This is a genomic window from Microbacterium sp. Z12_35 (assembly GCF_058310475.1).
The window spans coordinates 558,347-613,575 of record NZ_JBZEGJ010000001.1 but is presented as its reverse complement, the minus strand read 5'-3'; the positions used below and the strand labels follow the sequence as shown (position 1 = coordinate 613,575).

Annotated in this window: 59 protein-coding genes and 2 tRNA genes (1 of these 61 cut by a window edge); 18 read left to right on the top strand and 43 right to left on the bottom strand. The window is 69.5% G+C overall.

The genetic code is table 11. The annotated features are described in order from the left end of the window. Nucleotides 1–19 precede the first annotated feature (19 nt). Nucleotides 20–547, bottom strand: coding sequence for a peptide-methionine (S)-S-oxide reductase MsrA (gene msrA, locus AC4FS1_RS03125; protein WP_491152555.1), 528 nt, complete (start codon nt 545–547; stop codon nt 20–22). A gap of 114 nt (nt 548–661) precedes the next feature. Here msrA and AC4FS1_RS03120 point away from each other — a divergent pair, with 114 nt between their 5' ends. Continuing rightward, nucleotides 662–907, top strand: coding sequence for a hypothetical protein (locus tag AC4FS1_RS03120; protein WP_491152554.1), 246 nt, complete (start codon nt 662–664; stop codon nt 905–907). A gap of 3 nt (nt 908–910) precedes the next feature. On the opposite strand, the gene yczR is transcribed toward AC4FS1_RS03120, so the two are convergent. Next, nucleotides 911–2,332, bottom strand: coding sequence for a MocR-like transcription factor YczR (yczR, locus tag AC4FS1_RS03115; RefSeq protein ID WP_491152552.1), 1,422 nt, complete (start codon nt 2,330–2,332; stop codon nt 911–913). 61 nt (nt 2,333–2,393) lie between these two features. Between yczR and yczE the strand changes: the two genes are divergently transcribed. Continuing rightward, complete coding sequence (gene yczE / locus AC4FS1_RS03110; protein WP_491152551.1) at nt 2,394–3,020, top strand: membrane protein YczE; 627 nt, start codon at nt 2,394–2,396, stop codon at nt 3,018–3,020. A 32-nt stretch (nt 3,021–3,052) separates the two neighbouring features. Here yczE and AC4FS1_RS03105 read toward each other — a convergent pair whose 3' ends face one another. Then, nucleotides 3,053–3,262 carry a methyltransferase gene (locus AC4FS1_RS03105; RefSeq protein WP_491152549.1) on the bottom strand — a complete coding sequence of 70 codons (210 nt, stop codon included), beginning with the start codon at nt 3,260–3,262 and terminating at the stop codon, nt 3,053–3,055. A 95-nt stretch (nt 3,263–3,357) separates the two neighbouring features. Between AC4FS1_RS03105 and AC4FS1_RS03100 the strand changes: the two genes are divergently transcribed. The 7 genes from AC4FS1_RS03100 to AC4FS1_RS03070 all read left to right on the top strand — a co-directional run bounded on the left by AC4FS1_RS03100 (nt 3,358) and on the right by AC4FS1_RS03070 (nt 5,997). Then, nucleotides 3,358–3,430, top strand: a tRNA-Arg gene (locus tag AC4FS1_RS03100). 42 nt (nt 3,431–3,472) lie between these two features. Next, nucleotides 3,473–4,099, top strand: a complete 627-nt coding sequence (orn, locus tag AC4FS1_RS03095; protein ID WP_491152547.1) for an oligoribonuclease — start codon at nt 3,473–3,475, stop codon at nt 4,097–4,099. A 38-nt stretch (nt 4,100–4,137) separates the two neighbouring features. Continuing rightward, nucleotides 4,138–4,213 (top strand) — tRNA-His (locus AC4FS1_RS03090). A gap of 19 nt (nt 4,214–4,232) precedes the next feature. Further along, entirely contained in the window at nt 4,233–4,616 is a 384-nt protein-coding gene (locus AC4FS1_RS03085) for a metallopeptidase family protein (protein WP_491152546.1), read from the top strand. Beyond that, complete coding sequence (clpS, locus tag AC4FS1_RS03080) at nt 4,613–4,903, top strand: ATP-dependent Clp protease adapter ClpS (protein ID WP_491152543.1); 291 nt, start codon at nt 4,613–4,615, stop codon at nt 4,901–4,903. The genes AC4FS1_RS03085 and clpS overlap by 4 nt, the downstream gene beginning before the upstream one ends. Further along, nucleotides 4,900–5,403 (top strand): DUF2017 family protein, encoded by a 504-nt coding sequence (locus AC4FS1_RS03075; RefSeq protein WP_491152541.1) that lies wholly within the window; start codon nt 4,900–4,902, stop codon nt 5,401–5,403. The genes clpS and AC4FS1_RS03075 overlap by 4 nt, the downstream gene beginning before the upstream one ends. A 54-nt stretch (nt 5,404–5,457) precedes the next feature. Beyond that, complete coding sequence (locus tag AC4FS1_RS03070) at nt 5,458–5,997, top strand: YaeQ family protein (RefSeq protein ID WP_491152539.1); 540 nt, start codon at nt 5,458–5,460, stop codon at nt 5,995–5,997. A gap of 17 nt (nt 5,998–6,014) precedes the next feature. Here the strand turns inward: AC4FS1_RS03070 and AC4FS1_RS03065 are convergent, their stop codons facing one another. The 6 genes from AC4FS1_RS03065 to gatC form a co-directional block, all read right to left on the bottom strand. Further along, nucleotides 6,015–6,608, bottom strand: coding sequence for a nucleoside/nucleotide kinase family protein (locus AC4FS1_RS03065; RefSeq protein WP_491152537.1), 594 nt, complete (start codon nt 6,606–6,608; stop codon nt 6,015–6,017). Next, nucleotides 6,583–6,903, bottom strand: coding sequence for a hypothetical protein (locus AC4FS1_RS03060; RefSeq protein ID WP_491152536.1), 321 nt, complete (start codon nt 6,901–6,903; stop codon nt 6,583–6,585). The genes AC4FS1_RS03065 and AC4FS1_RS03060 overlap by 26 nt, the downstream gene beginning before the upstream one ends. Nucleotides 6,904–6,941: 38 nt before the next feature. Continuing rightward, a complete protein-coding gene (locus AC4FS1_RS03055; RefSeq protein WP_491152533.1) occupies nt 6,942–8,198 on the bottom strand; it encodes a DNA polymerase IV in 1,257 nt (418 codons plus the stop codon). A 116-nt stretch (nt 8,199–8,314) separates the two neighbouring features. Beyond that, nucleotides 8,315–9,829 (bottom strand): Asp-tRNA(Asn)/Glu-tRNA(Gln) amidotransferase subunit GatB, encoded by a 1,515-nt coding sequence (gene gatB, locus AC4FS1_RS03050; RefSeq protein ID WP_491152531.1) that lies wholly within the window; start codon nt 9,827–9,829, stop codon nt 8,315–8,317. Then, a complete protein-coding gene (gatA, locus tag AC4FS1_RS03045) occupies nt 9,829–11,367 on the bottom strand; it encodes an Asp-tRNA(Asn)/Glu-tRNA(Gln) amidotransferase subunit GatA (RefSeq protein WP_491152529.1) in 1,539 nt (512 codons plus the stop codon). Before gatA ends, gatB begins: the two co-directional genes overlap by 1 nt. Next, complete coding sequence (gatC, locus tag AC4FS1_RS03040; RefSeq protein WP_484509068.1) at nt 11,364–11,663, bottom strand: Asp-tRNA(Asn)/Glu-tRNA(Gln) amidotransferase subunit GatC; 300 nt, start codon at nt 11,661–11,663, stop codon at nt 11,364–11,366. The genes gatA and gatC overlap by 4 nt, the downstream gene beginning before the upstream one ends. Nucleotides 11,664–11,762: 99 nt before the next feature. Between gatC and AC4FS1_RS03035 the strand changes: the two genes are divergently transcribed. Both AC4FS1_RS03035 and AC4FS1_RS03030 read left to right on the top strand, forming a co-directional pair. Beyond that, nucleotides 11,763–13,463, top strand: a complete 1,701-nt coding sequence (locus AC4FS1_RS03035) for a long-chain-fatty-acid--CoA ligase (protein WP_491152528.1) — start codon at nt 11,763–11,765, stop codon at nt 13,461–13,463. Nucleotides 13,464–13,555: 92 nt separating this feature from the next. After that, nucleotides 13,556–14,098 (top strand): hypothetical protein, encoded by a 543-nt coding sequence (locus AC4FS1_RS03030; RefSeq protein WP_491152526.1) that lies wholly within the window; start codon nt 13,556–13,558, stop codon nt 14,096–14,098. A 79-nt stretch (nt 14,099–14,177) separates the two neighbouring features. Here AC4FS1_RS03030 and ligA read toward each other — a convergent pair whose 3' ends face one another. From ligA to AC4FS1_RS03015, 3 genes are all read right to left on the bottom strand, one after another. Then, nucleotides 14,178–16,433, bottom strand: coding sequence for an NAD-dependent DNA ligase LigA (gene ligA, locus AC4FS1_RS03025; RefSeq protein WP_491155633.1), 2,256 nt, complete (start codon nt 16,431–16,433; stop codon nt 14,178–14,180). Between the two features lie 50 nt (nt 16,434–16,483). Continuing rightward, complete coding sequence (gene mnmA / locus AC4FS1_RS03020) at nt 16,484–17,581, bottom strand: tRNA 2-thiouridine(34) synthase MnmA (RefSeq protein ID WP_491152524.1); 1,098 nt, start codon at nt 17,579–17,581, stop codon at nt 16,484–16,486. A gap of 460 nt (nt 17,582–18,041) precedes the next feature. After that, on the bottom strand, nt 18,042–19,223 hold the full coding sequence (locus AC4FS1_RS03015; RefSeq protein ID WP_491152522.1) for a cysteine desulfurase family protein: 1,182 nt from the start codon (nt 19,221–19,223) through the stop codon (nt 18,042–18,044). A gap of 52 nt (nt 19,224–19,275) precedes the next feature. Between AC4FS1_RS03015 and glgX the strand changes: the two genes are divergently transcribed. The 3 genes from glgX (at nt 19,276) to glgB (ending at nt 25,711) form a co-directional block, all read left to right on the top strand. Then, nucleotides 19,276–21,363 carry a glycogen debranching protein GlgX gene (gene glgX / locus AC4FS1_RS03010; protein WP_491152520.1) on the top strand — a complete coding sequence of 696 codons (2,088 nt, stop codon included), beginning with the start codon at nt 19,276–19,278 and terminating at the stop codon, nt 21,361–21,363. Between the two features lie 206 nt (nt 21,364–21,569). Further along, a complete protein-coding gene (locus tag AC4FS1_RS03005) occupies nt 21,570–23,537 on the top strand; it encodes an alpha-1,4-glucan--maltose-1-phosphate maltosyltransferase (RefSeq protein ID WP_491155632.1) in 1,968 nt (655 codons plus the stop codon). Then, complete coding sequence (gene glgB / locus AC4FS1_RS03000) at nt 23,534–25,711, top strand: 1,4-alpha-glucan branching protein GlgB (RefSeq protein WP_491152518.1); 2,178 nt, start codon at nt 23,534–23,536, stop codon at nt 25,709–25,711. The genes AC4FS1_RS03005 and glgB overlap by 4 nt, the downstream gene beginning before the upstream one ends. Before the next feature lie 90 nt (nt 25,712–25,801). Here the strand turns inward: glgB and AC4FS1_RS02995 are convergent, their stop codons facing one another. Both AC4FS1_RS02995 and AC4FS1_RS02990 read right to left on the bottom strand, forming a co-directional pair. Then, the gene (locus AC4FS1_RS02995; RefSeq protein ID WP_491152517.1) at nt 25,802–26,779 is read right to left on the bottom strand and encodes a tetratricopeptide repeat protein; all 978 of its coding nucleotides are present in this window, start codon (nt 26,777–26,779) and stop codon (nt 25,802–25,804) included. After that, a complete protein-coding gene (locus AC4FS1_RS02990; RefSeq protein ID WP_491152515.1) occupies nt 26,776–28,614 on the bottom strand; it encodes a DUF8094 domain-containing protein in 1,839 nt (612 codons plus the stop codon). Before AC4FS1_RS02990 ends, AC4FS1_RS02995 begins: the two co-directional genes overlap by 4 nt. Before the next feature lie 181 nt (nt 28,615–28,795). Here AC4FS1_RS02990 and AC4FS1_RS02985 point away from each other — a divergent pair, with 181 nt between their 5' ends. After that, nucleotides 28,796–29,863 (top strand): AI-2E family transporter, encoded by a 1,068-nt coding sequence (locus tag AC4FS1_RS02985; RefSeq protein WP_491152513.1) that lies wholly within the window; start codon nt 28,796–28,798, stop codon nt 29,861–29,863. Nucleotides 29,864–29,867: 4 nt separating this feature from the next. Here the strand turns inward: AC4FS1_RS02985 and AC4FS1_RS02980 are convergent, their stop codons facing one another. From AC4FS1_RS02980 to rpsB, 9 genes are all read right to left on the bottom strand, one after another. Then, nucleotides 29,868–30,593 (bottom strand): alpha/beta hydrolase, encoded by a 726-nt coding sequence (locus AC4FS1_RS02980; protein ID WP_491152511.1) that lies wholly within the window; start codon nt 30,591–30,593, stop codon nt 29,868–29,870. Nucleotide 30,594: 1 nt separating this feature from the next. Then, nucleotides 30,595–30,879, bottom strand: a complete 285-nt coding sequence (locus AC4FS1_RS02975; protein WP_491152510.1) for an Rv1322 family protein — start codon at nt 30,877–30,879, stop codon at nt 30,595–30,597. A 3-nt stretch (nt 30,880–30,882) separates the two neighbouring features. Beyond that, on the bottom strand, nt 30,883–31,608 hold the full coding sequence (locus AC4FS1_RS02970) for an aggregation-promoting factor C-terminal-like domain-containing protein (protein WP_491152508.1): 726 nt from the start codon (nt 31,606–31,608) through the stop codon (nt 30,883–30,885). A gap of 78 nt (nt 31,609–31,686) precedes the next feature. Beyond that, the gene (locus AC4FS1_RS02965; protein ID WP_491152506.1) at nt 31,687–32,334 is read right to left on the bottom strand and encodes a DivIVA domain-containing protein; all 648 of its coding nucleotides are present in this window, start codon (nt 32,332–32,334) and stop codon (nt 31,687–31,689) included. Continuing rightward, nucleotides 32,331–33,383: a phosphatidate cytidylyltransferase gene (locus AC4FS1_RS02960; protein WP_491152505.1), complete on the bottom strand. Its 1,053-nt coding sequence runs from the start codon at nt 33,381–33,383 to the stop codon at nt 32,331–32,333. The genes AC4FS1_RS02965 and AC4FS1_RS02960 overlap by 4 nt, the downstream gene beginning before the upstream one ends. Before the next feature lie 4 nt (nt 33,384–33,387). After that, nucleotides 33,388–33,942 (bottom strand): ribosome recycling factor, encoded by a 555-nt coding sequence (gene frr, locus AC4FS1_RS02955; protein ID WP_491152503.1) that lies wholly within the window; start codon nt 33,940–33,942, stop codon nt 33,388–33,390. 72 nt (nt 33,943–34,014) lie between these two features. Then, nucleotides 34,015–34,734 (bottom strand): UMP kinase, encoded by a 720-nt coding sequence (pyrH, locus tag AC4FS1_RS02950; RefSeq protein ID WP_491152502.1) that lies wholly within the window; start codon nt 34,732–34,734, stop codon nt 34,015–34,017. A 135-nt stretch (nt 34,735–34,869) separates the two neighbouring features. Continuing rightward, complete coding sequence (gene tsf, locus AC4FS1_RS02945) at nt 34,870–35,697, bottom strand: translation elongation factor Ts (RefSeq protein WP_491152500.1); 828 nt, start codon at nt 35,695–35,697, stop codon at nt 34,870–34,872. Nucleotides 35,698–35,790: 93 nt separating this feature from the next. Then, entirely contained in the window at nt 35,791–36,822 is a 1,032-nt protein-coding gene (rpsB, locus tag AC4FS1_RS02940; protein ID WP_491152498.1) for a 30S ribosomal protein S2, read from the bottom strand. A 310-nt stretch (nt 36,823–37,132) separates the two neighbouring features. Here rpsB and AC4FS1_RS02935 point away from each other — a divergent pair, with 310 nt between their 5' ends. Continuing rightward, nucleotides 37,133–37,615, top strand: a complete 483-nt coding sequence (locus AC4FS1_RS02935) for a murein hydrolase activator EnvC family protein (protein ID WP_491152496.1) — start codon at nt 37,133–37,135, stop codon at nt 37,613–37,615. A 24-nt stretch (nt 37,616–37,639) separates the two neighbouring features. On the opposite strand, the gene AC4FS1_RS02930 is transcribed toward AC4FS1_RS02935, so the two are convergent. The 10 genes from AC4FS1_RS02930 to AC4FS1_RS02885 form a co-directional block, all read right to left on the bottom strand. Then, nucleotides 37,640–38,209: a DUF3060 domain-containing protein gene (locus AC4FS1_RS02930; protein WP_491152494.1), complete on the bottom strand. Its 570-nt coding sequence runs from the start codon at nt 38,207–38,209 to the stop codon at nt 37,640–37,642. Between the two features lie 33 nt (nt 38,210–38,242). After that, nucleotides 38,243–39,145, bottom strand: a complete 903-nt coding sequence (locus AC4FS1_RS02925; RefSeq protein ID WP_491152492.1) for a tyrosine recombinase XerC — start codon at nt 39,143–39,145, stop codon at nt 38,243–38,245. A 51-nt stretch (nt 39,146–39,196) separates the two neighbouring features. After that, nucleotides 39,197–40,363 (bottom strand): DNA-processing protein DprA, encoded by a 1,167-nt coding sequence (gene dprA / locus AC4FS1_RS02920; protein WP_491152491.1) that lies wholly within the window; start codon nt 40,361–40,363, stop codon nt 39,197–39,199. Nucleotides 40,364–40,365: 2 nt separating this feature from the next. Beyond that, a complete protein-coding gene (locus AC4FS1_RS02915; protein WP_491152490.1) occupies nt 40,366–41,895 on the bottom strand; it encodes a YifB family Mg chelatase-like AAA ATPase in 1,530 nt (509 codons plus the stop codon). Next, nucleotides 41,892–42,254, bottom strand: a complete 363-nt coding sequence (locus AC4FS1_RS02910; protein ID WP_491152488.1) for a YraN family protein — start codon at nt 42,252–42,254, stop codon at nt 41,892–41,894. The genes AC4FS1_RS02915 and AC4FS1_RS02910 overlap by 4 nt, the downstream gene beginning before the upstream one ends. Nucleotides 42,255–42,350: 96 nt before the next feature. Further along, nucleotides 42,351–42,674: a DUF2469 family protein gene (locus AC4FS1_RS02905; RefSeq protein ID WP_125132127.1), complete on the bottom strand. Its 324-nt coding sequence runs from the start codon at nt 42,672–42,674 to the stop codon at nt 42,351–42,353. A gap of 62 nt (nt 42,675–42,736) precedes the next feature. Then, the gene (gene rnhB, locus AC4FS1_RS02900) at nt 42,737–43,396 is read right to left on the bottom strand and encodes a ribonuclease HII (protein ID WP_491152487.1); all 660 of its coding nucleotides are present in this window, start codon (nt 43,394–43,396) and stop codon (nt 42,737–42,739) included. Then, entirely contained in the window at nt 43,393–44,157 is a 765-nt protein-coding gene (gene lepB, locus AC4FS1_RS02895) for a signal peptidase I (protein ID WP_491152485.1), read from the bottom strand. Before lepB ends, rnhB begins: the two co-directional genes overlap by 4 nt. A 145-nt stretch (nt 44,158–44,302) precedes the next feature. Next, nucleotides 44,303–44,650: a 50S ribosomal protein L19 gene (gene rplS, locus AC4FS1_RS02890; RefSeq protein ID WP_491152483.1), complete on the bottom strand. Its 348-nt coding sequence runs from the start codon at nt 44,648–44,650 to the stop codon at nt 44,303–44,305. A 155-nt stretch (nt 44,651–44,805) separates the two neighbouring features. Next, the gene (locus AC4FS1_RS02885; protein WP_491152481.1) at nt 44,806–45,300 is read right to left on the bottom strand and encodes an MFS transporter permease; all 495 of its coding nucleotides are present in this window, start codon (nt 45,298–45,300) and stop codon (nt 44,806–44,808) included. 108 nt (nt 45,301–45,408) lie between these two features. On the opposite strand from AC4FS1_RS02885, the gene map reads away from it, so the two are divergent. Beyond that, nucleotides 45,409–46,191, top strand: a complete 783-nt coding sequence (gene map, locus AC4FS1_RS02880) for a type I methionyl aminopeptidase (RefSeq protein ID WP_491152480.1) — start codon at nt 45,409–45,411, stop codon at nt 46,189–46,191. Between the two features lie 14 nt (nt 46,192–46,205). On the opposite strand, the gene trmD is transcribed toward map, so the two are convergent. The 4 genes from trmD to rpsP are packed head-to-tail and all read right to left on the bottom strand — an operon-like array spanning nt 46,206 to nt 48,180. After that, the gene (trmD, locus tag AC4FS1_RS02875; protein ID WP_491152477.1) at nt 46,206–46,895 is read right to left on the bottom strand and encodes a tRNA (guanosine(37)-N1)-methyltransferase TrmD; all 690 of its coding nucleotides are present in this window, start codon (nt 46,893–46,895) and stop codon (nt 46,206–46,208) included. A gap of 1 nt (nt 46,896) precedes the next feature. Beyond that, complete coding sequence (gene rimM / locus AC4FS1_RS02870) at nt 46,897–47,532, bottom strand: ribosome maturation factor RimM (RefSeq protein ID WP_491152475.1); 636 nt, start codon at nt 47,530–47,532, stop codon at nt 46,897–46,899. Continuing rightward, a complete protein-coding gene (locus AC4FS1_RS02865; protein ID WP_491152473.1) occupies nt 47,532–47,762 on the bottom strand; it encodes an RNA-binding protein in 231 nt (76 codons plus the stop codon). Before AC4FS1_RS02865 ends, rimM begins: the two co-directional genes overlap by 1 nt. Nucleotides 47,763–47,766: 4 nt before the next feature. Next, entirely contained in the window at nt 47,767–48,180 is a 414-nt protein-coding gene (gene rpsP / locus AC4FS1_RS02860; RefSeq protein ID WP_491152471.1) for a 30S ribosomal protein S16, read from the bottom strand. A 187-nt stretch (nt 48,181–48,367) separates the two neighbouring features. Here rpsP and AC4FS1_RS02855 point away from each other — a divergent pair, with 187 nt between their 5' ends. Further along, nucleotides 48,368–49,531 (top strand): glutamate--cysteine ligase, encoded by a 1,164-nt coding sequence (locus AC4FS1_RS02855; protein WP_491152469.1) that lies wholly within the window; start codon nt 48,368–48,370, stop codon nt 49,529–49,531. Nucleotides 49,532–50,081: 550 nt separating this feature from the next. Here AC4FS1_RS02855 and ffh read toward each other — a convergent pair. The 6 genes from ffh to smc form a co-directional block, all read right to left on the bottom strand. Then, a complete protein-coding gene (gene ffh / locus AC4FS1_RS02850) occupies nt 50,082–51,668 on the bottom strand; it encodes a signal recognition particle protein (protein WP_491152468.1) in 1,587 nt (528 codons plus the stop codon). Between the two features lie 44 nt (nt 51,669–51,712). Next, nucleotides 51,713–52,282, bottom strand: coding sequence for a TetR/AcrR family transcriptional regulator (locus AC4FS1_RS02845; RefSeq protein WP_491152466.1), 570 nt, complete (start codon nt 52,280–52,282; stop codon nt 51,713–51,715). A gap of 168 nt (nt 52,283–52,450) precedes the next feature. Continuing rightward, nucleotides 52,451–52,882: an MSMEG_6728 family protein gene (locus AC4FS1_RS02840; RefSeq protein ID WP_491152465.1), complete on the bottom strand. Its 432-nt coding sequence runs from the start codon at nt 52,880–52,882 to the stop codon at nt 52,451–52,453. A gap of 14 nt (nt 52,883–52,896) precedes the next feature. Beyond that, nucleotides 52,897–53,397 (bottom strand): DUF2004 domain-containing protein, encoded by a 501-nt coding sequence (locus AC4FS1_RS02835; RefSeq protein WP_491152463.1) that lies wholly within the window; start codon nt 53,395–53,397, stop codon nt 52,897–52,899. A gap of 45 nt (nt 53,398–53,442) precedes the next feature. Then, entirely contained in the window at nt 53,443–54,315 is an 873-nt protein-coding gene (gene ftsY, locus AC4FS1_RS02830; protein WP_491152461.1) for a signal recognition particle-docking protein FtsY, read from the bottom strand. A gap of 22 nt (nt 54,316–54,337) precedes the next feature. Next, on the bottom strand, nt 54,338–55,229 hold the end of the coding sequence (gene smc / locus AC4FS1_RS02825) for a chromosome segregation protein SMC (RefSeq protein ID WP_491152459.1). It continues 2,633 nt past the right edge of the window; the window shows 892 of its 3,525 coding nt (coding positions 2,634–3,525); its start codon lies beyond the right edge, outside the window; the stop codon is at nt 54,338–54,340.

Sequence of the window (55,229 nt, the reverse complement as noted above, 5' to 3'; positions counted from 1 at the left end):
ACCCGCCTGGGGAGGAAGGTCAGCCCGGGAGGATGTAGTCGGCGAACCTCGCGCGGACCTTGTTCACCTTCGGGAGGGCGACGGCCAGACAGTAGCCCTGCGTGGGGTTCTTCGCGAAGAAGTCCTGGTGGTTGTCCTCGGCCCAGTAGAAGTCCCCGAGCGGCTCGATCGTCGTCACCACGCCGCCGTCCCACCACTGCGCGGCGCGGTCTCGCGCGGCCTCGAAGAGAACCCGTTGCTCCTGGTCAGCGGGGAACATCGCACTGCGATACTGCGTGCCGATGTCACCTCCCTGCCGGTTGAGCTGGCGAGGGTCGTGCATCGTGAAGAACGCGTCGAGGATGATGTCTGAGGGAACCACCTCGGGATCGAAGGAGACCGCCACCGCCTCCGCATGTCCCGTGCGGCCAGTGCAGACCTGCTCATAGGTGGGAGAAGGCACGTCACCCCCCGTGTAGCCCGACACGACAGCGGTCACTCCGCGGAGCGTCCGGTACGCGGCATCCAGGCACCAGAAGCAGCCGCCGGCCAGTACGAACGTGGTCATTTGCCCCTCCTCGGACTCGCTTCTCCACGTTACGCGTTGGACCGTTGCCCGTCCCGTCCGTCCCGCGGTGGGCGGCCTCGTCGGAATGTCGGAGGGGGTGCCTAGCGTGGAGACATGATCTGGACCGACACGCCCGAACTATCGGCACCGACGTGGGCGCGACTCAGCCGCGTCGCGCGCGGCCGGTGGCGGGTGACGGACCGCTCCGGACGGGTTGTCGGCCATGTGCACAGCATGCTGACCGACGGCGGATGGCGGTATGCCGCTGAGAAGTTCTCCGCCGGGTCACGGTCTTTCCGGCGGATCGGAGAGTTCTGGACTCCGGAGGAGGCATTGGACTGCCTCCGTTACCAGAACTGACCGTCAGACGACAGCGTCGAGGCGGTCGACGCGCGCAGCCGGAGACCCGGCGCGCACCTCCGGCCACGTCTCCCCCAGGATGCGGGCGGCCCGCACCAGGTCGTCGGGAGCGCCCGTGAACGGGATGCGCAGATGGCGGTCGTGACCGCCTTCGACAGCGAAGCGAGCACCGGCCGACAGGTACAGGCCGCGCGATCGGGCCGCGAGGACGAGCGCGGAGCTGAGCGGCGCATCCAACTCCACCCACAGCGCCACTCCGCCGTTGACCGTGGGAACGCGCCAATCGGGCAAGATCTCGGCCAGTGCGTCCGTCACCGCGTCACGCCCGGCGCGCAAGTGCGCCGCCCGTTGCGCCACGACTTCGTCCATCCGCGGAAGGAGCGCTGCGGCCACGGCCTGCTCGAATTCCGGCGTGCCGAGGTCGTGCATCGGGCGAGCGGCGATCAGGCGACGGATGATGTCGGCCGAGGCCCGCACCCATCCCACGCGCAGCCCGCCCCACACCGTCTTGCCCATCGACCCGATCCGCACGACGGTCTCGTCACCTCCGAATGGCTCGGTACGGTCGGGATCCGCGTCGATGGCGAGGTCGGCAGTGGTCTCGTCGATGACCACGAGCGTGCCTGCCCGCTCCGCCGCGGCGGAGAACACCGCGGCTTCGGAGGGGCTCATGGTCCGGCCCGTGGGGTTCTGGAATCTCGGCATGAGGTAGGCCATCACCGGGAGCGTGCGCGCGAACGCCTGCTCGGCTCGGTCGAGGTCCCATCCGTCGTCGGTGGTGACGGGGACGCCCACCAGCCGCGCGCCGGCGCGACGGAACGCGTCGGCGGCGTGCGGATAGGTCGGCGTTTCGATGAGGACACGGTCGGCCCGGCCGAGCATCACGGACGCCAGGAGATGGATCGCGCTCTGGGCGCCGCCGGTGATGAGAATCTCCTCCGGGCGGGTCGGGATGCCCCGCATCCGGTAGCGCGCGGCGACGGCCTCCCTCAGGGCCAGACCGCCGACCACGTCGAAGCCGGCTCGAGCGACGAGACTCGCGGCCTTCGCGGCCACCTCGGTGAACACTCCGGCGAGCCCCGGCCATGCCGGCGGCGACGCCCGCTGGAGGTCGATCGCGTCGGCCACCCCCGCGCGGATCCCCGGGTCGCGCCGCGCGAGTGGGAGCGTGACGCTGCCCGATCCCCGGAGGCTGCGGATGTGTTCGCTGTCACGGAGGCTGCGGTACGCCGCTGCCACCGTCGTCCGGCTGACACCGAGCGCGGCGGCCAGTTCCCGCTCCGCCGGCAGTGCGGTGTGCGCGGCCAGCCGATTGTCCAGGCAGAGCAGACGCACGGCGTCCGCCAGCGCTTCGTAGGCTGGCTCGCTGCTGCGCCATCCGCCGAGGGCGGCGGCCAGGGCGCGGGCCGAAAGACGAGAATCCATCAGGCCAGGCTAGCCGAATTGGCCTGCTATCCGCGGGCCACTGAGGTGATTGGATCTTGGTATGCCCCGTCGCGTGACGCAACTCCTGATCGGCCTCGCGCTGTACGGATTCGGCTGCGGCCTCACGGTTGCGGCCGGCCTCGGCGTCGATCCGTGGACGGTTCTGGCCGAGGGGCTGTCGTTGCACTCCGGGATCGGCGTGGGCTGGGTCACGAATCTCCTCGGCGCGGTCGTGCTCCTCGTCTGGATCCCTCTGCGCCAGCACCCGGGCATCGGCACCATCACGAACATCGCCCTCGTGGGCACGGCCATGCAGATCACCCTGGGCCTCATCCCCCCGCCGGGCAGCACCCTCGGGCGCGTCTCGATGCTCGCCGCGGGTGTGGTGTCCGTCGCGGTCGCGTCGGGCCTGTACATCGGCGCCCACTTCGGACCCGGACCACGCGACGGCCTGATGACCGGCCTTCACTCGCGGTTCGGCGCGCCGATCTGGCTCTGCCGCCTCTCGGTCGAGGGAACCGTCCTGGTGCTCGGCTGGTCGCTGGGCGGCACCGTCGGGATCGGCACCGTGGTGTTCGCGCTCAGCATCGGACCGCTGGTGCATATGGCCCTGCCGCTGTTCGACATCCGCACGCCTACCCACGGGACGTGTCCGGCACTGCAGACGCCGACGATCGCGCACCGCTGAGGCCGGTCTGCAGGTGGCGGGACCGACCGGGGTCAGTGCTCGCGGTACTCGGGCGGCTCGGCGCCGGGCTTGAGATGCGACTGCAGCGCCCGCTTGGCGATGTCCATCGACGGGTATGTGCCCAACGGGGCATCCTTCCCGGCCATCTGGACGGTGAAGGAGTCGGCGTCCTTCTGGATCTTGCCGACGGCACCGGCCGGTCCGTACGCCACCCACAGTCGGCGCGTGGTCGGTTCGGTCATCATCGCTTCCTTCCTGGTGCGCATGCGACGGTACGCCGCATCCCACCGCCGCACCAGTGCACGCGCGCCCGCGCATCGGTAACCTGGGGAGCCGACCCCCAGTAGCTCAGTGGATAGAGCAGCGGCCTTCTAATCCGTTTGTCGCACGTTCGAATCGTGCCTGGGGGACGCTGCGCACCCCGGTCGGCGGCCATCGTTAGGATGGTTGTCATGGTGGGGCCTTCCGAGAATGACCGCCTCGTGTGGATCGACTGCGAGATGACGGGACTCGACCTCTCCGTCGACGAACTCGTCGAGATCGCCGTCGTGGTGACAGATTTCGAACTGACCGTGCTCGACCCGGGGTTCCAGATCGTGATCAAACCGGACGAGTCCGCGCTGGCGAACATGAGTGAGTTCGTCACCAACATGCACCGCTCGTCGGGGCTTCTCGAGGAGATCCCGGCAGGGGTTTCCCTGGCGGATGCGGAATTCCAGGCACTCGAGTACATCCAGCGATTCGTGCCCGTGGAGGGAAAGGCACCGCTGGCGGGCAACACCATCGGCACCGATCGGATGTTCCTGGCCAAGTACATGCCGCGGGTCGACCGCTGGCTGCACTACCGCAACGTCGACGTGTCGAGCGTCAAGGAGCTGTCCCGCCGCTGGTTCCCGCGTGCGTACATCCACGCACCGGCCAAGAACGGCGGTCACCGCGCCCTCGCCGACATCCACGAGTCCATCCGTGAGCTGGCGTACTACCGCACCGCGGTCTTCGTTCCGGAGCCCGGACCGACGAGCGACGGCGCGCGCGCCGCGGCGGCAGCAGCGGTGTCGGCGTACCCCTTCTCGGTATGAGAGAATATTCTGGTTGTTCCGCAGCCGCGGAGCGCATGGTGGGTATAGCTCAGTTGGTAGAGCGCGGCCTTGTGGTGGCCGATGTCGCGGGTTCGAGCCCCGTTACTCACCCCAATACCTCCCGCGAGGGGCGATGACCGACCTCTCCGATCAGGCGGGCGGCCTCGGGGACATGGATGCCGAACGGTTCGAGCGGATCGTCATCGACGAACTCGACCGTCTTCCGGACGACATGGTCGGAGGACTCGACAACGTCGTATTCGTCGTGGAAGACCGGCCCGAGGACGGCTCTCTCGATCTGCTCGGCCTCTACGACGGCTGGTCGCTGACCGAGCGCGACCGTTACGGCAGCGCCGGGGAGCTTCCCGACCGCATCATCCTCTACCGGGAGTCGCACCTCGCCGCGTGCGCCTCGCTCGAGGACCTACGGGACGAGATCCATACGACGCTCGTCCACGAGATCGCCCACTTCTACGGCATCGACGATGCTCGACTGCACCAGCTGGGCTGGGCATGACCAGCACGCTCCTCGAGGACGACCTCCGGCTGGACGAGGCCTCCGCAGGCGACCGGCCGTGGCAGACCGTCGTCTGGAATGACCCGGTCAACCTGATGAGTTACGTCGTGCATGTCTTCCGTGAGTACTTCGGGTACTCCGTGGCCGAAGCGACCCGCCTGATGCTGGCCGTTCACCACGAAGGGCACGCCATCGTGGCAGAGGGTGCACGCGAGCAGATGGAACTGCACACCTCCGCCATGCACGATTACGGCCTGTGGGCCACCGTTCGAAAGGCGCCGGAATGAACGGCAACCGGCTGCTCGTGCTCGATCTGACCGCGGTGGAGGTCGCCCATCTCGCGGCGGTGACGGGTCAGTTCCTCGAGCTCGTCGACGAGGGCGAGGGCGCGGCATCCGAAGATCCTGCGGTGGCCCGCCTCGTCCCCGACGCGTACCCCGACGACGCATCGTCGTCCGCAGATTTCCGTCGGCTGACCTCGGGTGATCTGCTGGGGCGCCGTGCGAGCGACGCGCGGACGGTTCTCGACACGCTCGCGCAGTCCGGCCCGATCCCACTCGTGTCCGACCTGGACGAACGACGCGCGATGCAGCCCGTGCGGGTCACCCTCGATTCCGGCGAGGCTTCTGCGTGGCTGCGCACCCTCGCGGCCGTACGGCTCGTCCTCGCCTCCCGCATGGGTATCGAGGACGAGGACGACGACCCGAGCGACGACCCCCGGTCGCTGTTGTACGACTGGCTCGGCTCCCGCCTGGACGGTCTCGTGATGGCGCTCGACGCGGACTGAGGCCCGCGCACCCGGAATAGGGCCCGCTGGCACCCGCGCGTAAGCTCGATCGTTATGGCCACCGGCGCGACAATGCACACCTTCTCGGTACAGCTGGCCGACGTGGACCGCGCCGTTTACGAGGACTTCGCACTCCGGGTGGCGCGTCACCCCTCCGAGACCGCCGCCTACATGATGACGCGCGTGCTGGCGTACTGCCTCGAATTCGAGGACGGAATCGCCTTCAGTGAGGGCATCTCCTCGACGGACGAGCCCGCCGTGCTCGTCCGCGACGCGACGGGGAGCATCATCGCGTGGGTCGAGGTGGGGTCCCCGGACGCCGCGCGCCTGCACTACGGAAGCAAGCTCGCCGACCGTACCCGTGTGTACACGCATCGCGATCCCACCACCGTCGCCGCGCAGTGGACCGGCAAACGCATCCATCGCGCCGAAGACATCGCGCTCTACAGCTTCGATCCGAGCTTCGTGGATGCTGCCGCGGCCCTCCTCGAGCGTCGCAACACCATGACGTTGTCCATCACAGAGCGCCGGATCTACCTGGACCTGAACGGCTCGACGCTCGAGTCCGCCGTCCACGAGCACGCCCTCGTCTAGCGCGCGGTCGCGGGCGGTCAGGGCAGTCTGATGGTCACAGTGGCGTGCGACTTCGGGTCGTCGGCCGTCAGATGCACGTCCTCCTGCGCGGCCCACCGCTCCCAGTGCGGCCGGTAGCCATCCCCATCGCGTGCCAGCGCTCGCGTGCGGCGCGCGTCGGCGGGTGCGTCCAGCCAGACCCGAACGTCGCCCAGGGGGGCGGTACGTGGGGCGAGCAGCCCCGAGCCTTCCACGATGAGCGGCAGTGACGGGTCGACCGCGTGCGCTTCGGCGCGGTCCGAGGCGTCCCAGTCCCAGCGTTGCCACACCCCGATGAGGCCCCTCGCGTGCGGGACCAGGATGGTGGTGCGGGCGTAGTCGACCCCGTCGGCGAGCCCGTCCCAGCCGGGGTAGACGGCGTCCAGGGCGACGAGTTGCACACGGCCGCGCTGCGGCCAGCGGCCCACCAGAAGGCGGGCCAGCGACGTCTTGCCCGCGCCGCTCCGCCCGTCGATGAGCACCACCGCGTTGGCGGCTGCGACGCCGCGCACAGCGTCGACGACCGCGTCGACCGCGGTGTCCAGGGCGCGTGCGAACGGGTCGGGGTTACTTCTTGAGAGCCCGGATGACACGGCTGAGCGCGCGGCCGGCGACCCACACGAAGGGGATCGCCACCGCGAGGAACGATACGACGTTCGGCTCGAAGCGCAGGTCGTCGCCACGGCGGACGTACGCGCCGATGGGCACGGTGTAGCCGCCGCCGCCGCCTCCGCCGTTGCCGTTCTCGTCCTCGCCGCCGCCGAACCCGCTCCACGTGAGGGCTACGGGCACGAGCCGCACGCCATCGACGTCCTGCTGCTCTCCGTACGCGGCGGTGACGCCGAACTGTGCGGCCTGGTTGCCGAGGTCGAGTGCGATGTTGGGCATGCCTCCACCGTACCGCCCGACGAACCGTCTGCCCAGCGTCAGTCTCCGCCGGGCGGGAGGGGATGCGACGGCAGGGAGCCGCCGTCACGACGCGGGCCGAGCAGGGCTGCGCGGGTGACCGCGCCGCGGCCGAAGCGCGCCGTCGCGTCGTCGAGCGCGTCTTCGACGGCCCGCCATTCCTCGTCGTCATCCCACAGGCCGAGCGGACCGGCGGCCGAGCGCAGCTTCTCTCCCCGCACGCCTACCAGCCGGACCGGCAGCGGGCGCGGGATCGCATCGAACATCTCGATCGCAGCCTCGCCGATGCGTTGCCCGACAGCGGTCGGCTCGGCGAGGGTGCGCGATCGGCTCAGCGTCGTGAAATCGGAGAACCGCACCTTGATCGCCACCGTCGAGGTCTCCACGCCGTGGCGTCGAAGCCGAGCGCCCACACGGTCGGCCAGCCGGCGGAGCTCCACATGCAGGACGCGCGTGTCGGCGATGTCCTCGGAGAACGTCTCCTCGTGGCCGATGCTCTTCTCGACGCGTTCGGTGTGCACCTCACGCGCGTCGATCCCGTGGGAAAGCTGCCACACCCGCTCCCCCATCGCGGGGCCGAGGGCCCGGTCCAGGAGCGGGCGCGAGGAGGCCAGGACGTCGGCCACCGTCCGGATGCCCCGCGACTCGAGAGCATCGGCCGCCTTGGGGCCCACCCCCCAGAGTGCCCGCACGGGCCGCGCGGCCAGGAACGCCTGCGTATCGGCTTCGGCGATGATGAGGACGCCGTCGGGCTTGCTGATGGTGGAGGCGATCTTCGCCACGTGCTTGGTGGACGCCGCTCCCACGCTGCAGGTGAGCCCGGTCTCCTCGAGGACCCGGGCGCGCAGCATCCGCGCGATCTCCCCGGGACTCCCCCACAGCCGGCGGGCACCGCGCACGTCGAGGAACGCCTCGTCGATGGAGAGGGGCTCCACGAGCGGGGTGAAGTCGCGGAAGATGGCCATCACGCGGCTGGACAGCTCGGTGTACCGATCGAAGTGCGGCGGAACGACGGTGGCGGTGGGACAGAGCCGCAGGGCCTGCGAGACCGGCATCGCCGAGCGGACGCCGAACCGTCGGGCTTCGTACGAGGCGCTGGAGACGACGCCGCGTCCCTCCGGGGCTCCGACGATGATCGGCTTGCCGCGCAGCGACGGATCGTCGAGGATCTCGACCGACGCGTAGAACGCATCCATGTCGACGTGCAGGATCCCCGCGCCGGTGTCGTCGGCACCCGCGGCGGAGACGATGCGCCCCGATCCATCGCCGCGTCCCATGTGATCTATTCTCCCGTGGAGCGCCGACATCCAGCGACGGCCCCACGACGAAAACGCCCGGACCAGGACCCGGCGACTCCGGATGCTCCTGATTCGGGCGTTTCGCCTGATTCGGCTTACTCGGCGGCGCGCTCGAGGACGAGTTCGCGCACGCGCGCCGCGTCCGCCTGGCCCCGCATGGCCTTCATGACCGCGCCGATCACGGCCCCGGCTGCCTGAACCTTGCCGTCGCGGATCTTCGCCAGCACGTCGGGCTGGGCTGCCAGGGCCTCGTCGATGGCTGCCAGGAGCGCGCCGTCGTCGGACACGACCGCAAGGCCGCGCGCATCCACGACCTCCTGCGGGGTGCCCTCCCCGGCGATGACGCCCTCGAGCACCTGGCGGGCGAGCTTGTCGGTCAGCGTGCCCGCGTCGACGAGCTTCTGGAGGGCGGCGACGTTCTCCGGCGAGACGAGGTCGGTCGCCTCACGGTTCTGGGCGTTCGCGATGCGGCTGATCTCACTCATCCACCACTTGCGCGCCGCGGCGGGCGACGCGCCGGCAGCCACCGTGGCACCGACCTCCGCGAGCAGGCCCGCGTTGACGACGCCCTGGAAGTCGATGTCGGCGAAGCCCCACTCGCCCTGCAAGCGGCGGCGGCGGGCGGCCGGCGGCTCGGGCAGGGCCGCGCGGAGTTCTTCGATGAGCTCCTCGGAAGGAGCGACGGGAAGCAGGTCGGGCTCGGGGAAGTACCGGTAGTCATCGGCGTCCGACTTGGGCCGGCCGGGCGACGTGGTGCCGGTGTCCTCGTGCCAGTGACGGGTCTCCTGGATGATCGTGCCTCCGGCGGCGAGGATCGCCGCCTGGCGCTGGATCTCGTACCGCACCGCGCGCTCGACCGATCGCATCGAGTTGACGTTCTTCGTCTCCGTGCGCGTGCCGAGCTTCTCCTGCCCGCGCGGACGCAGGGAGACGTTCGCGTCGCAGCGCAGGTTTCCCCTCTCCAGCCGGGCCTCGGAGATGCCGAGGGACAGGACGATGTCGCGGATGGTCTGCACGTACGCCTTCGCCAGTTCCGGGGCCGAGTGCTCGGCGCCGAAGATCGGCTTGGTGACGATCTCCACGAGCGGCACACCCGCACGGTTGTAGTCCACGAGGGAGTACTCCGCGCCCTGGATCCGACCGGTCGAGCCGCCCACGTGGGTCAGCTTGCCCGCATCCTCCTCCATATGGGCGCGCTCGATCGGCACGGTCACGAGGGTGCCGTCGGGCAGCTCCACTTCGACGGAGCCCTCGAAGGCGATGGGCTCGTCGTACTGCGAGATCTGGTAGTTCTTGCCGAGGTCGGGATAGAAGTAGTTCTTCCGCGCGAAGCGGCTGGAGGGAGCGATCGAGCATCCCAGCGCGAGCCCGAGCGAGATCGAGAACCGCACCGCCTGCTCGTTGACCACCGGCAGCGCACCGGGGAGTCCCATGTCCACCGGTGCGACGAGGGTGTTGGGAGCGGCGTCGTGGTTGTCGGAGTGGGCGGGGTTCGGCGCTCCGGAGAACATCTTCGTGCGCGTGTTCAGTTCGACGTGCACCTCGAAGCCGAGCACGGGCTCGAACAGCTCCAGTGCCTCATCGAAGCCCATCAGCGTGTCTTTCGCCATCAGCGGCTCCCTCCGTTCGGTCCCTGAGCTTGTGGAAGGGCAGGTGCGCGGTCCAGCAGCGGACCGCCCCACTCCTCCACGAGCAGCGTCTCCAGAGCGGCGCCCACGCGGTACAGGCGGGCATCCTCCCGCGCCGGAGCGAGGAACTGGATGCCGACGGGCAGCCCGTCCTCCGCGGCCAGGCCGGAGGGGATCGAGATCCCCGGCACACCGGCGAGGTTCGCCGGGATGGTCGTGACGTCGTTGAGGTACATCTGCAGCGGGTCATCGATCTTCTCGCCGAAGCGGAAGGCCGTCGTCGGCGCCGAGGGCGTCGCGATGACGTCCACCTGCGCGAAGGCGGCGTCGAAGTCGGCCTGGATGAGGGTGCGCACCTTCTGGGCGCTGCCGTAGTACGCGTCGTAGTATCCGGCCGACAGCGCGTAGGTGCCCAGGATGATGCGGCGCTTGACCTCGTCGCCGAAGCCCGCGTCGCGGGTGGCGGCCATGACCTCCTCCACGGTGGCAGCGGCGTGCGGGGTGACCCGCATCCCGAACCGCACCGAGTCGAACTTCGCCAGGTTGCTGGAGGCCTCCGCCGGGAGGATCAGGTAGTACGCCGCGACGCCGTACTCGAAGTGCGGCGCGTTGACCTCGACGATCTCGGCACCCTGGGCCTCCATCGCCGCGAGCGCATCGCGGAACGACGACGCCACGCCCGCCTGGAAGCCGCTGTCGGGGAGTTCGCGGATGACACCGACCTTCAGTCCCTTCAGGACCTCCCCGGTGGCGCCGTCGCGCGCGGCGTCGGCGAACGACGGCCATGCGTCGGTCAGCGAGGTGGCGTCATGCGGATCGTGTCCGGCGATGACGTCGTGCAGGAGCCCCGCGTCCAGCACCGTGCGCGTGACCGGCCCGACCTGGTCCAGGCTCGAGGCCAGCGCGATGGCGCCGTAGCGGCTGACGCCGCCGTAGGTCGGCTTCATCCCGACCGTGCCGGTGACGTGTGCGGGTTGGCGGATGGAGCCGCCCGTGTCGGAGCCGAGGGCCAGCGGCGCCTCGAACGCGGCCACCGCCGCCGCCGATCCGCCGCCGGAGCCGCCGGGGATCCGGTCGCGGTCCCACGGGTTGCGCGTCGGACCGTAGGCGGAGTGCTCGGTGGAGGACCCCATCGCGAACTCGTCCATGTTCGTCTTGCCCAGCGGCACGAGGCCGGCCGCGCGAGAGCGCGCAACGACCGTCGCATCGTACGGCGAGAGGTACCCCTCGAGGATCTTCGAGCCGCTCGTGGAGGGCATGTCGGTCGTGACCAGCACGTCCTTGATGGCCAGCGGCACGCCCGCGATCGGGCCGAGCTCCTCGCCGGCCGCGCGACGGCGGTCGATGTCGGCGGCTACGTCGAGAGCTCGGGCGTTGACATGCAGGAAGGCGTGCAGGTCGCCGTCGACGGCGGCGATCCGGTCGAGGTGCGCCTGCGTGGCCTCCACGCTGGAGACCTCCCCCGCGGACAGGCGCGCGGCGAGGTCGGACGCGCTCAGGCGCGTGAGGTCGTCGGTCACTGCTCCTCCCCCAGGATCGCGGTCACGCGGAAGCGGTTATCCGCCGCATCCGGGGCGTTCTGCAGTACCTCGTCCAGGCTCAGCACGTCGCTCGGCACGTCGGTGCGGAACACGTTCTGCAGCGGGATCGGGTGACTGGTCGCCACGACGTCGGGGGTGGCGACCTCCGACACCTTCGCGATGTTGTCGACGATCACGTCGAGCTGACCGGTGAGACGCTCGACCTCCTCGTCGCTGAGCTGGATCCGGGCGAGCACACCGAGGTGGCGCACGAGATCGGGGGTGATTTCAGACACCCCTCCAGTCTAGGTTCTGTGCGCGATGGGCCACATTCGCCCGCACCCGCCCGCCGGCGCCGTCGCTGACCCTCCGCTCGAACGAAATAGGGTGGCGAGATGACCACGTACGACCCGCCCCGGCCCTGGATTCGCAGCTACGCCGACGGTGTACCCGAAGACCTCGACCCGGTCTCCGGATCGCTCGGCGACATCGTGGCAGCGTCCGCGCGCGACTACCCGGATGCCCCGGCTCTCGAGTTCTTCGGACGAACCACGTCGTACCGCGAACTCGAGGAGCAGATCGCGCGTGCGGCCGCCGGCCTCCGTGCCCAGGGCGTGCACGCGGGCGATCCGGTGGCGATCGTGCTGCCGAACTGCCCTCAGCACATCGTGGCGTTCTACGCGATCCTGCGGCTGGGCGCCGTCGCCGTGGAGCACAACCCGCTCTACACCGCGCGCGAGCTCCGCAAGCAGTTCGAGGACCACGGTGCCAAGCACGCGATCGTGTGGAGCAAAGTGGTCGGCACGGTTCAGGAATTCCCCGAGGACCTGCGCGTCGACACGCTCGTATCCATCGACGTGACGCGTGCCATGCCGTTTCGCACGCGTGCCGCGTTGCGCCTCCCCGTGGCGCGGGCCCGCGAATCGCGGGCCGCTCTCCACGCGAAGGTCTCCGGGACCATGACGTGGGAAGACCTGCTGCGCGCGGATCCGCTCCCGGCGAGCTACCCGCAGCCGGCGACCGACGACCTCGCGATCATCCAGTACACCAGCGGCACCACGGGCACGCCCAAGGGCGCCGCACTGACCCACCGCAACCTGCTCGCCAATGCCGCCCAGGCGCGGGCGTGGGTGCCGTCGATCCGTCGCGGTGAGGGATGCGTCGTGTACGCGGTACTGCCCATGTTCCACGCGTACGGCCTGACCCTGTGCCTGACGTTCGCCATGTCGATGGGCGCGCGACTGGTGCTGTTCCCGCGGTTCGACCCCGATCTCGTGCTCGCCGTGACGAAGAAGCATCCGGCGACGTTCCTGCCGCTGGTCCCTCCGATCGCCGAGCGCCTTCTGAACGCGTCGCGGGAGAAGGGGATCCCGATCACCGGCACCGGGATCGCCATCTCGGGAGCGATGGCTCTGCCCCACGAACTGGTCGTGCCGTTCGAGGATGCCTCCGGCGGCTACCTCGTCGAGGGGTATGGCCTCAGCGAGTGCTCGCCCGTGCTCATGGCCAATCCCGTCGCCGACAACCGCAAGCCCGGAACGGTCGGGCTCCCGATTCCCGGCACCGAATGCCGCGTCGTGGACCCGGATGACCCGCGGGTGGACGTGACCCCCGGGGAACGGGGCGAACTCCTGGTGCGCGGCCCGCAGGTGTTCAGCGGCTACTACGGCAGACCCGAGGAGACGGAAGCCGTCTTCGTCGACGGCTGGTTCCGCACCGGCGACATCGTAACGATCGACGACGACGGGTTCGTGCGGGTCGTCGACCGGATCAAGGAGCTCATCATCACCGGCGGATTCAACGTCGCCCCGACAGAGGTCGAGAACGTCCTGCGCCAGCATCCGCGGGTCGCGGACGTCGCCGTCGTCGGGTTACCGAACGAGCACTCCGGCGAAGAGGTGGTCGCCGCGATCGTTCCGGACGGCGATGACGACGTGGACGTCGAGCAGATCCGCGAGTTCGCGCGGAGCGTCCTGACCGCCTACAAGGTGCCACGGCGCATCTTCCTCGTGGACGAACTCCCCCGCTCGCTCATCGGCAAGGTGCTTCGCCGTCAGGTCCGCGACCGTCTCCTCACCCTCTCCTCGGGTCGCTGACGGGCGACGCAGGGTCGACGCCGCTTGTAGGATCTCGCGGACACGCTCGTGCCGGTCATTCCCCTCGCCCGCAACCAGAGAAAAGGCGCACCATGACACACGACACGTCCGAGGACGTCGCGAACGAGGCGGCTCGCCGATCGCTGGAACAGCGAGTCAGCGCCCTCGAGTCGATCCTGCTCGTCCTCCCGATCATCCTGATCGAGACCCTGTTGGTGCTCGCGCTCTTCCTCCCTTTCGTCACCACGGAGGTATCCGAGGATGACGAGACGGCGAACCTGTTCGGCCTGATCTTCAGCCTCTTCGCTCCCGACGAGTCGGGCGAGCTCGACCGTGGCGGTGCGCTGTTCGGCGGCGCCTTCACTGTGCTCGTGATCGTGATCATCGGCGCGATCCTCACCGTGCCGATGATCGCCCGCCGGCCGCTTCGGGGACGGGCGGCGGTGGCCCCCCTCACCTTCGCTGTGCTCCTCATCCTCGGCACTTTCGGAGCCTGGGTGGTCATGGGAATGGGAACGAATGCCGAATACTCGCCCTGGTTCACCGAACCCGCACTTCCCGTGCTCACCCTGGCGACCACCCTCACCGCCCTCCTCGTCTTCCTCCCCGCATACCGCAACATGAGGACGGACTGAGACCGGCGTCTCAGCGACGGTTCCGGATGCCCGCGGTCTGCCGGACCCGGCCCGCCGATCTACCGGAAACTGCGGCGCATCATCCGGCGTCCAGCGCCGCCGGACCCTCCGTGACGAGGACGTGGAATTGCGCGGCATCGATGATGCGCAGCCCCAGCTCCTCCGCCTTGCCGAGCTTGGAGCCCGCTCCCGGACCGGCGGCGACGAAGTCGGTCTTCTTGGACACGCTGGATGCGGCCTTCCCGCCGGCGCGGAGGATCGCCTCCTGCGCCCCCTCGCGGGTGTAGCCCTCGAGCGACCCGGTCGCCACGATCGTCAGTCCCTCCAGGACCCCGCCCTCGGTAGTGGCCGCCCCGGGGCCGGGGTGGCCGGGGGTCCACAGCTGTGCCCCTGCGGCCGTCCACCGCTCCACGATCTCGCGGTGCCACTCGACCTCGAACCAGTCCGTCAGGGCGTCGGCGATGATGCCGCCGACGCCTTCCACCGCAGCGAGCTCATCCCGGGATGCTGCGCGGATCGCGTCGACGGATCCGAACCACTGGGCGAGGGCGCGCGCGGCGACCGGCCCCACATGACGGATGTTCAGGGCGACCAGGAATCTCCACAGCTCCTTGGTCTTCGCCGCCTCGATGTTCGCGAGGAGCTCCTGAGCCGACTTGGACAACACGAAGCCCGCGTCGCCGTCGAACGGCCCGTCCGGATCGAACGCGGGGTCGGTCTTCTTGCGCTGACGGCGGAAGGGCGACCGGGTGTCGGGCGCGCCGTCCTCGAGCAGCCGTGGCAGCCCGGTCTCGGCATCGCGGACGACGACGTCGATCGGGAAGAGGTCTTCAGGGCGCAGATCGAACAGTCCGGCTTCGGTGTCCAGCGGCGGCTGTTCCGGCCGCACCGGCTGGGTGAGCGCTGCGGCCGACACCTCACCGAGACCCTCGATGTCCAGCGCACCGCGCGACCCGATGTGCTCCACCCTTCCGCGCACCTGGGCGGGGCAGGCGCGCGTGTTCGGGCAGCGCAGGTCGATGTCGCCGGCCTTGGCCGGGGCGAGGGGGAACCCGCATTCCGGGCACTCCGCCGGCATGACGAAAGCGCGCTCGGTGCCGTCGCGAAGTTCCACCACGGGACCGAGGACTTCGGGGATGACGTCTCCGGCCTTGCGCAGCACCACCGTGTCGCCGATCAGCACACCCTTGGCCTTGACGACCTCCTGGTTGTGGAGCGTCGCCTGACGCACGACACTCCCGGCGACGCGGGCGGGCTCCATGACGGCGAAGGGCGTGGCCCGTCCTGTCCGCCCCACGGACACCACAATGTCGAGGAGCTTGGTGTTGACCTGCTCCGGCGGGTACTTGTAGGCGATGGCCCAGCGCGGCGCGCGGCTGGTCGCGCCGAGCTCGTCGTGGAGTGCGAGGTCATCCACCTTGACGACGACCCCGTCGATCTCGTGCTCGACGTCGTGGCGGTGCGCACCGTAGTGGCGGATGTACTCGTCGGCCTCCGCGGCGGAGGTCACCACGCGGAAGTAGTCGCTCGTGGGGAGTCCCCACTCCGCCAGCAGGCGGTACACCGCGCTCTGCGAGTTCACCGGCGGGTTCGGCCACGCGCCGATCCCGTGCACCGTCATGCGCAACCGCGACAGGCGCTCGTGCATCGCCTGCAGTTGACGCTCGTTCTTCCCTTCCGTCTTCTGGCGGAGGGAGCCGGATGCCGCGTTCCGCGGGTTCGCGAAGATCCGATCGCCCACGGACTCCTGGTACGCGTTGAGGGATTCGAAGTCGGCCACGTTGAAGAACACCTCACCGCGCACCTCGACGAGGTCGGGGTGCCCCGTGCCCTTCAGGCGTTGCGGGATGCCGCGGATGGCCCGAACGGTCTCGGTCACGTCCTCCCCCACGCGGCCGTCCCCGCGGGTGGCCGCCGACACGAGCCGGCCGCGCTGGTAGCGCAGCGACAGGGCCAGGCCGTCGATCTTGAGCTCGCACAGGTAGTCCACCCGCCGGCCGGCATCACGCTCGACCCGGGTCGCCCACGCCAGGAACTCCTCGTCGCTGAAGACGTTGTCCAGGCTGAGCATCCGTTCGGCATGCTCCACGGGAGCGAACAGCGTCCCCGACGCGGCCCCCACCGACTGCGTCGGGCTGTCCTGCCCCTGAAGCTCCGGGTAGAGGCGTTCGATGGCGTCGAGCCGCCGCATCCACTCGTCATAGGTGGCGTCGTCGACGATCTCGGCGTCGTCGCCGTAATACGCGTCGCGCGCCTGGAGGATGCGGGAGATGAGATCGCCCGATTCCGCGCGCGCCTGCTCGAGGGTCAGATCGGGAAGTTCGTCGCCGTTCACCACCCGGTCAGTTTAGGGATGACCTCCGACGCGGCCGGAGGGGTGGACACCTACGCGGGAACCGGTACCGCCGAAACCGTGCGGTCGATCGTGAACTGACCGATCACGCGGGTGCCGTCGTACAGCACCGCGGTCTGCCCGGGTGCCACGCCGTCGAACGGCTCGTCGGGCGTCACCGCCAGGGTGCCGTCGGCCCACGTCGCCCGTGCGGGCACGGGATCGGCGTGCGCCCGGATCTGGACATGGCACGTGAAGGCGCCCTCGCGGGGCGGGCGGCCCGCCCACGTGTACCGGCTGCCGGCGACCTCCGCCGTCGCCAGCGCCTCCTTCGGCCCTACGACGACCGTGTTGCTCACCGGACGGACCTCGAGCACGAAACGGGGCTTGCCGTCCGGAGCGGGCGTGCCCAGCTGCAGCCCGCGCCGCTGGCCGACGGTGTAGGCGTGGGCGCCCTCGTGCGAACCCACGACCGCGCCGGTGCGATCGACGATGGAGCCCTGTTCGGCGCCCACCTTCTCGGCGAGCCATCCGCGCGTGTCGCCGTCGGGGATGAAGCAGATGTCGTGGCTGTCGGGCTTCTGGGCGACCGTCAGGCCGCGCGCCTCGGCCTCGGCGCGCACGAGCGCCTTGGACGGCGTGTCACCGAGCGGGAAGTAGGTGTGCGCGAGCTGCTCGGCCGTCAGGACGCCCAGGACGTAGGACTGGTCCTTCGCCGCATCCGACGCCCGGTGCAATTCGCGGCCGTCGGGTCCGTCGACCAGAGCGGCGTAATGCCCCGTGCAGACGGCGTCGAAACCGAGCTCGAGCGCCCGCTCCAGGAGCGCGGCGAACTTGATGTGCTCGTTGCACCGCATGCAGGGATTGGGTGTGCGACCCGCGCTGTACTCCGCGATGAAATCGTCGATCACGTCTTCGCGGAAGCGCTCGGAGAAGTCCCACACGTAGAAGGGGATGCCGAGGCGGTCGGCCGCGCGGCGCGCATCCATCGCATCCTCGATCGTGCAGCATCCTCGGCTGCCGGCACGAAGGGTCCCCCCGGCGCGGGAGAGGGCCAGATGCACGCCGACGACGTCGTGTCCCGCCTCCACGGCCCGCGCAGCCGCGACGGCAGAGTCGACGCCACCACTCATCGCCGCCAGAATACGCATTCCCTCAGTCTACGAGCGCCTTCCTGTGGGCGGCGTGGGGAAGGTGGATGGGCGGGGCCGGTGTGGGGCGGGCGGCGCGGGCGGCGGGCGGCGCGCGGCGGCGGCCCGGGCTGCGCGGGCGTGGGGCGGGGGTTCCGCGTGCAGCCTGGGAGGAGATGAACGTTCGGAGGGCGAATCCGGCACAATCCGCCCTCCCAGTGCACATCTCCTCCCTAGCGGCTCGCCGCGGGACCGGCGCCCGCAACCACGAAGCCACGCCGCACAGCGGCCGCGTACAGCTAGGGAGGAGATGACCATTCGGGAGGGCGAATCCGGCACAAACAGCCCTCCCCAGTGCACATCTCCTCCCCAACCGCTCGCGCCCGGACCGGCCCCTGCGAAGCCACGGACCCACGAAGCCACGCGCCCCACCCCACCCCACTCCCGCCCGCCGTGCGGCGACGGACCGCGGGGCGCCGGATCAGCGGCGGGCTGCTCGGGATGCGGCAGCCGCCGCCCGCGCGTGGGCCTCCGGGAGCGCCGCGAGGAACGCCTCCACGTCGGCCTCCGTCGAGGTACGGCCAAGGGTGAGGCGCAGCACGGACCGCGCCTCCCGATCCGTGCGGCCGAGGGCCAGCACGACGTGCGACGGCTCGGGGACGCCGGCCTGGCACGCCGAACCGGTCGACACGGCGATGCCCGCCTGGTCGAGGAGGAAGAGGAGCGTCTCCCCCGCCGCATCCGGGAACAGCACGTGGGCATTGCCCGGCAACCGCCGCACCGGATCGCCCAGCAGCTCTGCCCCGGGCACGCGAGCGCGGATGCCCGCCACCAGCGCATCGCGGAGCCCCGACAGTCGCGTGGCCTCCGCCTCGCGCTCGGCTTCGGCCCGTTCGGCGGCGACGGCGAAGGCGATTGCGCCGGCGACGTCCTGCGTCCCCGCCCGCAGCGCCCGCTGCTGGCCCCCGCCGTGGACGAGGGCACCCAGCCGCGCGGAGCGCGACACCACGAGCGCTCCCACCCCGACCGGTCCACCCACCTTGTGCGCGGAGAGGCTCAGCGCGACCAGGCCCACCCCCGGCGGCGCGTCCCCGCGCCAGGCGGCGACGTCGATCGGCACGTGGCCGAAGGCCGAGACGGCGTCCAGGTGCAACGGAACGGCGGCAGAGGCGGAGGCGGCGGCCAGCGCCGCGGCATCCTGCACCGTGCCGACCTCGTTGTTCGCCACGATCGCCGTTGCGAGAGCCGACCGGCCGGCGGCTGCACCGAAGGCTTCCGGGTCGATGCGGCCCACCGCATCCAGTGCCACCGGCTCCACCCGCGCGCCCTCGCTCTCGACGAGCCAGGCGACGGTGTCCAGCGTGGCATGGTGCTCGCCCGCGGGGACGGCGATGCGGTCGGGCCGGTCGCCCCGCGCCCACCACAGGCCCTTCAGAGCCGTGTTGATCGACTCCGTGCCCCCGGAGGTGAACACCACCTCGACAGGGTCCGTGTGGAGGACCGCCGCCAGGCGCTCACGCGCCTCCTCCAGCAAACGACGCGCGGCCTGCCCGCCGCCGTGGATCGACGAGGCATTGCCCCCGATGGATGCGGCGGCGAGCCAGGCGTCGCGCGCCTCCTCACGCAGCGGCGTCGTTGCGGCGTGATCGAGATACACCGACATCGCCACCTCCCGCCGTAACGCGCCTGACCTACGGCCTAACTACTGTAGATCCATGGCGCGACCCGCATCCCCTTTCGTGCTTCCCGCCACCGCAGGCCTCCTCAGCCCTTCCCTCGACGGCCTCGGCGTCACGCAGGGGCCGGACGGCGGAACGTTGCGCGTCTGGTCGGCGCACGCCGACGCGATGGAGCTCGTCGTCTTCGATGACACCGACCTCGACTGGGCGGTGGCGACATTGGCGATGTCCTCGGCCGGCGGCGGCGTATGGACGGTGACGACCGAATTGCTGCGCCCGGGGGCGCGGTACGCGGTGCGCGCCGACGGTCCCGTCGGCCCGCAGGACACCTTCAACCGGGAGAGCCTGCTGCTCGACCCGTACGCCCGCGGGATCGTCACCGGCGGCTTCGGCGACCACCGCGCCGTGGTGGTCGACGGCGGGTTCGACTGGGGCGGCGTCGCGAAGCCCGGCGTCCCTCTTGATCGCACCGTGATCTATGAAGGCCACGTCAAGGGGCTCACCAAGCGGCACCCCGGGGTGCCTCCCGCTCTGCACGGCACCTACGCGGGCCTGGCGCACCCCGCGATGATCGAGTACCTGGTGGGTCTGGGCATCACGGCGGTCGAGCTGCTTCCCGTGCACGCGTTCACGACCGAACCGCGCCTGCTGCAGCTCGGGCTCACCAACTACTGGGGCTACAACCCCCTCAATTTCTTCACACCCCACGCGTCCTACGCGACCGTCGAGAACCAGCGGAACGGGCCCGAGGCGGTGCTGCGGGAGTTCAAGGGGATGGTCAAGCTGCTGCACGAGGCAGGACTCGAAGTCATCCTCGATGTCGTCTACAACCACACCGCAGAAGAGGGGGTCGGCGGCCCGCGATCCAGCCTTCGGGGCCTGGACAATCGGTCGTACTACCGGCAGACCGAGGACGGGGGTTATATCGACGTCACCGGATGCGGCAACGCGGTGAACACCGCGACGGACGGCGCAGCACGCCTGATCCTGGATTCGCTGCGGTATTGGGCGAACGACGTGCAGATCGACGGGTTCCGGTTCGATCTGGCCGCAACACTCGGCCGCGACGCCGCACACACTTTCACCCCGGACCATCCCCTGCTCCGGGCCATCATCGACGATCCGGCGCTGGCGGGCGTGAAGAAGATCGCCGAGCCGTGGGACGTCGGAATGGGCGGATGGCAGACCGGTAACTTCGGCGCCGGATGGCACGAGTGGAACGACCGGTACCGCGACCGGGTGCGGAACTTCTGGCTGAGCGACGTCGACTACGCGCGCCGCGCCGACACGTCACCGACCGGGATCGGCGGTTTCGCCACCCGGCTGGCGGGCTCGTCCAACACCTTCAGCGTCGAGCGCGGCCCCCTCGCCAGCATCAACTTCGTCACCGCGCACGACGGGTTCACCCTGCACGACCTCGTCTCGTACGACGTCAAGCACAACCTCGGCAACGGCGAGCAGGGCCGAGACGGCGCCGACACGAACCGGTCGTTCAATCACGGGATCGAGGGGCGCACCGATGACGAGCGGATCCTGGCCGCCCGCCGAAAGGCGATGCGCAACCTCCTCGGCACGGTGCTCCTCTCGGCGGGAGTTCCAATGCTGACCGCCGGCGACGAGTTCGGGCGCACCCAGCGCGGAAACAACAACGCCTATTGCCACGACTCGCCCCTCACCTGGTTGGCGTGGGAGCACGCCCCGTGGCAGCAGGACCTGTCCGCACACGTCCGACGGCTCCTCGAGGTGCGGCGCGAGAACCCGGCACTCCGCCCCAGCCGCTTCGCACGGCTCGGCGAGCACACCCCCTCGGCCTCCGTCATGGAGTGGTACGACGAGCACGGCGAGACGATGTCGACCGAGCGGTGGACCAACCCCGCCCACCGGACGCTGCAGTACGTCGCCGCATCGACGCCCGAGCGTGAGGCGTTCAACCGCATCCTGCTGGTCATCCACGGCAACGAGTCGCCCGTCGAGGTGACTCTCCCCGTGATCGCCGGCGCCGAACGGTTCGTGTCGCTCTGGTCAAGCGCGGACGAGCGCCCGCTCGAGGCGGGCGCGCAGTTCGCGCCAGGGGGCACCCTGACCATGACCGACACCTCGATGCACCTCTTCCGCGTGGAGTGATGCGCGCTCTCGCGGGGAGTGATCCAACGACGCGCGGCTTGTCAACCGCCGGTGTCCTTGTGTGCCGGTCGCGGCCGCCAAGGTAGGTTCGGATCGTGGCTCCTCCGACGCGATCTCCCATCTCCCGTCCCTGGCGCAGCGGCACGACGATCCCCGTTCGCCCCGCAGCCAACACCGACTCCGAGACCGTGACGCCCCGCATCCCGATGGTTGCGCCGCGCCCCTCCGTGCCGGGCGGACGTTTCCGCCCCTCGGCATACGTCGAAGAGGCCGTACCGTTCACGGTCACGGCCTTCCGCGAGGGGCACGACCTCATCGGCGTGCACGTGCGGCTCTTCTCCCCCTCCGGGGACGAGTCGCTGCACCGTCTCTCCTCCCTCAACGACGGCCTGGACCGCTGGTCGACACTCGTGGTGCTGCTCGAGCAGGGGATCTGGCGATTCCGGTTCGAGACGTTCGCGGATGACTTCGCCACGTGGCAGCACGCCGCCGAAGTGAAGATCGCCGCCGGTGTGGACCCCGCCCTCATGCGCGAAGCAGGTGCCCTGCTGTTCGATCGCGCTGCCGCGGAAAAGAACCGCCCCCGGGCCGAGCGTGTCACCCTCCAGGCTGCGGCGACCACGTTGCGGGATGCCGCGCTCTCCGACGAAGCCGCGTTGGCGATCGTGACGGATCCGACGATCGCCGGTTACTTCGCCGAACGCCCCCTCGCGAGCCTGGGGTCGGCCGGAGACGAGCTCGAAGTGCTCGTCGAGCGACGGCGAGCCGGTGTCGGGTCCTGGTACGAGTTCTTCCCCCGTTCCGAAGGCGCCCGCCAGGCCAAGGACGGCACGATCACGTCGGGCACGTTCCGCACCGCCGCGCGGCGGTTGCCCGCCGTCGCGGCGATGGGCTTCGACGTGCTGTACCTGCCGCCCATCCACCCCATCGGGGAGACGAACCGCAAGGGCCGCAACAACACGCTCGATCCGCAGGCGGGCGATCCCGGTTCACCCTGGGCGATCGGGTCCGCCGCGGGCGGTCACGACGCCGTTCACCCTGATCTCGGCACGCTGGCGGATTTCCGCACGTTCGTGCGGGCGGCACGGGCGGACGGCATCGAAGTCGCCCTGGACCTCGCCCTTCAGGCCTCCCCCGACCACCCGTGGGTCACGGAGCATCCCGAGTGGTTCACGACCCTCCCGGACGGCTCGATCGCCTATGCGGAGAATCCGCCGAAGAAGTACCAGGACATCTATCCCGTCAATTTCGACAACGACCCGGAGGGCATCCGGGCGGAGGTCATCCGGATCGTCCGGCACTGGATCGCCCAGGGCGTGCAGATCTTCCGCGTCGACAACCCGCACACCAAGCCCCTCCAGTTCTGGGAATGGCTCATCGCCACCGTCAATGCGGAGCATCCGGACGTCGTCTTCCTCGCCGAAGCCTTCACGCGCCCTGCCCCTCTGCGGGGCCTGGGGATGGCGGGATTCCAGCAGAGTTACACCTACTTCACGTGGCGCAACACGAAGGAGGAGCTGGCGGAGTTCTTCACGTCGCTCGCGACCGAGACGGATGACTTCCTGCGGCCGAACCTGTTCGTGAACACCCCCGACATCCTCAGCGAGTACCTGCAGTTCGGCGGTCGTGCCGCCTACAAGGTGCGCGCTGCCCTCGCCGCCACCGCGGCGCCGACCTACGGCGTCTACGCCGGGTACGAACTCTTCGAGAACGTGGCGCGGCCCGGGTCCGAGGAGAACATCGACAACGAGAAGTACGAGTACAAGATCCGGGATTGGGAGGGCGCTGAGGAGCGCGGCGAGTCGCTGGCGCCGTACCTGCGGATGCTGAACGCCGCCCGTCGCTCGCACCCCGCGCTCGGGCAACTGCGGAACCTGTCCCTCCACTGGAGCGGGGATGACGCCATCCTCGTGTACTCCAAGCACCTCGACGCCGCGCTCTCACCGACGGGCGTGGCAGACACGATCATCGTGGTGGCCAACGTCGACCCTCACTCCATCCGGGAGACGACGGTGTTCCTCGACACGACCGTCTGGGGTGTCGAGCCGGGCACGCCGTACGAGGTCGAAGACCTCGTCACCGGCGCGGTGTGGACGTGGACCGATCGCAACTACGTGCGGCTGGACGCCTTCACCGAGCCGGTGCACATCTTGCACGTGAAGGAGATCCGATGACCGGTCAACACCTCGACGACGGCATCCTCGACGCCGTCGCCGCCGGAAACCACCACGATCCGCACGCCGTGCTCGGGGTGCACCCCGCCGACGACGGGACGTGGGTCATCCGCATCCGCCGCCCGCTGGCGACCACGGTGACCGCGAACCTCACCGGGGGCACCGCTGCGCGCTTCGAGCACCTCCGCGCGGGCATCTGGGAAGCGGTGACTCCCCGTCAGCCGCAGGACTACACCGTGACGGCGACCTACGACGACGGCAGCGAGTACACCGCCGACGACCCTTACCGTCATGTCCCGACCATCGGCGAGGTGGACCTCTATCTCATCGGGGAAGGGCGCCACGAGGAGCTGTGGCGCGTACTCGGCTCGCACGTACGCACACTCGACGGCTCTCCCGGCGTGGCCTTCGCGGTGTGGGCGCCGGACGCGCGCGCCGTCAGGGTCGTGGGAGACGTGAACGGATGGGATGGCCGCGGGCATGCCATGCGTTCCATGGGCGGCAGCGGCGTGTGGGAGCTGTTCGTCCCCGGCATGGCCGCCGGCGACGCGTACAAGTTCGAGATCCTCACTCGCCGCGGCGAGTGGATCCAGAAGGCCGACCCGATGGCCCGGTATGCCGAGAAGCCGCCGGCGACCGCATCCATCGTCACCGACTCCTCGTACACGTGGCAGGACGACACATGGATGACCAAGCGGGCGCGTACCTCGCCGCTGTCCTCACCGATGTCGATCTACGAGATCCATCTGGCCTCCTGGCGCCCCGGGCTCTCCTACCGCGACGCGGCCGATCCGCTCGTCGAGTACGTGACCGCGCAGGGCTTCACGCACGTGGAGTTCCTCCCGCTGGCGGAGCACCCCTTCGGCGGCTCCTGGGGATACCAGGTCACCGGGTACTACGCCCCCACGAGCCGGTTCGGCGAGCCCGACGATCTGCGATACCTCATCGACCGACTCCACCAGGCCGGCATCGGCGTGATCATGGACTGGGTCCCCGGCCACTTTCCCAAGGACGCGTTCGCGCTCGCCCGCTTCGATGGCGAACCCCTGTACGAGCACCCCGACCCCCGCCGTGGCGAGCACAAGGACTGGGGCACGCTCATCTTCGACTACGGGCGCAACGAGGTGCGCAACTTCCTCGTCGCGAACGCGCTCTACTGGCTGGAAGAGTTCCACGTCGACGGCCTGCGCGTGGATGCGGTGGCCTCGATGCTGTATCTCGACTACTCGCGCCAGGACGGCGAATGGGTACCGAACCAGTACGGCGGCCGGGAGAACCTCGAGGCGATCCGGTTCCTCAAGGAGGTGAACGGGACCGCCTATAAGCGGTACCCCGGCATCGCCATCATTGCCGAGGAATCCACGAGCTTCCCCGGGGTCACCGCCTCCACCGACGCCGCGGGCCTGGGCTTCGGCATGAAGTGGAACATGGGCTGGATGAACGACTCGCTGCAATACATCGCACGCGACCCGCTTCACCGTAGCCACCACGAGGGCGAACTGTCGTTCTCGTTCGTCTACGCGTTCAGCGAGAAGTTCATCCTCCCCATCAGCCACGACGAGGTCGTGCACGGCAAGGGAAGCCTGTTCGGCCGCATGCCGGGCGATCACTGGCAGAAGCTCGCGAACATGCGGGCGTTCCTCGCCTACATGTGGGGTCATCCGGGCAAGCAGCTGCTGTTCATGGGTCAGGAATTCGGCCAGATGTCGGAGTGGGCGGAGGCGCGGAGCCTCGACTGGTGGACCCTGGAGCAGCCGTCGCACGCGCAACTGCACGACTTCGTCGCGGTGCTGAACCGGGTCTACGTCGAGCAGGCGCCGCTGTGGTCCCGCGACTCCGATGGAGCGGCCTTCACGCGGCTCGGCGCCCCGTCGTGGAACCCGAACGTGCTCGCCTTCGCACGCCGGGACTGGCACGGCAACACCATCGCGGTGGTGTGCAACTTCTCCGGCGCACCGATCTCAGGCTTCGAGCTGACCCTTCCCGAGCACGGCGTGTGGCAGGAGATCCTGAACACGGACGCCGCCGCGTACGGCGGCTCCGGCGTCGGAAACCTCGGAGTGGTGCACGCCGACGAGAACGGTCACGCCGTCTTCACGCTCCCGCCCCTGGGAGTGCTGTGGCTCCATCACCGTAAGGACGCCGCGCGCCTCCCCGCCCCCGGCAAGGGCTGACGCCCCGAGACCGCGAGACTCCATCTCCGCCACCAGACTGCCGCCGTTGGACGCGGTTTCGTGGCGGGGATGGAGTCTCGGTGCCGTGTCTCAGAAGAGGAGCGAAGCGAGGCGCCCGCGGGCGCGGATGACGCGTGGGTCTGCGTCGCCGATGAGGCCGAAGAGCTCGAGAAGCCGTTCGCGCACCGGCGGCCGCGTGTCATCGGGCAGCGCGGCGAAGAGGTCGAGGAGACGGTCGAAGGCGTCCTCGACGTGACCACCGGCCAGGTCGAGGTCGGCGACGACGAACTGCGCCTCCACGTCCGTGGGGTCCGCCGCGGCCGCCGCTCGTGCCGCCTGCAGGTCGGCCCCCTGGATCCGGGCGAGAAGGCGCACCTGACCGAGGCCGGCCTGAGCATCCTCGTCGCGCGGGTTCTCCGCCAGCGCCTGCTCGTACGCCGCTATGGCCCGGGCGTAGTCACCGCTCTCGATCGCCTCGAACGCCTCTGCGTGGAGCGGTGGCATCGGCGCCTCGACGGGCTCGTCCGAGGGCTCCACGGCCTCCACGCCGACGGTGCCCGTCACCCCGTTCTGCGCCGCCAGCTGAAGCAGCTGCGCGAAAACCTCCCGCACCTGCTGCTCGGGCACCGCTCCGGTGAACAGCGGGACAGGCTGTCCGCCCACCAGCGCGACGACCATCGGGATGGACTGGGCACGGAACCCCTGCGCGAGCTGCGGGTTGGCGTCGACGTCGACCTTCGCCAGGACCATACGGCCGCCGTACTCGAGCACGACCTTTTCGAGGATCGGGCTGAGCTGTTTGCACGGTCCGCACCACTCGGCCCACAGGTCGACGACCACCGGCACGGTGCGGGACAGCTCGAGCACCTGCCCGAAGGTCGCGTCCGTGACGTCCACCACGAGGGACGGCACCGACGCGGCATCGGTCGCGGGCGCCCCTGCGCCGGCGACGGGCTGTCCCGCGACGGGCTGTCCGGGTCCGGCCGCGGGCGGCGCCTGCGGGCGGTTCCGTAGGGCGGACAGATCGACAGCGCCGCGCAGGACGGAGCCGGGCTGAGGAGTGCTCACTCGATCACCTTCGCTTCCAGGATGTTGGAACGGTAGCCGAGGAGGCGGATCGGTTCATTGGTCCCCTCCAACGGCACATAGAAGAACAGCTGGTCGCCGTAGGTCGTGGTGAACCCCGTCGCGGACTGCTCGACACCCGTCAGCGCGCGCGCGGCGGGATTGTCGGGCAGCCGGATGACCGCGTCGGGATTCGTCGGCTTGACGGTGTCGGTCTCGTGGATATCGACGGCGACGATGGCGCCGCCGTCGACAGTGGTCAATGCCATGGGGGCGGATGTGCCGGGAACGGCCAGGAATTCCAGCGTCGACGTGTTCGCGCCGGTCTGATTGAGCTGATCCAGACGGCTCTGCTGGCTCTGCTTGATGTTCGCCAGGAGAAGGTCGCCCGCGGTGTCGAAGTCGCCCCAGTACGCGCTGTTCTCGCCGTTGTTGATGAGGTCCGCATACGCTCCGGCGAGTTCATCCGGCCGCAGGCGCAGGAACGGCGAGTCAGGGGGTGCCAGCGCCGCCCCGACGTACTCGGCGGGAAGATTCGGAAGCAGCGTCGCTGCCTCGAGGCTCGCGATGAAGCTCGCCTTGTACTCCGACCACGGATCGGCCTGGGTCATCAGCATGATGGTCGGCGCGACGGTCGAGTCGGCCGGGTCCTCCACCACCGTCATGAACGAGCGGGGCCATGCGTCGAACGCCTGCGGCAACACGATCTCGACGGGGCGGTCGGGAATCCCCGGCAGGTCGGTCTGCTCGGGCAGCTGAGCGCGGAGGGTGTAGTTCGTCTGCCGCTCCGCCAGAGCAGCTCCCTCCAGGCGCGCGCCGGCGAGCGCGGGATCCATGGCCGCATCGGCCTCCGCGACCGTCGTCGAGACGCGCGTCAGAATGCGCTCTGCCTGCGTTTTCGTGACCGCCGGGGACTGCTGCCCGTCCGGGACGATGACGGACTCCGACGGCGAGGGAGTCGGACTCGGAGAGAGATCGGGCCACGCGTCGGCGGAGCATCCGGCGAACAGCACCGCCGACACCGCCACGGCGGGAATGACGATGAAGGACCGGCGGCCGGACACGGCGCGGCGCCGCCCCGCGCTGATGACTCCCTTGTCGGGGTCCTCCACGGCAAGGTCGATGGGCTCGGTCGGCGGCATCGGGAGGCCCTTGCGGCGTGGGCCGCGAGAACGGCGGACATGACGGATGCCGAGGAGATACAGGACCACGCCGACGACGAGCACGACGCTGCCGCCGACGATGAGGGGTCCGGCCCAGGGGGTGCTGCGGTCAACGGGCCACATCACGGCGATCTCGGAAGGAGCGGGCGCCGTCCCGTCGGTTGCCAGCAGAACGCTCATCGTCTCCGGCAGCTGAAGCGGAGTGGAAAGGCGTCCCTCCTGCTGGAACTCGTCGAGCCACAAATCGGAGCCGACGGGCGAACGTCCCACGGTGCTCGCGGAAGCGTCGTCGGTCGGCGCCGGGTCAGTGGCCGGGTCCGGGGCAGCTGTCTCGTCGACGCTTTCCTCTGCCGCCGGCTCGATGACTTCGGTTTCCATCTGGCCGTCATCACCGACGGTCACATGGTTGTACGGCACGTCGGAAAGCCACGCCTGCACGTCGGGGGTGCGGCCGTAGGCCGCGAATACGGTGCCGTCACCCTCCGCGGTCAGCGTCTGCGCTCCGGAGAACAGATTGAGTACCTCGCCGTCGACGAGGGTGTACGGCAGGTCCTCACCGGCGGGAAGCGGTGTGCTTTCAGCGGGTGCGGGCTCGAAGACGGTGCGCTGTGCGATCCCCGCGCCGATCATGAGCGCGGCGAGGATGAACGCCGCGACAGCCCAAACAAAACGCACGAAATTCAAACCTTCCCGATGGTGGTCCTTCGGGTCGGACCACGCATACGACATTTCAGACTAGTGGCAACGACCTGAAAGTTGCCCAGGAGGGAGTCCCTGCCGCGCTGGATGGTGCCGAATGCGTATCCTGGCGGAACAAGGCGCGGCCAGTGGCCGGCCGCCGCCCGACAGGAGACCCGTGAAGATCTATAACCCGTTCCGCGTCGCGCTCGTTGCCACGCTCGGCGTCGGCGTCGGAATTCTGCTCCTCAACAGTGTGCAGACGCTCTCGACGATCCTCCTCTACGTCGGTACGGCCCTGTTCCTCTCGTTGGGCCTGGATCCGGTCATTTCGTGGCTGGAACGGCGGAAGCTCCCTCGGTGGGCGGCGGTCCTGGTGACGATCCTCGGAGTCCTGGGAATCTTCGCCGGCATCATCCTGACCATCGTGCCGGTCATCGTCGACCAGATCGCGCAGCTGATCGCGAGGATCGAAGCCACCACCCAGTCGTTCGACTGGGAGGACGCGCTGCCGATCGCTCGCGAATGGGCGCAGTCGGTCTTCCCCGCGCTGGACGTCGACGTCGTGTGGGGGTACATCGAGGACTGGTGGGGCTCGCTGGACTTCGGCGAGATCTCCAGCAATGTCGGGAGCGGCATCCTGGCCGTGGGCGGGGCCGTCGTGGCGGGATTGGGCGGCGCGTTCATCGTGCTCATCCTGACGATCTACTTCACGGCGTCCACGCCGTCGCTCAAGGCAGCGGTGTACCAGCTGGTTCCTGCGTCCAAGCGTGCGCGCTTCATCGATCTCGCGGAGCAGATCACCGACTCTGTCGGCTACTACGTCATCGGTCAGGCCAGCCTCGGCGTGATCAACGGCGTCCTGAGCGCCATTCTCCTCACGATCATCGGGGCACCGTTCCCCGCCGTGCTCGCGGTGATCGCCTTCTTCTTCTCCCTCATTCCGCTGGTCGGAACTCTGACCGGGTCTACGCTCATCGTCCTCACGTGCCTCGGACTCAGCTCGCCCACCACCGCGCTGATCGCAGCGATCTACTACCTGATCTACATGCAGATCGAGGCGTATATCGTGTCGCCCCGGATCATGAACCGTGCGGTCGCGATCCCCGGCGCTGTCGTGGTCATCGCCGCCCTCGCCGGCGGCTCCCTGCTCGGGCTCCTGGGCGCACTCGTCGCGATCCCGGTCGCGGCGAGCATCCTGATCATCTACCGCCAGGTGATCATCCCGCGCCAGAACGAGCGCTGACGCATCATTCCTGTGCGACCGGTCCGTCCCACGTGTCCGGGAGCGGGAGGGCGCCCGGGTTGACGACTCGGACGATCTCGGTCAGCACTCGCCGCGTCTGGCTCTCCCCCACCCAGAGGTGCTTGCCGTCCTCGATCGGGATGAGGCGGGCGGCGGGTACGGAGGCGAAACGCTCGGCGGCCTCGGCAGGCCGAAGGTAGTCGTCGAACTCGGGAACGATGACCACCAGGCGGCGGTCACCGTCATTCCACGCGGCGACCTCGTCGGCGCTCGTGCGGTGCAGCGGTGGCGACAGGAGGATGGCGCCTTCCACGTCGTGCTCCCGGCCGTACTTCAGAGCCAGCTCGGTGCCGAAGGACCACCCGAGGAGCCACGGATGCGGCAGCCCGCGGTCGGCGGCGAACTGGACGGCCGCTGCCACGTCGTAGCGTTCGCCCTCCCCGCCGTCGAACGCGCCCTCGCTCGTCCCGCGCGGGGAGGTCGTGCCGCGGGTGTTGAACCGGAGCACGGCGAGGTCGGCCAGAGCGGGCAGCCTGGCTGCGGCTTTCCGGAGAATGTGAGAGTCCATGAACCCGCCGGCGGTGGGCAGGGGGTGCAGGGTCACGAGGGTGGCGACCGGGTCGCGGTCCTGGGGAAGGGCGAGCTCGCCGACGAGGGTGAGCCCGTCCTCGGTGTGCAGCTCGATGTCTTCCCGCCGTGCGGGCAGGGCAAGCGGTCCGCGGATTTCCATGTCAGCTGATCCTCCAGCAGTGGCTGTGCCAGTGTCGACGGCCGGCCAGGTCGGCCGCGTCGCCGAGGACGCCGTCGGCACGCCACACGACGACGTGGGCTGTCCCTGGCTCGATGGTCTTGCCGCATCCCGGGCATACGTATGCCTTCTGCGCCGACGTCGCCGACACCGGCTGGACCGTCCATGCGACGCCGCGGCGGGTCTCCGTGCGCTTCCACCCGGCGATCAGGCGGGCAAGTGAGTCATCGCCCGCCGGCTCGGGGCGCCGACGATGGGACCGCGGCACCGGTCAGTACCAACCGCGGCTTTGGGAGCTCCCCCACGCACCGCAAGGGTCGCCGTAGCGGCTGCCGATGTATCCGAGTCCCCACGCGATCTGCGTCGCGGGATTGGTCTCCCAGTCCGCTCCGGCGCTGGCCATCTTGCTGCCCGGCAGCGCCTGCGGGATGCCGTACGCCCCGCTGGAGGCGTTGTAGGCGTTGACTCGCCAGCCGGACTCCTTCTGCCACAGAGCACGCAGGCACGCGAACTGGTCGTCGCCCCACCCCCGTGCCAGGACCATCTCGTAGGCGACCGCCTGCGCGGTTCCGGGGTCGGGTGCGACGAACGGGGGGCGCCACCCCGAGCCGGAGGAAGAGGCCGACGCTGCCGGACGCGCGGTGGGGGTCGGCGTGGGTTTCGGCGTGACGTACACCGAGTAGCTGCTGCGCTGGAGGGATGCCGTCGTGACCGCTTCGGCAGAAAGCGTGTACGTCTGCATGTCGGCCAGGGCGCTCTCATACAGCGACACACGGTCGGCATCGGCCTCAGCGAGGGCTGCGCCGGTGGGTCCCACGTATGCGGCGACGAAGCCGAGCACGGAGAGGCCCGCGAACACGGCGAGAACGCCGCGACGGCGCGACCACCGCGGTGCGCGCCGCGGTGTGACGGGAGCCGGAACGACGTCGACGCCTGCCGGCCCCCGGCGGACGATCCGTCCGGACGTGGCGCGCGTGATCTCGGTGCCGGGGGTCACAATGCGCTCGATTCTAGCCGCCTGCCGAGAGGCGTGCCATCCGTGGCACGGCGATCGCGGCGACCGGACCGGCCGGGATCATCCGACGGCGAGCATCACTTCCACGACGGCATCGAGCACCGCATCGACCTGTGCCTCGCGGTACCCGCCGCGTTGCATGCGGAACGCCACAGCCCGCACTTGCTCCACCGTCACCGGCTCCCCCACGGCAAGATACCGCGCGAGCTTGTCGGTGACGAGATCGACCTCGTCCACGCGGTACCCGTACCGCAAGACGCTCACCCGGTCGAAACGTCGCCCCTTCGGACGGAGCAGCCGATCGAGGACGACCTGGGCGACGTCGCGTGATTCCGCCACCCACGCCCGGGCGCCCCGCCTGCTCATGGCTCGTTCACGCTCGCGGGCGGCGAAGGCATCCTCGATACGTCCCAGCGCCGCGTCGACTGCGGCGATCGCATAGCCCTGGCGGACCAGCGGAAACGCGGCGGCGCGTACCTCCGCGGAACGGAGGGCGTCGTCATCGTCGTCAGACTCGAAGGCCGCCCGCGCCTGAGCCAGGAATGCGTCGACGGCTCGTTTCTCGTACCCCTTCCCGCGCCGGGGGGCTTCGGGAAACGGCGTGGCGCCGGAAGTCGCGGCGTCCGAGCGCTCGATCCGGGGATCCTCCGCTTCGGCGGGCTCGGTGCGGGAATGCTCGGCGCTCGGGTGTTCGGTGTCTATCGTCATGTCACCGCCAGGGGGGTCAGGAGGTAGTACAGCGCGAGCGCGGCCGTCGCCGAGGGCAGGATGGAATCAAGCCGGTCCAGGACGCCGCCGTGACCGGGCAGCCACGAGCTCATGTCCTTGATCCCCAGGTCGCGTTTGATCATCGACTCGCCGAGATCGCCCGCAGTGGCGGTACCGAGGATGACCGCGCCGAAGATCAGTCCCGCCCACCAGGGCAGTTCGAGCATGTACAGCGCCAACACGACCCCGGCGGCCAGAGCGGCCACCGCCGAACCGGCGAAGCCCTCCCAGGTCTTCTTGGGGCTGATCCGCGGTGCCATGAGGTGCCGCCCGCTACGGCCGAAGGTCAGCCCGGAGGCATAGGCCCCGGTGTCGGCGACGACCGTCACGATGATGAAGGCGAGAACCCACCACTCGCCGCGGTCCTGGCTCAGCAACACCAGCGCGAGGCTCGCGAGGACCGGCACGTACAGCTGCACGAAGGACGAGATGAGGACGTCCGAGAGCACGGCCCCGTAGGTACGTCCGTCGCGCCGGAACATCTGGCCGAGGAGGCGCCACACCACCACGACAGCGACCGCCGAGATCGTGGCCACCCAGTGCAGCCACAGCGTCGCGAAGTAGCCGGACACGAGCAGCAACGTTCCGGCGATCAGTTGCGGGACCAGGTCGATCCGGCGGCCGGAGGCCTGGAGTGCACGGGTGAGCTCGAACGTGCCGAGGATGATGGCCGCGATCGCGAAGAGGAGGAAGATCCACTTGTAGAAGAGCAGTGAAGCCATGACCGCGGCGCCGATGGCGAGACCGATCACGATGGCCAGCAGCAGGTTGCGGCCGGTGCGCTGCGTGATGCGCGCGTTCGCCTCTTCGAACTCGGCACGCGCGTGCGCGACCTGGCTCTCGAACTCGGAGCGTGCTGCGCGGATGCGTGGCTGGAGGCCGTCACCGACATCGGCGGCGCTCTGCGCACGCCGCGCGCGGGCGGCCTCGCGTCGCGAGAGCGGCGCGTCGAGCGGTGACGCGCTGTCCGGGCCGGATGGATCGGTCATGGGGCTAGACCTCGAGGAGCTCTGCCTCTTTGCGCTTGAGCGCCTCGTCGATCGCGTCGACGTGCGCCTTGGTCAACGCGTCCAGCTCCTTCTCGGCACGACCGAGCTCATCCTCACCGACGTCGCTCTTCAGAGCGTCGAGCTCGTCCTTGGACTTCCGGCGGATGCCGCGGACGTGTACCTTCGCGTCCTCACCCTTGGACCGCACGATTTTGACGAACTCCTTGCGCCGCTCAGCGGTCAGCTCGGGCATGGTGATGCGCACGAGAGTGCCATCGTTCGTGGGGTTCGCACCGAGATTGGGCATGTCGCGGATGGCCGACTCGATCGCCTTCAGCGCGGACTTGTCGTAGGGCGTCACCACGAGTGTGCGCGCCTCGAGCGCGTTCACGGACGCGAGCTGCGCGAGCGGCGTGGGCGAACCGTAGTAATCGACCAACACCTTCTGGAAGAGCTGGGGGTTCGCGCGCCCGGTGCGAACGGTGGCAAAGTCCTCCTTGGCCGCTTCCACGGCGCGGTCCATGCGCGTTTCGGCGTCGGCCAGAACATCGGCGATCACGGGGACTCCATTCGTTGGGCTCGACGTCCCAGTCTAGACAGGCGCACGCCATCCGGCAGGCGCACGACGCGCTCAGGCCGTGACGAGCGTTCCGATCGATTCGCCCAGGAGAGCACGCGTCACGTTGCCCTCCGGCTCCATGCCGAACACGCGCATGTCCATGCCGTTGTCCATGCAGAGGCTGAACGCCGTCGAATCGACGACCTTGAGCCCCCGCTGGAGAGCGTCCATGTACGTGATGCTGTCGATCCGCGTGGCTGTGGCGTCCTTGCGCGGATCGGCGGTGTAGACGCCGTCCACACCGTTCTTGGCGACGAGCACCTCGATCGCGCCGATTTCCAGGGCACGCTGGGCGGCCACGGTATCGGTGGAGAAGTAGGGCAGGCCGGCACCGGCGCCGAAGATGACGACGCGGCCCTTTTCCAGGTGGCGTTCGGCACGGCGCGGGATGTAGGGCTCGGCGACCTGGGTCATCGAGATGGCGGACTGCACGCGCGTGGCGGCCCCGGCCTGCTCGAGGAAGTCTTGCAGGGCAAGCGCGTTCATCACCGTGCCGAGCATTCCCATGTAGTCGGCCCGGCCGCGGTCCATGCCGCGCTGGCTCAACTCCGCGCCCCGGAAGAAGTTGCCCCCTCCGACGACGACGGCGATCTCGACGCGGTCCACCGCGGCGGCGATCTCCCGAGCCATCTGGCTCACGACGTCAGGGTTGACACCCAACTGGCCCCCGCCGAATGCCTCGCCCGACAGTTTCAGTAGAACGCGGCGGCGCCCGGTTGCTTCATCGATCACGTGTGATCCCTCTCGTCGGATACAACCTATCCCCCTCCGCCGTGGACAGACTGAAGGGCCCGGGATGCGGTGCATCCCGGGCCCTTGATCCGGTCCCCGACCCTGCGGGCTTCCGGTGCGTGATCCCGTCGAAGGCTACGCGCCGACCTTGAAACGCGCGAAATCGGTGATCGTGAGACCCGCGTTCTTCGCGACCTGAGCAACCGAGAGCTTGTTGTCCCGCGCGAAGTCCTGATCGAGGAGGACGACCTGCTTGAAGAACGCGTTCACGCGCCCTTCGACGATCTTGGGGAGAGCGGCCTCCGGCTTGCCCTCGTTGCGAGAGATCTCCGTGACGATCTCGCGCTCCTTGTCGACGTCGGCCTCCGGCACGTCCTCGCGCGACAGGTACGTCGGGTTGGCGAAGGAGATGTGCTGGGCGATGCTCCGGGCGGCCTCAGCGTCCTCGCCGGTGTAGGCGAGCACCACGCCGACCTGCGGGGGCAGGTCCTTGCTGGTCTTGTGCAGGTACACCGAGAAGTGCTCACCGCTCAGGGTGCGAACGCGACGCAGCTCGACCTTCTCGCCGATGATCGCAGCCTCGTCCGAGATGAGCTGGTCCACCGTCACGTCGCCCGCGCGGGCAGCGAGAGCAGCCTCGGCGGAGTCGGCGGACGCGGCGACCGCCGCCTCGAGGACCTTCTCTGCCAGTGCGATGAAACGCTCGTTCTTCGCCACGAAGTCGGTCTCGCACGCGAGCTCGATCAGCGTGGCCTTCCCGTCCTGCTCGCGGGCGGTGATCAGTCCTTCGCTGGTGGACCGGTCGGCACGCTTGGCGTTGCCCTTTGCGCCCTTCAGGCGCAGGATCTCGACGGCCTTCTCGACGTTTCCGTCGGCCTCTTCGAGCGCCTTCTTGGTGTCGACCATGCCGGTGCCGAGCTGCTCGCGCAGCGCCTTGATGTCAGCGATCGTGAAGTTTGCCATATGTCGGCTCCTTGTTCTGAAAGTTCTGGAAGGAAGCGTCGGCGAGGTCGTTCGGGACGACCTCGCCGACGAGAAATTCGTTCGTGCGGACTCTTACTTGTCGGCAGCCTCAGGCTCGGCGTCGGCGACCTCTTCGGTGCTCTCTGCAGCCTCGGGCTCGGCCGCGGCGACCTCTTCGGTGCTCTCGGCAGACTCAGCGGCGATGACCTCGTCGTGAGCGGCCGCGCCCTCGGCGTCGGCGTCCGACTCGGTCGCTGCTTCACCCTCGATGGCCTGCTCGTCGGCGATGAGCTCATCTGCCTCAGCAGCAGCCTCGGCGACGTCGGCGACCTTCTCGGTCTCGGCGGACGACTGGGCCGGCGCACCCTGCTCGAGCAGCTCGCGCTCCCACTCGGTCAGCGGCTCGGCGACCTCAGCGGTCTCGCCGGCGGGCTGGTGACGCTGGATGAGGCCTTCCGCAGCGGCGTCGGCGATGATGCGGGTCAGCAGGCCGACCGAGCGGATCGCGTCGTCGTTGCCGGGAATCGGGTACTGGAACTCGTCGGGGTCGGCGTTGGTGTCGAGGATACCGATCACGGGGATGCCGAGCTTCTTGGCCTCGTCGACAGCGAGGTGCTCGCGCTTCGCGTCGACGACCCAGATCGCCGAGGGGGTCTTCTGCAGGTTGCGGATACCGCCCAGGGACTTGTGCAGCTTGTCGAGCTCGCGCTTCTTGAGCAGCAGCTCCTTCTTGGTGAAGCCGCTGTTGGCGGGGGTCTCGTAGTCGAGCTCCTCGAGCTCCTTCATGCGGGCCAGACGCTTGGAGATGGTCTGGAAGTTGGTGAGAAGACCACCGAGCCAGCGCTGGTTGACGAAGGGCTGCCCGACGCGCGTCGCCTGCTCGGCGAGCACTTCCTGCGCCTGCTTCTTCGTGCCGACGAAGAGGATCGTGCCGCCGTGGGCCACCGTCTCCTTGACGAACTCGTACGCCTTGTCGATGTACGACAGCGACTGCTGCAGGTCGATGATGTGGATACCGCTGCGCTCGGTGAGGATGAAGCGCTTCACTTTCGGGTTCCACCGGCGGGTCTGGTGTCCGAAGTGGACGCCGCTGTCGAGCAGCTGGCGAATGGTGACGACGGCCATGGCCGTTCTCCTTCTTTGGGCGCGTGCGCGCCTGGTTGCGGTTGTTTCGCGCCTACCCGGTCGGGCGGCGAGCCTGGTGTCCGGCGGGCATCCGCTCCCGTGCGATTGCTCGGGAGACCGGTGGATGCGAGATGCCACGCGTGCGGTTCGGAGGAATCGCGGTGCGCTATGGACACGCGGAGTCACCCCGGCGGACGGGGTGCCCTCCTACTGTACCAGCCACGCCTCCCCAGGCGGCTTGCCGCTGCAGTCCATCCACCCATCGCCGCTGGACGCCGCCACCCAGGCCCTCGGGAGGAAAGCTGGAGCGATGTCGCATCCTCTCCGCTTCGCCGTCGCCATGGCCGTCGCGTTCGTCGGGATCGTTGCGCCGGGATCACCGACGCCGGCGGACACCTCGTGGACATGGCCGGTGACTCCCGTGCAGGTCAGCCGGCCGTTCGCGGCGCCCGCGACTCCTTACGGCGCCGGGCACCGCGGCGTCGACCTCGCCGCAGTGGGCGCTGTGCGCTCACCCGCGGACGGAGTCGTGGCGTTCGCTGGAGCCGTCGTCGACCGCGGTGTGCTCACGATCGATCACGGGGGCGGGCTGGTGACCACGTTCGAGCCCGTGGAGACGACTCTTCGATCTGGGGATGTCGTCGCCGGAGGGCAGGACGTGGCGGACGTGGCGGCGGGAGGGCACGCGGAGCCGGCCACGGTGCACTTCGGCGTGCGCCTGAACGGCGACTACATCAATCCGCTGCTGCTCCTGGGCGGTGTCCCCCGCGCGGTGCTGCTGCCCTGCTGTTGACCGTGCGGCAGAGGCCGCTCGAGGTCATCCGATCACGTTGCGCGCGCCCTCGTCGGATGCGGCGCCGCTGTCATCCATCCCGCGCACCGTGTTGTCGTTGCCCTGAACGGTGACGTTGTCGATGGAGTCGGTGGCCGTGACCGAGTTGCGGTCGCCGCGGACGACGAGGACGTCGATCTCGTCGGCGGTGACGGTGTCCTCGTTGCCCTGAACCGTCACCGAGTCCGCATCATCCAGGGCCACCGTCAGGCGATCCCCCGCCAGCGTCACGATGTCCACGTCGGCCGTGGTCAGATCCACGTGGAGGTCGTTCCCCTGAATCTGCACATCGGGGCAGTCGCCCGCCAGGACGAGAGACGGAGAGTCCGCCGTGAGGGTCACCGGCGAGCCTGCGCAGTTCTGCGCGACGCCGGGAGCGAGGGGGGCGGCGGATGACTCCGCCGTCGGAGCGGCGCTCGCAGACGTCGAGGGAACCGGACGCGCCCCGTCGCTGGGCAGACGCGTGACCGCCGGCCCCGACGGCGAAGCGGAGCACCCGACGAGCATCGCGGCCGACAGCGCGACCGCTGCCAGACCCGCCTGTCGCTTGCGCATGGTGTACACGCTACGCCTCGTCGGCGCGCTGTGTCAGGCCCGCGGGTGAGCGAGCCGATAGGCCTCGGTGAGTCGCTCGCTGGACACATGGGTGTAGATCTGCGTGGTGCCGAGACTGGCATGGCCGAGGATCTCCTGGACCGCCCGAAGATCGGCGCCCCCGTCCAGCAGGTGCGTCGCCGCCGAATGACGAAGGGCGTGCGGACCGACCGCCGCCGACCCCACGACCGGGCCGATCGTGCGCGCGACGAGGTCGTAGACCGTCCGCGGGCCGAGGCGGCGTCCGCGTGCACCGAGGAACAGTGCTGCGCCGGCAGTGTCGGTGCGCGCAGCCAGCACGGGGCGCGCACGCACGAGGTAGCCGTCCAGCGCTCGACCGGCAGCGCCGCCGTACGGCACCACGCGCTCCTTGGAGCCCTTTCCGAGCACGCGTACCGTGCGGCGGTGGGGGTCCAGGTCGTCGACGTTCAGTCCGCACAGCTCGGACACCCGCAGCCCGGCGCCGTAGAGCATCTCCAGCACGGCCGAATCGCGCAGGGCGCTCGTGTCGCCGTCCACGGCGCGGACGGCGGCCGCCTCCAAAGCCTCGCGGAGCCCGTCGGCCGTCGCGACATGCGGCAGCGTGCGGCCGCGTTTGGGCGTCACCAGCCGCAGGGTGGGATCCGTTGCGACGAGCCCTTCCTCAAGAGCCCACCGGAAGAGGCCCCGCACGGCGGCCGTCCGGCGCGCGAGGGTGCTCCGCGCGAGGCCCTGCTGCGCAGCCGACCAGGCCCATTCACGGAGGTGCTCGACGTCTATTCCCGGGAGCGGGGCATCGCCGAGGGAGGCGACGAGGTCGTACAGATCGGCACGGTAGGCCCTCACCGTCGCAGGGGCGAGTCGCCGCACCTCAGCGAGGTGGGCGAGGTAGGAATCGATCGCGGCGCGCAGCTGCACTCCCCCAGGATGACCCACGATGGGCCAGCCCGGCCCCGGCCGCGCGGCGCGTCACCGGCTCGATGCGCGACGCCACCCCTCACCGTCGGCGACGAGACGTCCATCCAGGAGGGCGAGCCCGACGAGTGCCTCGACCTCGCCGATGGCCAGCCCGCTGCGTCGGGCGAGTTCGGCCGCCCCTGCGGATACCCGTGTGCTGGCCGCATCCAGAAGCCGCGTGAGGTCGTCGGTGCGTCCGGGCACTCCCGCGGGGCCGGCGACGGTCACCCCGAGGAGCTCACGCACATCGTCGGGGCCGGTGATGCACACGCCGTCGTACTCGCGGAGGATGCGGTGGCAGCCGGCTGAAGCAGCGCTGGTGACCGGGCCCGGCACGGCCCCCAACGCCCGCCCCAGGGAGGCTGCATGCGCGGCGGTGTTGAGCGACCCGCTGCGCGTGCCCGCCTCCACCACGATGGTCGCGTCCGACAGTGCGGCGATCAATCTGTTGCGGGCGAGGAAACGCCACTTGCTGGGGGCGGTGCCGCACGGGGTCTCGCTGGCAACGATGCCCGTTTGCGCGATGCGGGACAGGAGGTCGGCGTGGCCTGACGGATAGGGGCGGTCGACGCCGCCCGCCAGGAGCGCTGTCGTGAGTCCGCCTGCGGCGAGGGCCGCGCGGTGCGCGACCCCGTCGATCCCGTAGGCAGCCCCGGAGACCACCGTGATGCCGTCGGCAGCGAGTTCTGCCGCAAGCTCCGCCGCAACGTGCTCTCCGTACCCTGTCGCGGCCCGCGCCCCCACGATCGCGACGGCCGGTGCCGCCGTGGCGGGGGCGACGTCCCCCCGCTGCCACAGCGCGTGCGGCGCGTGGTCGCCCAGATCGGCGAGCCGCGTCGGCCACGCCGGGTCACCGGGAACCACCAGACGCACGTGCGCACGGCGCGCTCTCTCCAGCGCAGCGGACACCAGCTCCGGGTTCGCCCGCGGCATCCACCGATCTCGTGCGACCGCGAACTCCCGCGGCGCGAGGTCGACGGTATCGTCCATCAAGCCGGTCATCGCCCGCCGCAGCGCCGCCGCAGCCCCGAGCGTTGCGATCAGCACGCCGGCGACGCGGTCGCCGGGCTCGGTCAGAACGCTCCACACCGCACGGGCATAGGCCTCTCGGGCGTCGCCGGACCGATTCCACAGGCCCCTGAGCTCCGTGGCAGAGCGTTCGGGTGATAGGTCGAACATGCTCACACTGTGACTCCTCTCTTCAAGAACAGCGCCCGGCCGACGTCGTTCACATCCACGGCGGCTCGGCCCGCAAGGTCAGCCAGTGTCCACGCGACCCGCAGGACGCGGTCGTACCCGCGGAGTGTGAGCGAACCGCGGTGAAGCGCCGCGTCCAACGGCCGCCGCACGATCGGCGGTGGGGCCAAGGGACCCTGACGCAGCCAGCTGCCGGGCACGTCGGCATTGCGTCGCCATGGGGTTTCGGACAGCCGGGCCGACGTGCGCTCCCGGGCAGCCAGGACCCGTTCTCGCGCGGCGGCGCTGGTCGCGGCCGCAGGGACGACGTCGCGGTGTGCGACGGAGACGCGGCGCAGCGACAGCTCGATGTCGATGCGGTCCAGCAGAGGGCCCGACAGCCGACCGAGGTATCGGCGGATCGCCGAGGGCGGACACACGCACGTGCCGCCGGGGACGCCGTACTGACCGCACGGGCAGGGGTTCGTCGCCAGAACGAGCTGGAACCGAGCCGGATAGGACGCCTCCGCTCCAGCCCGATGGATCGCGATGGTGCCGGACTCCAGAGGCTGGCGGAGTGCATCCAACGCTGACGCCGCGAATTCGCCCGCCTCATCGAGGAACAGCACGCCGCCGCTGGCCCGCGCGATGGCGCCGGGCCGCACCACCCGCGACCCGCCGCCGACGAGAGCTCCCACGGTCGCGCTGTGGTGCGGTGCTTCCCAGGGCGGCACGCGTGAGAGGCGGGTCACCGATGCGCCCGCCAGCGACCGGACGCAGGCCGCGGTCAGGGCAGCCTCGTCGTCCAGGGGCGGCAGGATTCCTGGAAGCCGTCGGGCGAGCATCGTCTTTCCGGCCCCCGGGGGCCCGCTCATCAGCAGGTGATGTCCGCCCGCCGCGGCCACCACCAGCGCCTCGACGGCTTCCGGTTGCCCGATCACGTCGGCCAGGTCGGGAACGTCTCCGGCCGCGCCGGAATCGTCGGCGGCGGCGGTGACGGGCTCCAGATCCGGGGCGTCCACTTCGGCTCCGTGCCAGCGCAGCACGTCGGCCAGGCACGTTGCCCCGAGAACCTCGATGCCGTCGACGAGTTCCGCCTCCTGCCGATTCGCGAAGGGCACGACGACGCGGGTGATTCCTGCCCGGGCGGCCGCCAGCACCGCCGGAAGGACCCCGGGAAGCGGACGGAGCCGGCCGTCGAGCCCCAGCTCGCCGATGTGCACGGTCGTCGCCAGCCGCGCCGCATCCATCTGACGCTCGGTCGCCAGTGCCGCAACGGCGATCGCGACGTCGAAGCCGGCACCGTGTTTGGGCAGGCTGGCCGGTGACAGGTTGACCGTGAGGCGGCGCCGCGGGACGGGAACGTTCCGGTTCGCGCACGCGTTTGTCACCCGTTGCACGGCCTCACCGATGGCCTTGTCCGGCAGCCCGATCACACGGAAGCCCGGTGTCTGCGGGGAGAGGTCGGCCTCCACCTCCACGACCGCTCCGTTGAGGCCGGACAGCGCGATCGACAGCGTCCTCGCGGTCGTCACAGCGCGTCCTCGAGGTGTTCGAGCACCGCAGTCGGCGCGTCGGGTCCGGTGAGCGCTATCGCATCGATCCGCAGACGACGGCCCCGCGCCAGGTCGGGGTGCGCCACGATCCACGCAAGTGCCAGACGCCACAGCCGGGCGGCTTTGCGCGCGTCGATCGCCTCCAGCGGATGCCCGAAGGCCACGGACCGGCGTGATTTGACCTCGACCACGACGAGGTCTCTTCCGCGGACGGCGACGATGTCGATCTCGCCCTGTGGACACCGCCAATTGCGGTCGATGACGGTGAAGCCCGCAGAGCGCAGATGGGCCGCCGCCCGTTCCTCACCCGCTCGCCCGAAGTCGTCTTTCGCTGCCATGCAGCCCAGCCTCGCGGCCGGTCGTCTCCCTCGGGGCGCCCGCGGAAGGAACCGGGGATGAGTTCGACGGGGCCGCGCCTGGGGAGGAGAAGTCGCTCAGCCGTCGAGAGAGAGTTCCTCGGGAAGCTGGAAGTCCCGCCGCGACAACTCCTCGACGTTGACATCCTTGAAGGTGAGGACGCGAACGGACTTCACGAAGCGGTCGGCGCGGTAGATATCCCACACCCAGACGTCCGTCATGGAGATCTCGAAGTAGAAGTCGTGCTCGGTGTCGCGGCGTACGACGTTCACCTCGTTGGCGAGGTAGAACCGTCGCTCGGTCTCGATCACGTACTGGAACTGCGAGACGACATCGCGGTACTCGCGGTACAGCGCCAGTTCGAGTTCGCGGTCGTAATCCTCGAAGACATCGTCATCCATGGTGTCTCCATCCTAGGCCGAGCGGCACTGCCCGCGGTGGGCGTGCCACCGGACGCAGGGGCTCAGAAAAGCGTCGGGGCGTCGGTGATCGACCAGGACTGCCGATGATGCGCACTCACGCCATGCGAGCGGATCGCTTCGCGGTGTTCGGGACTGGCGTACCCCTTGTTACGCGCCCAGTGATAGGCGGGCAGCTCGTCGTGCAGGCCGGTCATGACGTTGTCGCGCGCGACCTTCGCAATAACCGAGGCCGCAGCGGCGCTGGCGCAGTCGCGATCGGCCTTGATGACGGGGGTCACCCGAAGGCCGGTGGCACCCGCCGGCGTGATGTAGTCGTAGTTGCCATCGAGGATCACGATGGCGCTCTCCGGCACCACCCCGGCGACGCGCAGATCCGCGATCGCCCGGATGGCGGCGAGCCCGAGCGCGCGGATGATCCCGACCTCGTCGATCTCGATCGAACTGGCCCACCCCACCGCGCTGGCCGCGACCCACCCCGCCGCCCGCGCCGCGACGTCGGCGCGCTTGGGCTCGGGGACCAGCTTGGAGTCGCGGAGTCCCGCCGGCACGCGTTTGCGCGAGCGTTCCGGGTCGATGACCGCGGCGCCCACCGCGACCGGGCCGGCCAACGCGCCACGCCCCACCTCGTCACACGCGATGATCAGTGGATGCTCCTTCAAGAGCCGCCGCTCGAGGGTGAGTCGCGGCTCGACGACGGTCATGGCGCGTCCTCCGCGGCGGGGATGCCGGCGAACGCATCGTGCTGGAAGTCGATGCCACCGAAGCGTCCCAGCGGCCAGGTGATCAGGAACGCCCGGCCGACCACGTTCTCCAGCGGGACGAACCCCTGGCCCGGCTGGTCCTGGTTGTAGCGCGAATCACGCGAGCTGTCTCGGTTGTCGCCGAGCACCCACAACGACCCCTCGGGAATCTCGACGTCGTACGGGACGGGTTCGGCGGCCGAGCGACCGGGAGGCAGGTTCAGGTAATCGGTCTCGTCGATCGGCACGCCGTTCACCGTCACCTGACCCAGCGCGTTGCAGCACACCACGTGGTCACCCGGCAGACCGATCACCCGTTTGATGAGGTGGTCGTCGCTGTCGGGAGCTGACAATCCGACGAGCGAGAGGATCCAGTCCCCGGCTTCGACGATCGCCGGCCGCTCAGGCTCATTCGAGGGCGGGAGCCAACCGCCCGGGTCACGGAACACGACGACGTCGCCGCGCTCGTACTCCCCGAAGCGGGGTGTGATCTCATCGACGAGGATGCGGTCGTTCACGAGGAGCGTCTGGGCCATGGAGGCGGACGGGATGTAGAAGGAGCGGACCAGGAACGTCTTCACCAGGAACGAAACGAGCAGCGCGATCACGACGATCACCAGGACGTCGCGGAGGAAGATCAGCAGCCCGCGCCGGCGATCACGTTCCCCACCGACCTGGCCTTCGGCCCGTGCGGGGGCGGATGCGGTCTGCTCGCTGCTCATGGGATCCTTCACCCGGCCCGCATGACGACGCGAACCGCCCACCAAGCGTCGCACACCTCACGCAACCGGCGGCAATCGTCGGCGCAGTTCATCGACAAACGACGAAACGCCCCGGGCGATGCCGGGGCGTTTCTCGGGAGTGCGATCAGCGGTCGCGCTTCTCCTTGATCTTGGCCTTCTTGCCGCGCAGGGCACGGAGGTAGTACAGCTTGGCGCGGCGCACGTCACCGCGCGTCACGACCTCGATGTGGTCGATGACGGGGCTGTGCACCGGGAAGGTGCGCTCGACACCCACCTGGAAGCTGATCTTGCGAACCGTGAAGGTCTCGCGCACGCCATCGCCGGAGCGACCGAGCACGATGCCCTGGAACACCTGGATACGCGAGCGGGTGCCTTCCGTGATGTTCACGTGCACCTTGACGTTGTCGCCGGGAGCGAAGGCGGGGATGTCCGAGCGGAGTGAAGCCGCGTCGACGGCATCGAGGATCTGCATGATCTTCTCTTCCTGCGGCCGCCACAGGTCGACCGCATGATGTATGAATAGTTTCGGATGTGCCCGAGGCCGCGAAAGCGGCGGACTCCCCTGAGGCAGAGCCGGTCAGGACACAAACATCCATTCTGCCATGGATGTGGTGCGGCCCCAAACCGTCAGGAGCCGGAGGGTCGCTCCGTGACGACGATCACGGGAGTTTCGGTGGGCGCCGCCCGCGGTGGTTGCGATGGCGGGAGATACCCGGTGCCGTCTGCCGCGCGGAGAAGCGACTGGGCCCCGGCACGCGCCTCGCGCCAGAGCTGCCAGACCGTCAGCCAGAAAAGGGCGACCGCGCCGACGAGGGCGGCCACGAAAGCGATGCCGAACCACGCCGGACTGAAAAAGCCCGTGGCGATCACGAGGACGTGCCACACCCCGAACCCGAGCACATCCCACCACGACACGGCCCGCAGAGCCCGCACGCTGCTGCGTGCACGGACCAGTAGTGCGAGCACGATCTGTCCGAAGAACACCGAGGGCATCGCCAGGAAGAGCACCCAGATGAGGGCCCACCCGCCCGCATCGAAGGCGATCCACCCGGCCAGGAGCCACACCGGCAGCACGACGGCGGCCGGGAAGAGCCACCAGAAGAACGCCCGTCGAAGCCACATGCCCCTGATGCTAATGCCGCCGCCCTCCCCACCGCCCGGGACGGGCGCATCCCTCGGCATCCTCACGGCTTGGGCATCCGCGACAATGGAACAGACGGAAGGATTTCCATGATCGAGTTGCGCACCCCCGCGGAGATCGAGGCGATGCGGCCGGCCGGCCGGTTCGTAGCCGAGGCCCTGGCGACCCTGCGTGAGGAAACGAAGGTGGGGACCAACCTCCTGGCCATCGACCGTCGCGCACACGATCTCCTCCGCCGCGCCGGCGCGGAGTCCTGCTATATCGATTACCACCCGTCCTTCGGGGCGAGCCCGTTCGGCAAGGTCATCTGCACGTCGATCAATGACGCCGTGCTGCACGGCCTTCCTCACGACTACGCGCTCCGCGACGGCGATCTCGTCTCTCTGGATTTCGCCGTGTCGATCGACGGATGGGTCGCCGATTCCGCTGTCTCCTTCGTCGTGGGCACCCCTCGCGACGAAGACCTCGCTCTCATCGACACGACCGAGCGTGCTCTGGATGCGGCCATCGCTTCGGCCGTCGTCAGCAACCGGATCGGCGACATTTCCGCCGCGATAGCCGCGGTCGCCCACGCGGACGGGTACTCCATCAACACCGACTTCGGTGGGCACGGGGTCGGCCGGGAGATGCACGGCGACCCGCACGTCCCGAACGACGGCAAGCCGGGCCGCGGCTACCCGCTGCGGGCGGGGCTCGTCCTGGCGCTCGAGCCCTGGTTCCTGGCCACCACCGACCGGCTGATCACCGACCCCGACGGCTGGACGCTGCGCAGCGCAGACGGCTCACGGGGTGCGCACTCCGAGCACACCGTTGCCATCACCGAGGACGGCCCCATCGTGCTGACCGACCGCTCGTTCCTCGGCGTGGACTGACACCCGCTCTCGGTTCAGTCGCCCAGGAGATCGGGGCGCCGCTCGCGCGTGCGCTCCAGCTGCTGCTCGCGGCGCCACGCGGCGATGGCGGCATGGTTGCCGCTCAGCAGCACGGGCGGAACCTCCCGGCCGCGCCAGACGGCGGGCTTCGTGTAGGAGGGGTATTCCAGCAGGCCGTCCTCGTGGGACTCCTCGACGAGACTGGCCGGATTGCCCACGACGCCGGGGATGAGCCGTCCGATCGCTTCGATCATCGCCATCGCGGCCACCTCGCCGCCGTTGAGGACGTAGTCGCCGAGGCTCACCAGCCGGACGTCGCCCAGGCTCGCCGCCTCCGCGAAGACGCGCTCGTCGATGCCTTCGTAGCGCCCGCATCCGAAGACGAGGTGCGGGGCCTCGGCGAGCTCTCGGGCGGTGGACTGACGGAACACCTCGCCCGCGGGAGAGGGGAAGACGAACACGGGGCGGTCCGCCGCATCCCGCGCGATCTCCTCGAGGGCCTCGCCCCAGGGTTCCGGCTTCATCACCATGCCCGCTCCGCCCCCGTACGGGGTGTCGTCGACGGTGCGGTGACGATCGTGCGTCCAGTCGCGCAGGTCGTGCACGCGGATGTCGAGCAGGCCCGCCCCGCGAGCCCTACCCAGGAGAGAGACTTCGAGCGCGTCGAAGAACGACGGGAAGATCGAGACGACGTCGATGCGCACGTCAGTCCTCCCGGTCGCCGTCCTCGGTCACCGTTTCGTCGACGGTTCCCGGCTCCGGCTCATCGGAGGCCCCCGGCAGGTCTTCGAAGAGACCGGGAGGCGGAGTGACGACGACACGGCCGCCGACGACGTCCACCTCGGGGACGAGAGCCTTCACGAAGGGGACCAGGACCTCGCGCTCCCCCACCGTCACGATCAGCAGGTCCTGCGCCGGCATGTGGTCGACCCGGGCGACGCGCCCGACGATCTCGCCGTCGCGGATGACGTCGAGGCCCACCAGTTGGTGATCGAACCACGCGTCGTCTTCGGCGGGTGAGGCCAAAGCATCCTCGTCGATCCACAGGATGGCACGAACAAGCTCCTCGGCGGCGGACCGATCGTCCACGCCTTCGAAGAAGGCGACGGCGTGGCTGTTCATCCACTTGAACTCGCGGACGGTGAGTGACTTACCGTGCCACGGCGACGCGGTCGGCACCTGGAGCGTGAATGTCGCTCCCGGGGTGAATCGGCCGTCCGGGTCATCGGTGTAGAGCTCGAGCTTCAACGCGCCCTTGAGCCCGTGGGCTTTCACGAGGCGCCCCACGCGCAGCTGAGTGCGCGCGGGTTTCGGGGAACGGGACGGAGCGGCGTCCGACATCAGTCGTCGGCGACGTCGACGCGAACGCGACGACCGTCCGCGAGCGCCGAGATCAGGGTGCGCAGGGCCTTGGCCGTGCGTCCGCCGCGCCCGATGACGCGGCCCCGGTCATCCGGGTGCACGCGTACCTCCAGCACGTCACCGCGAGGAGATGTGCTGGAGGTGATGGCGACATCGTCCGGGTGATCGACGATCCCCTTGACGACGTGCTCGAGCGCGGCGGCGAGCAACGGATTACTCGGAGTCTGACGCCGCAGCGGCGTCGGCGTCCGCGGCGGGGGCCTCGGGCGCCTTCTTCTCCGCCTTGGGCTTCACGACGGACTTTTTGGCCGAGTCGATTTCGAACGGCTGCTTCGGCTCGGCGACCTTGACCGTCGAGACGGCGTTCTCGTCGCCCTTGAAGCGACCCCAGTCTCCGGTGAGCTTCAGCAGTGCGGCGACCTGCTCGGTCGGCTGTGCGCCGACGCCGAGCCAGTACTGCGCGCGCTCGGAGTCGACCTCGATGAACGAGGGCTCCTCCGTGGGGTGGTACTTGCCGATCTCCTCGATGACACGACCATCGCGCTTGGTGCGCGAGTCGGCAACGACGATGCGGTAGTAGGGCGCGCGGATCTTTCCGAGACGCTTGAGACGGATCTTGACAGCCACGATTCTCCTGGTGATATGGAAGTGACGAACTGGTCGCCGGAGTGGGGTACGCATCCGGCGGAAGCTCAAATGGTTGGACCGAGGCTGGATAGAGGGTCGAGCAGACGGTCCAGCCCTCTATTCTGCCAGACATCTGCGGATGCCGCGAAACGCGGGGTCGTGCCGCCTCCCATGCCAGACTGTCGCCATGACGGTCCCGTTCGCGCCCTCTGCACGTTCGTCGGTCGGGATCGAGTGGGAATTGATGCTCGCCGACCGCGAGACCGGTGATCTGGTGCCGCGTGCGCCCGACATCGTGCCGCCGCTCGAGGAGCGCACGAAGCTCGAGCGCTTCACCATCACGCAGGAGCTCCTGACCAACACCATCGAGCTGACCAGCGGGATCGGCGGCACGGTGGCTGCGGCCGTTGACGACATCGGCGACGCCATCGCCGCCGTACGGACCGAGACCGAGCCCCGCGGCGTGGAGCTGCTGTGCGCCGGCAGCCATCCGTTCGCCCAGTGGTTCGATCAGGAGGTCACGGACAAGACGCGGTACCACAAGCTGATCGAGCGCACCCAGTGGTGGGGGCGCAACATGATGATCTGGGGCATCCACGTGCACGTGGGGGTTGAGGACGTCAACAAGGTCTTCCCCCTCATCGACGCACTGTCGGTGTACCTGCCGCACCTTCAGGCGCTATCGGCCTCGAGCCCGTTCTGGGCGGGTGAGCGCACCGGGTACGCCTCCAACCGCGCACTCGTATTCCAGCAACTCCCGACCGCGGGACTGCCGTGGCAGCTGGAGAACTGGGCCCAGTACGAGGCATACATCGACGACATGACGCGCACCGGAGTCATCGCCGATGCGACAGAGGTCCGCTGGGACGTCCGGCCGGCCCCCCGGTGGGGCACGATCGAAGTGCGGGCGTGCGACGGGATGTCCACGCTCCCGGAGCTCGCCGCCGTGGCCGCGCTCATTCAGTCGCTGGTCGAGCGGTTCTCCCGCGACCTCGACGAGGGCCGCCCCATCCCCCGCATCCCGCCCTGGTACATCCGTGAGAACAAGTGGCGGGCGGCGCGGTACGGCCTGGGCGCGCGGATCATCGTCGATGCCGACGGACGGCAGGCGCCGGTCGTCGAGCATCTCCGCGAGACCATCGCCGAGGTCACCGATATCGCCGTGGAGCTGAAGTGCGGGCGCGAACTCGCGGCGCTGGACACCATCCTTGCCACCGGAGGCAGCTCGGCGCGCCAGATCGCGGTCGCCGAGGCCGCGGACGGCGACCTCCGTGAGGTCGTACAGCACCTGATCCGGGAGTTCCGCAGCGGTCCCACCCTGCGCGAGCACCTGCGTTCCGTCGCTCCCTGACGCCGCCTGCTCGCCGGTCCGGCCGGCCGCCCGGGTTCGGACAGGGGTTAATCCCCGCGTTGCCGAATCAGGAGATGTGGCCGACACAGGCTCGTTTCGCCTGCATCGGCCTGTCTCCGCCAAAACTCCTGAACTCGTGAACCGGCACGGCGGATGCGGGCGCGGTCGGGCCCCGGCGGCGGATGCGGGCGGGTCGGCCCGGCGCCGCGCCGGCGGCGAGAATGCAGGCGACGTCAGCCCCGGGAGCCATCCCTGCGTCCCCGAATCAGGAGATGCGGCCGACACAGGCTCGATTCGCCGATTCCGTCCTGTCTCCGCCAAAACTCCTGAACTCGTCACACGGTAGTGCGGATGCGGGCGGGTCGGGCCGCGCGCCCGCGGCGAGCGCAGGCGGTGCCGACCCCCGGAGCCATCCCCGCGTCGCCGAATCAGGAGATGTGGCCGACACAGGCTCGATTCGCCTGCAGCGGCCTGTCTCCGCCAAAACTCCTGAACTCGCCCCCGCATGGTGGATGGGGCGGGGTCAGACCCGCGGCGGATGCGGGCGGGGTCAGCCCCGGCCGAGGAGCTTCTGGAGCTCGGCGAGGTCGGCCTCGCTCGGCGGCGCGGCGGGACCCGCGCCCGCACCGCCGCCGGCACCGCCGCCGAGCCCGAAGCCGGAGCCGGACGGCGCTGCGGGGGCAGCCGCGGCGATCCCCGCGTTCTCGGCCGCGCGCTTGGCCGGATTGCCCGACCGGGATCCCTTGGCCTTCTGCTGCTTTCCCCGCTTGGCGGATGCGCCGGGGCGCCCCGCGCCGGGCACGGGGCCCATCCCGGGAATGTTCGGCACACCGCCCCGGGCCATGGTCTTCATCATCTTCGCGGCCTGTTCGAACCGCTGGACGAGGGAATTCACGTCCGTGACGGTCATACCGGAGCCGCGCGCGATGCGCAGGCGACGGGAGCCGTTGAGCACCTTCGGGTTCCGCCGCTCCCCCGGTGTCATCGAGCGGATGATCGCCTCCGTGCGGTCGATCTCACGCTCGTCGAAGTCCTCCAGCTGCTGCTTCATCGACCCCATGCCCGGGAGCATCCCGAGCATCTTCTTCATGGAGCCCATCTTCTTCATCTGCTGCATCTGCTCGAGGAAGTCCTCGAGCGTGAAGGTCTCCGTCGCCAGCTTCTCGGCGACCTTCATCGCCTCTTCCTCGTCGAACGCGGCCTGCGCCTGCTCGATGAGGGTCAGGATGTCGCCGAGGTCGAGGATGCGCGACGCCATCCGGTCCGGGTAGAAGGGCTCGAGATCGTCGAGTCCCTCCCCCGTGGAGGCGTAGATGATCGGGCGGCCGGTGACGGATGCGACGGAGAGCGCCGCACCACCGCGGGCGTCACCGTCGAGCTTGGAAAGCACGACGCCCGTGAAGTCCACACCCTCCTGGAACGCCTTGGCGGTGTTGACGGCGTCCTGACCGATCATCGCGTCGATGACGAACAGGACCTCGTCCGGATCCGTGGCGTTGCGGATGTTCGCGGCCTGCTTCATCAGCTCGGCGTCGACGCCCAGCCGGCCGGCGGTGTCGATGATGACGGTGTCGTGCTGAGAGCGACGTGCGTACTCGACCCCGTCACGGGCGACCTTGACGGGGTCGCCGACCCCGTTGCCCGGCTCGGGAGCGTAGATCGCCGCACCCGCACGCTCGGCGACCACCTGCAGCTGGTTCACGGCGTTCGGTCGCTGCAGGTCGGCCGCGATCAGCAACGGCGTGTGCCCGTCCTTCTCGAGCGAACGTGCGAGCTTTCCGGCGAAAGTCGTCTTCCCCGACCCCTGAAGGCCCGCGAGCATGATCACGGTGGGCGGGTTCTTCGCGAACTGCAGTCGACGCTGCTGACCACCGAGGATGCCGACGAGCTCCTCGTTGACGATCTGCACCACCTGCTGTGCAGGGTTCAGGGCCTTGCTGACCTCGTCGCCGAGTGCACGCTCGCGGATCGCCGCGGTGAACTCCTTCACGACGGGGAGAGCGACGTCGGCGTCGAGCAGGGCGCGACGGATCTCTCGAACCGTCCCGTCGACGTCGGCAGGCGTGAGCTTGCCCTTGGTGCGAAGGTTGCGGAAGGTCTCGGTGAGCCGGTCGGAGAGCGTGCCGAAGGTAGCCATGATGCGGCAAGTTTACGCGAGCGCGCCACCCGCTCCGCCGGGGATCACCGCGGCACGCAGTCGAGGGCCTGACTGAGGATGTCGGCGAGGTTCGTGCGGCCGGGGCCCAACGCCGCCCAGCGCGAGATGGCCGCGAGCACCGCCCCGCCGTAGGCCGCTCCGATGACCTCGGCACGGAGGGGCTCGACGCCTCCGCGCCGCAACCGTTCGGCGACCGCATCCGCAATCCGCGCGCGCCGCACCCCCGCCTCGCGCTGCAGGTCCTCGCCGATCCCCATCGTCTCGGCCTGCCCGAGCGCCAGCGCGAGGCTGTCGGGGCGGAACCCGTCGGCCAGCGACGCGACTGCGGTCGGGATGGCAGCGAGGGTGTCGGAATCGTCGGCGCGCAGCCGGTCGGCGAGGGCCGCGATGCGCTCATCCAGGGCCGCCCAGAAGACATCGCCCTTGGTCGCGAAGTAGTTGAAGAAGCTCGAGCGGCTGACGCCGGCCCGGGTGGTGATGTCCGTCACGGACGTCGAGTGGTAGCCGCGTTCGAGGAACAGTTCGCAGGCGGCTTCGGCGAGCGTCTCGCGTGACGACGCCCGGGGGCGACCGGTGCGGCTCTCCGTCGGCATGTCCCCAGGTTATCGCCGGCGCTCCCTCGCGCGATGTGTTGTTGGGCTGCATCCATCAACGAGGGCCGGGCGTCGCCCCCGCCCGAGATCGATCCCGCCGACCCGGCGGCCGCCCTCCCTGCGGGCGACCGAGGTTTCGCGCAGGGCGTCTGACGTCGACGGTCCCGCTCAGACGGTCGGCCAGATGTAGGGCAGGTCGTCGGGGATGTCCCCGAAGATCGGACGGTAGTGCTCCGGGTCCTTCCGCAGGAGGTTGGACCGGTGCGACAGGTGGAACGCCTCGTCGCCGAGCCAGGGCGGCAGGACCAGGTCCGCCTGTGCGACCCCGTCCACCTCGGGTGCGAAGAGCAGGAGCTTGTCTCGTACCGTGTCCGCACGTCCCGAGGCGATCCACACGTCGGTCATCGCCAGGCCGTACGCGACGAGCGCCGGCAGGTACCCAGTCCACATCTTCGCCGCCGGGTGATGGCGCCAGCCGTAGCCCGGCACGGTGTTCGCCCGCAGGAGCTGGAACGTCTCGACTCGCTGCTTGCCGAGCCTGGGCGCATCCAGCGCCCGCGCCGACTCGAGGAAGGAAGGGTACGGCAGGAAGGTCTGCACGCGCAGCCGAGGGGTCAGTCCGCGCTCGTGACGGACTGCACCGACCCGTCGGAGGCGAGGTTCACCAGCAGAACGTCGTCGGTTGCGTCGGGGTCCAGGGCGTACTCCAGCACCGCGAACGGCTCGGAACCGCCATGCTCGTCGGCCAGGATCGTCATGCTCATCAACTGCAGAGACCGGATGACGTCCACCTGCACGTCGCCGGAGACATCCACCATCAGGTCCTCGAGCTCGTCTCCGAGCGCCTGCTGCTGCTGCAGGATGTACTCGATCACCTCGCTCGTGCGATCGTCCAGCTCCGACACCATCGCGTTGCGGGCGGTCGCGTCGATGCCCTCGAGCGAGGACACCATGGCTGCGGCCACATCCAATGCGGCCTGGGAGACGTCGTCCTGGTCGGGAGCGGTCAGATCGACCGTCACGGTCTGATCGCCGAGCTCGACGTTCTCCGACCAGAAGATGGATCCGTCCGGGCCCGACTCGAGGAGTCCGAAAAAGTCGTGCTCGATCGCCATGGCCCTATGAAACCAGTCCCTTCGCTCGTGCGATAGTCGGCAGCATCAGTCGACGAGGGACGCCGCGAACACGTGCGGGGTGAAGCCGGTCAGGTCGCCGATCCCCTCCCCCGAACCGAGGAGCTTGACCGGGATGCCGGTGCGCTCCTGTACCGCCAGGATGAACCCGCCCTTGGCCGAGCCGTCGAGTTTCGTGATCACGAGACCTGTCACGCCGGCATGCTCGAGGAAGGCCTGCGCCTGCATCACGCCGTTCTGCCCCGTCGTGGCATCCAGCACCAGCAGCACCTCGCTGATCGGCGCCTGCTTTTCGACCACGCGGCGGATCTTGCCCAGTTCATCCATCAGCCCACCTTTGGTGTGCAGGCGGCCGGCGGTGTCGACCAGCACGATCTCGGTGCCGGTCTCCTTCGCGTAGGAGATGGTCTGGAAGGCGACGGATGCAGGGTCCTGCCCCTCGTGCTGCGGGCGGACGATGGTCGCCCCTCCCCGTTCTGCCCAGGTGGCGAGTTGGTCCACCGCTGCCGCCCGGAAGGTGTCGGCGGCACCGACGACGACGGAGCGGCCGTAGCGCTGCAAGAACTTCGCGAACTTCCCGATGGTGGTGGTCTTGCCCACGCCGTTCACGCCCACGACGAGCACCACGGCGGGGCGCTCGGTCAAGCGCAGCGTGGTGTCGAACTTCGCGAAGTGCTCTTCGAGCGTCTCCCGCAGCATGCGCTGAAGGTCGCGGGGGTCGGTCGTGCGATATCGGTCGACCTTCTCGCGGAGTTCATCGACGAGGCGCTCCGTGATGTCGGGACCGAAATCGGCGGTCAGCAGGGCGGTCTCGAGGTCTTCCCATGTCGTCTCGTCGATCGTGGGCTTGACGAACAGACCGCGCAGCGCGCGACCGAGCGACCAGGAGTTCTCCGCCATGGGTCCAGCCTACGGCGCGCGCTCAGGCCGAAGCGCGATCGCCGACCCGCTGCCCCACCACGGCAGACACGCCGTCCTGACGCATCGACACACCGTAGAGCGCGTCCGCGATCTCCATCGTGCGCTTCTGGTGCGTGATGACGATGAGCTGGCTGTTCTCGCGCAGACGCTCGAACACGCCCAGCAGCCGCCCGAGGTTCGCGTCGTCCAGCGCGGCCTCCACCTCGTCCAGGATGTAGAACGGGCTCGGGCGGGCGCGGAAGATCGCCACGAGGAACGCCACCGCTGCCAGCGACCTCTCCCCGCCCGACAGCAGACTCAGCCGCTCGATCTTCTTTCCGACGGGCCGCACCGACACTTCGATCCCCGTCGTCAGGGGCGATTCGGGGTCGGTCAGCGAGATGCTCCCGGTTCCCCCGGGGAAGAGGATCGGGAAAACCTCCGTGAACGCATTCCGGGTGTCTTCGAAGGCAGCCAGGAAGATCGTCTGCATCCGCTCATCCAGCTCATCGATGATGGTGAGGAGGTCCTTGCGCGTCTGCGTGAGGTCGGTGAGTTGCTCCGTGAGGAACGCGTGACGCTGTTCGAGAGCGGCGAACTCCTCGAGTGCGAGCGGGTTCACACGGCCGAGCTGTCCCAGCTTGCGCTCCGCGTCAGCGAGCCGACGTCGCTGGCCGGCCCGGTCGAAGGGGGTCGATTCCGGCTCCTCCCCGTCCGCGGGAGGGGCGTCCGACGGCACCGGCTGGTCCGGACCATATTCTGAAACAAGAATGTCTTCGTCGAGACCCAACTCCGAGGAGACGCGTTCGAGCAGGCTCGTGGCATGGAGACGCTTCTCGTGGATCTTCAGCTCCAACCCGTGCACGTTCTCCGTGAGCGCACTGAGCCGCTCACGCAGGGCCGCGTCTTGGGAC

Bases quoted from the DNA above. Each gene is read 5' to 3' on its own strand.
- msrA (WP_491152555.1), bottom strand. From the start codon at position 547: ATGACCACGTTCGTACTGGCCGGCGGCTGCTTCTGGTGCCTGGATGCC.
- AC4FS1_RS03120 (WP_491152554.1), top strand. From the start codon at position 662: ATGATCTGGACCGACACGCCCGAACTATCGGCACCGACGTGGGCGCGA.
- yczR (WP_491152552.1), bottom strand. From the start codon at position 2,332: ATGGATTCTCGTCTTTCGGCCCGCGCCCTGGCCGCCGCCCTCGGCGGA.
- yczE (WP_491152551.1), top strand. From the start codon at position 2,394: ATGCCCCGTCGCGTGACGCAACTCCTGATCGGCCTCGCGCTGTACGGA.
- AC4FS1_RS03105 (WP_491152549.1), bottom strand. From the start codon at position 3,262: ATGACCGAACCGACCACGCGCCGACTGTGGGTGGCGTACGGACCGGCC.
- orn (WP_491152547.1), top strand. From the start codon at position 3,473: ATGGTGGGGCCTTCCGAGAATGACCGCCTCGTGTGGATCGACTGCGAG.
- AC4FS1_RS03085 (WP_491152546.1), top strand. From the start codon at position 4,233: ATGACCGACCTCTCCGATCAGGCGGGCGGCCTCGGGGACATGGATGCC.
- clpS (WP_491152543.1), top strand. From the start codon at position 4,613: ATGACCAGCACGCTCCTCGAGGACGACCTCCGGCTGGACGAGGCCTCC.
- AC4FS1_RS03075 (WP_491152541.1), top strand. From the start codon at position 4,900: ATGAACGGCAACCGGCTGCTCGTGCTCGATCTGACCGCGGTGGAGGTC.
- AC4FS1_RS03070 (WP_491152539.1), top strand. From the start codon at position 5,458: ATGGCCACCGGCGCGACAATGCACACCTTCTCGGTACAGCTGGCCGAC.
- AC4FS1_RS03060 (WP_491152536.1), bottom strand. From the start codon at position 6,903: ATGCCCAACATCGCACTCGACCTCGGCAACCAGGCCGCACAGTTCGGC.
- AC4FS1_RS03055 (WP_491152533.1), bottom strand. From the start codon at position 8,198: ATGGGACGCGGCGATGGATCGGGGCGCATCGTCTCCGCCGCGGGTGCC.
- gatB (WP_491152531.1), bottom strand. From the start codon at position 9,829: ATGGCGAAAGACACGCTGATGGGCTTCGATGAGGCACTGGAGCTGTTC.
- AC4FS1_RS03035 (WP_491152528.1), top strand. From the start codon at position 11,763: ATGACCACGTACGACCCGCCCCGGCCCTGGATTCGCAGCTACGCCGAC.
- AC4FS1_RS03030 (WP_491152526.1), top strand. From the start codon at position 13,556: ATGACACACGACACGTCCGAGGACGTCGCGAACGAGGCGGCTCGCCGA.
- mnmA (WP_491152524.1), bottom strand. From the start codon at position 17,581: ATGCGTATTCTGGCGGCGATGAGTGGTGGCGTCGACTCTGCCGTCGCG.
- AC4FS1_RS03015 (WP_491152522.1), bottom strand. From the start codon at position 19,223: ATGTCGGTGTATCTCGATCACGCCGCAACGACGCCGCTGCGTGAGGAG.
- glgX (WP_491152520.1), top strand. From the start codon at position 19,276: ATGGCGCGACCCGCATCCCCTTTCGTGCTTCCCGCCACCGCAGGCCTC.
- AC4FS1_RS03005 (WP_491155632.1), top strand. From the start codon at position 21,570: ATGGTTGCGCCGCGCCCCTCCGTGCCGGGCGGACGTTTCCGCCCCTCG.
- glgB (WP_491152518.1), top strand. From the start codon at position 23,534: ATGACCGGTCAACACCTCGACGACGGCATCCTCGACGCCGTCGCCGCC.
- AC4FS1_RS02980 (WP_491152511.1), bottom strand. From the start codon at position 30,593: ATGGAAATCCGCGGACCGCTTGCCCTGCCCGCACGGCGGGAAGACATC.
- AC4FS1_RS02965 (WP_491152506.1), bottom strand. From the start codon at position 32,334: ATGACGATAGACACCGAACACCCGAGCGCCGAGCATTCCCGCACCGAG.
- AC4FS1_RS02960 (WP_491152505.1), bottom strand. From the start codon at position 33,383: ATGACCGATCCATCCGGCCCGGACAGCGCGTCACCGCTCGACGCGCCG.
- tsf (WP_491152500.1), bottom strand. From the start codon at position 35,697: ATGGCAAACTTCACGATCGCTGACATCAAGGCGCTGCGCGAGCAGCTC.
- rpsB (WP_491152498.1), bottom strand. From the start codon at position 36,822: ATGGCCGTCGTCACCATTCGCCAGCTGCTCGACAGCGGCGTCCACTTC.
- AC4FS1_RS02935 (WP_491152496.1), top strand. From the start codon at position 37,133: ATGTCGCATCCTCTCCGCTTCGCCGTCGCCATGGCCGTCGCGTTCGTC.
- AC4FS1_RS02930 (WP_491152494.1), bottom strand. From the start codon at position 38,209: ATGCGCAAGCGACAGGCGGGTCTGGCAGCGGTCGCGCTGTCGGCCGCG.
- dprA (WP_491152491.1), bottom strand. From the start codon at position 40,363: ATGTTCGACCTATCACCCGAACGCTCTGCCACGGAGCTCAGGGGCCTG.
- AC4FS1_RS02910 (WP_491152488.1), bottom strand. From the start codon at position 42,254: ATGGCAGCGAAAGACGACTTCGGGCGAGCGGGTGAGGAACGGGCGGCG.
- AC4FS1_RS02905 (WP_125132127.1), bottom strand. From the start codon at position 42,674: ATGGATGACGATGTCTTCGAGGATTACGACCGCGAACTCGAACTGGCG.
- rnhB (WP_491152487.1), bottom strand. From the start codon at position 43,396: ATGACCGTCGTCGAGCCGCGACTCACCCTCGAGCGGCGGCTCTTGAAG.
- lepB (WP_491152485.1), bottom strand. From the start codon at position 44,157: ATGAGCAGCGAGCAGACCGCATCCGCCCCCGCACGGGCCGAAGGCCAG.
- rplS (WP_491152483.1), bottom strand. From the start codon at position 44,650: ATGCAGATCCTCGATGCCGTCGACGCGGCTTCACTCCGCTCGGACATC.
- AC4FS1_RS02885 (WP_491152481.1), bottom strand. From the start codon at position 45,300: ATGTGGCTTCGACGGGCGTTCTTCTGGTGGCTCTTCCCGGCCGCCGTC.
- map (WP_491152480.1), top strand. From the start codon at position 45,409: ATGATCGAGTTGCGCACCCCCGCGGAGATCGAGGCGATGCGGCCGGCC.
- rimM (WP_491152475.1), bottom strand. From the start codon at position 47,532: ATGTCGGACGCCGCTCCGTCCCGTTCCCCGAAACCCGCGCGCACTCAG.
- AC4FS1_RS02855 (WP_491152469.1), top strand. From the start codon at position 48,368: ATGACGGTCCCGTTCGCGCCCTCTGCACGTTCGTCGGTCGGGATCGAG.
- ffh (WP_491152468.1), bottom strand. From the start codon at position 51,668: ATGGCTACCTTCGGCACGCTCTCCGACCGGCTCACCGAGACCTTCCGC.
- AC4FS1_RS02845 (WP_491152466.1), bottom strand. From the start codon at position 52,282: ATGCCGACGGAGAGCCGCACCGGTCGCCCCCGGGCGTCGTCACGCGAG.
- AC4FS1_RS02835 (WP_491152463.1), bottom strand. From the start codon at position 53,397: ATGGCGATCGAGCACGACTTTTTCGGACTCCTCGAGTCGGGCCCGGAC.
- ftsY (WP_491152461.1), bottom strand. From the start codon at position 54,315: ATGGCGGAGAACTCCTGGTCGCTCGGTCGCGCGCTGCGCGGTCTGTTC.